51 protein-coding genes are annotated in these 55,627 nt (G+C 63.9%); 28 read left to right on the top strand and 23 right to left on the bottom strand.

From position 1 onward, the window contains the following. Positions 1-70: 70 nt before the first annotated feature. The 5 genes from MOX02_RS20770 to MOX02_RS20750 all read right to left on the bottom strand — a co-directional run bounded on the left by MOX02_RS20770 (position 71) and on the right by MOX02_RS20750 (position 6,256). The gene (locus MOX02_RS20770; RefSeq protein ID WP_147027706.1) at positions 71-598 is read right to left on the bottom strand and encodes a hypothetical protein; all 528 of its coding nucleotides are present in this window, start codon (positions 596-598) and stop codon (positions 71-73) included. Between the two features lie 271 nt (positions 599-869). After that, on the bottom strand, positions 870-1,709 hold the full coding sequence (locus tag MOX02_RS20765; RefSeq protein ID WP_147027705.1) for a hypothetical protein: 840 nt from the start codon (positions 1,707-1,709) through the stop codon (positions 870-872). A gap of 508 nt (positions 1,710-2,217) precedes the next feature. Continuing rightward, positions 2,218-4,185 (bottom strand): hybrid sensor histidine kinase/response regulator, encoded by a 1,968-nt coding sequence (locus tag MOX02_RS20760; protein ID WP_147027704.1) that lies wholly within the window; start codon positions 4,183-4,185, stop codon positions 2,218-2,220. A 323-nt stretch (positions 4,186-4,508) separates the two neighbouring features. Next, positions 4,509-5,024, bottom strand: a complete 516-nt coding sequence (locus MOX02_RS20755) for a Ros/MucR family transcriptional regulator (protein WP_306424529.1) — start codon at positions 5,022-5,024, stop codon at positions 4,509-4,511. A gap of 863 nt (positions 5,025-5,887) precedes the next feature. Beyond that, entirely contained in the window at positions 5,888-6,256 is a 369-nt protein-coding gene (locus MOX02_RS20750) for a hypothetical protein (protein WP_147027702.1), read from the bottom strand. A 267-nt stretch (positions 6,257-6,523) separates the two neighbouring features. On the opposite strand from MOX02_RS20750, the gene MOX02_RS20745 reads away from it, so the two are divergent. After that, entirely contained in the window at positions 6,524-6,829 is a 306-nt protein-coding gene (locus MOX02_RS20745) for a hypothetical protein (RefSeq protein ID WP_147027701.1), read from the top strand. A gap of 32 nt (positions 6,830-6,861) precedes the next feature. Here MOX02_RS20745 and MOX02_RS20740 read toward each other — a convergent pair whose 3' ends face one another. Beyond that, entirely contained in the window at positions 6,862-7,080 is a 219-nt protein-coding gene (locus MOX02_RS20740; protein WP_147027700.1) for a hypothetical protein, read from the bottom strand. Between the two features lie 1,082 nt (positions 7,081-8,162). Here MOX02_RS20740 and sorA point away from each other — a divergent pair. The 3 genes from sorA to MOX02_RS20725 all read left to right on the top strand — a co-directional run bounded on the left by sorA (position 8,163) and on the right by MOX02_RS20725 (position 11,051). Next, complete coding sequence (sorA, locus tag MOX02_RS20735) at positions 8,163-9,371, top strand: SorA family sulfite dehydrogenase catalytic subunit (protein ID WP_238179820.1); 1,209 nt, start codon at positions 8,163-8,165, stop codon at positions 9,369-9,371. Positions 9,372-9,383: 12 nt separating this feature from the next. Next, positions 9,384-9,701 (top strand): SorB family sulfite dehydrogenase c-type cytochrome subunit, encoded by a 318-nt coding sequence (gene sorB / locus MOX02_RS20730; RefSeq protein WP_147027698.1) that lies wholly within the window; start codon positions 9,384-9,386, stop codon positions 9,699-9,701. Positions 9,702-10,820: 1,119 nt separating this feature from the next. Next, positions 10,821-11,051, top strand: coding sequence for a hypothetical protein (locus MOX02_RS20725; RefSeq protein WP_147027697.1), 231 nt, complete (start codon positions 10,821-10,823; stop codon positions 11,049-11,051). Positions 11,052-11,273: 222 nt separating this feature from the next. On the opposite strand, the gene MOX02_RS20720 is transcribed toward MOX02_RS20725, so the two are convergent. Beyond that, a complete protein-coding gene (locus MOX02_RS20720; protein WP_147027696.1) occupies positions 11,274-12,602 on the bottom strand; it encodes an MFS transporter in 1,329 nt (442 codons plus the stop codon). A gap of 821 nt (positions 12,603-13,423) precedes the next feature. On the opposite strand from MOX02_RS20720, the gene MOX02_RS20715 reads away from it, so the two are divergent. Beyond that, positions 13,424-14,299 carry an amidohydrolase family protein gene (locus MOX02_RS20715; protein ID WP_147027695.1) on the top strand — a complete coding sequence of 292 codons (876 nt, stop codon included), beginning with the start codon at positions 13,424-13,426 and terminating at the stop codon, positions 14,297-14,299. A gap of 295 nt (positions 14,300-14,594) precedes the next feature. Continuing rightward, positions 14,595-15,122 (top strand): hypothetical protein, encoded by a 528-nt coding sequence (locus tag MOX02_RS20710; RefSeq protein WP_238179806.1) that lies wholly within the window; start codon positions 14,595-14,597, stop codon positions 15,120-15,122. 134 nt (positions 15,123-15,256) lie between these two features. Here the strand turns inward: MOX02_RS20710 and MOX02_RS20705 are convergent, their stop codons facing one another. The 6 genes from MOX02_RS20705 to MOX02_RS20680 all read right to left on the bottom strand — a co-directional run bounded on the left by MOX02_RS20705 (position 15,257) and on the right by MOX02_RS20680 (position 20,830). Next, positions 15,257-16,279: a LysR family transcriptional regulator gene (locus MOX02_RS20705; protein WP_147027693.1), complete on the bottom strand. Its 1,023-nt coding sequence runs from the start codon at positions 16,277-16,279 to the stop codon at positions 15,257-15,259. 185 nt (positions 16,280-16,464) lie between these two features. Further along, positions 16,465-17,217, bottom strand: a complete 753-nt coding sequence (locus MOX02_RS20700; RefSeq protein ID WP_238179808.1) for a sulfite exporter TauE/SafE family protein — start codon at positions 17,215-17,217, stop codon at positions 16,465-16,467. Positions 17,218-17,246: 29 nt separating this feature from the next. Continuing rightward, on the bottom strand, positions 17,247-18,404 hold the full coding sequence (locus MOX02_RS20695) for a 2Fe-2S iron-sulfur cluster-binding protein (RefSeq protein WP_238179810.1): 1,158 nt from the start codon (positions 18,402-18,404) through the stop codon (positions 17,247-17,249). Then, positions 18,367-18,738 (bottom strand): Rieske 2Fe-2S domain-containing protein, encoded by a 372-nt coding sequence (locus MOX02_RS20690; protein WP_147027691.1) that lies wholly within the window; start codon positions 18,736-18,738, stop codon positions 18,367-18,369. The genes MOX02_RS20695 and MOX02_RS20690 overlap by 38 nt, the downstream gene beginning before the upstream one ends. Before the next feature lie 130 nt (positions 18,739-18,868). Beyond that, positions 18,869-19,426, bottom strand: a complete 558-nt coding sequence (locus MOX02_RS20685; RefSeq protein WP_238179812.1) for a nuclear transport factor 2 family protein — start codon at positions 19,424-19,426, stop codon at positions 18,869-18,871. A 156-nt stretch (positions 19,427-19,582) separates the two neighbouring features. Further along, positions 19,583-20,830, bottom strand: coding sequence for an aromatic ring-hydroxylating oxygenase subunit alpha (locus MOX02_RS20680; RefSeq protein ID WP_147027690.1), 1,248 nt, complete (start codon positions 20,828-20,830; stop codon positions 19,583-19,585). 686 nt (positions 20,831-21,516) lie between these two features. Between MOX02_RS20680 and MOX02_RS20675 the strand changes: the two genes are divergently transcribed. The 4 genes from MOX02_RS20675 (at position 21,517) to MOX02_RS32710 (ending at position 25,580) form a co-directional block, all read left to right on the top strand. Beyond that, positions 21,517-22,572 (top strand): YeiH family protein, encoded by a 1,056-nt coding sequence (locus tag MOX02_RS20675; RefSeq protein WP_147027689.1) that lies wholly within the window; start codon positions 21,517-21,519, stop codon positions 22,570-22,572. A gap of 137 nt (positions 22,573-22,709) precedes the next feature. Continuing rightward, positions 22,710-22,967, top strand: coding sequence for a (2Fe-2S)-binding protein (locus MOX02_RS32985; protein WP_147027688.1), 258 nt, complete (start codon positions 22,710-22,712; stop codon positions 22,965-22,967). 773 nt (positions 22,968-23,740) lie between these two features. Next, positions 23,741-25,021, top strand: a complete 1,281-nt coding sequence (gene soxC / locus MOX02_RS20665; protein WP_147027708.1) for a sulfite dehydrogenase — start codon at positions 23,741-23,743, stop codon at positions 25,019-25,021. Continuing rightward, positions 25,008-25,580 carry a c-type cytochrome gene (locus tag MOX02_RS32710; RefSeq protein ID WP_147027687.1) on the top strand — a complete coding sequence of 191 codons (573 nt, stop codon included), beginning with the start codon at positions 25,008-25,010 and terminating at the stop codon, positions 25,578-25,580. Before soxC ends, MOX02_RS32710 begins: the two co-directional genes overlap by 14 nt. 20 nt (positions 25,581-25,600) lie before the next feature. Here the strand turns inward: MOX02_RS32710 and MOX02_RS20655 are convergent, their stop codons facing one another. Then, entirely contained in the window at positions 25,601-26,836 is a 1,236-nt protein-coding gene (locus MOX02_RS20655; RefSeq protein WP_147027686.1) for an MFS transporter, read from the bottom strand. A gap of 115 nt (positions 26,837-26,951) precedes the next feature. Between MOX02_RS20655 and MOX02_RS20650 the strand changes: the two genes are divergently transcribed. The 8 genes from MOX02_RS20650 to MOX02_RS20615 all read left to right on the top strand — a co-directional run bounded on the left by MOX02_RS20650 (position 26,952) and on the right by MOX02_RS20615 (position 36,312). Continuing rightward, positions 26,952-27,806, top strand: coding sequence for an AraC family transcriptional regulator (locus tag MOX02_RS20650; RefSeq protein WP_147027685.1), 855 nt, complete (start codon positions 26,952-26,954; stop codon positions 27,804-27,806). Between the two features lie 1,177 nt (positions 27,807-28,983). Continuing rightward, on the top strand, positions 28,984-30,669 hold the full coding sequence (locus MOX02_RS20645) for a bifunctional DNA primase/polymerase (RefSeq protein ID WP_147027684.1): 1,686 nt from the start codon (positions 28,984-28,986) through the stop codon (positions 30,667-30,669). Then, positions 30,666-31,592 (top strand): replication initiator protein A, encoded by a 927-nt coding sequence (locus MOX02_RS20640; protein WP_170267941.1) that lies wholly within the window; start codon positions 30,666-30,668, stop codon positions 31,590-31,592. The genes MOX02_RS20645 and MOX02_RS20640 overlap by 4 nt, the downstream gene beginning before the upstream one ends. Positions 31,593-31,637: 45 nt before the next feature. Further along, positions 31,638-32,159, top strand: coding sequence for a hypothetical protein (locus tag MOX02_RS20635; RefSeq protein ID WP_147027682.1), 522 nt, complete (start codon positions 31,638-31,640; stop codon positions 32,157-32,159). A 70-nt stretch (positions 32,160-32,229) separates the two neighbouring features. Then, positions 32,230-32,748 carry a hypothetical protein gene (locus MOX02_RS20630; RefSeq protein WP_147027681.1) on the top strand — a complete coding sequence of 173 codons (519 nt, stop codon included), beginning with the start codon at positions 32,230-32,232 and terminating at the stop codon, positions 32,746-32,748. Between the two features lie 163 nt (positions 32,749-32,911). After that, positions 32,912-33,331, top strand: a complete 420-nt coding sequence (locus MOX02_RS20625) for a hypothetical protein (protein ID WP_147027680.1) — start codon at positions 32,912-32,914, stop codon at positions 33,329-33,331. 9 nt (positions 33,332-33,340) lie between these two features. Then, positions 33,341-34,513, top strand: coding sequence for an ATP-dependent DNA helicase (locus tag MOX02_RS20620; protein WP_147027679.1), 1,173 nt, complete (start codon positions 33,341-33,343; stop codon positions 34,511-34,513). Beyond that, positions 34,510-36,312, top strand: a complete 1,803-nt coding sequence (locus MOX02_RS20615; protein WP_147027678.1) for an efflux RND transporter periplasmic adaptor subunit — start codon at positions 34,510-34,512, stop codon at positions 36,310-36,312. The genes MOX02_RS20620 and MOX02_RS20615 overlap by 4 nt, the downstream gene beginning before the upstream one ends. A gap of 20 nt (positions 36,313-36,332) precedes the next feature. Here MOX02_RS20615 and MOX02_RS20610 read toward each other — a convergent pair whose 3' ends face one another. Beyond that, positions 36,333-36,593, bottom strand: coding sequence for a helix-turn-helix domain-containing protein (locus tag MOX02_RS20610; RefSeq protein ID WP_147027707.1), 261 nt, complete (start codon positions 36,591-36,593; stop codon positions 36,333-36,335). Between the two features lie 125 nt (positions 36,594-36,718). On the opposite strand from MOX02_RS20610, the gene MOX02_RS20605 reads away from it, so the two are divergent. The 3 genes from MOX02_RS20605 to MOX02_RS20595 all read left to right on the top strand — a co-directional run bounded on the left by MOX02_RS20605 (position 36,719) and on the right by MOX02_RS20595 (position 39,446). Further along, entirely contained in the window at positions 36,719-37,285 is a 567-nt protein-coding gene (locus tag MOX02_RS20605; protein WP_147027677.1) for a hypothetical protein, read from the top strand. Between the two features lie 146 nt (positions 37,286-37,431). Next, the gene (locus MOX02_RS20600) at positions 37,432-38,091 is read left to right on the top strand and encodes a hypothetical protein (RefSeq protein WP_147027676.1); all 660 of its coding nucleotides are present in this window, start codon (positions 37,432-37,434) and stop codon (positions 38,089-38,091) included. 428 nt (positions 38,092-38,519) lie between these two features. Further along, on the top strand, positions 38,520-39,446 hold the full coding sequence (locus MOX02_RS20595; RefSeq protein WP_244948446.1) for an ADP-ribosylglycohydrolase family protein: 927 nt from the start codon (positions 38,520-38,522) through the stop codon (positions 39,444-39,446). A gap of 318 nt (positions 39,447-39,764) precedes the next feature. On the opposite strand, the gene MOX02_RS20590 is transcribed toward MOX02_RS20595, so the two are convergent. Beyond that, entirely contained in the window at positions 39,765-42,326 is a 2,562-nt protein-coding gene (locus MOX02_RS20590) for a DEAD/DEAH box helicase (protein ID WP_147027674.1), read from the bottom strand. Then, entirely contained in the window at positions 42,323-43,396 is a 1,074-nt protein-coding gene (locus tag MOX02_RS20585) for a HamA C-terminal domain-containing protein (RefSeq protein WP_147027673.1), read from the bottom strand. The genes MOX02_RS20590 and MOX02_RS20585 overlap by 4 nt, the downstream gene beginning before the upstream one ends. Positions 43,397-43,626: 230 nt before the next feature. Between MOX02_RS20585 and MOX02_RS31400 the strand changes: the two genes are divergently transcribed. From MOX02_RS31400 to MOX02_RS31395, 6 genes are all read left to right on the top strand, one after another. After that, complete coding sequence (locus MOX02_RS31400) at positions 43,627-43,773, top strand: hypothetical protein (RefSeq protein WP_170267940.1); 147 nt, start codon at positions 43,627-43,629, stop codon at positions 43,771-43,773. 510 nt (positions 43,774-44,283) lie between these two features. Beyond that, the gene (locus MOX02_RS20580; protein ID WP_147027672.1) at positions 44,284-45,612 is read left to right on the top strand and encodes a PGN_0703 family putative restriction endonuclease; all 1,329 of its coding nucleotides are present in this window, start codon (positions 44,284-44,286) and stop codon (positions 45,610-45,612) included. Beyond that, positions 45,612-45,962, top strand: coding sequence for a DUF2958 domain-containing protein (locus MOX02_RS20575; protein WP_147027671.1), 351 nt, complete (start codon positions 45,612-45,614; stop codon positions 45,960-45,962). Before MOX02_RS20580 ends, MOX02_RS20575 begins: the two co-directional genes overlap by 1 nt. Beyond that, complete coding sequence (locus tag MOX02_RS20570) at positions 45,959-46,207, top strand: hypothetical protein (RefSeq protein ID WP_147027670.1); 249 nt, start codon at positions 45,959-45,961, stop codon at positions 46,205-46,207. The genes MOX02_RS20575 and MOX02_RS20570 overlap by 4 nt, the downstream gene beginning before the upstream one ends. A 158-nt stretch (positions 46,208-46,365) precedes the next feature. Beyond that, the gene (locus MOX02_RS20565) at positions 46,366-46,830 is read left to right on the top strand and encodes a hypothetical protein (protein ID WP_147027669.1); all 465 of its coding nucleotides are present in this window, start codon (positions 46,366-46,368) and stop codon (positions 46,828-46,830) included. A 126-nt stretch (positions 46,831-46,956) separates the two neighbouring features. Continuing rightward, positions 46,957-47,367 carry a hypothetical protein gene (locus MOX02_RS31395; protein ID WP_170267939.1) on the top strand — a complete coding sequence of 137 codons (411 nt, stop codon included), beginning with the start codon at positions 46,957-46,959 and terminating at the stop codon, positions 47,365-47,367. 1,131 nt (positions 47,368-48,498) lie between these two features. On the opposite strand, the gene MOX02_RS20555 is transcribed toward MOX02_RS31395, so the two are convergent. Further along, positions 48,499-49,065: a hypothetical protein gene (locus MOX02_RS20555; protein ID WP_210250395.1), complete on the bottom strand. Its 567-nt coding sequence runs from the start codon at positions 49,063-49,065 to the stop codon at positions 48,499-48,501. A gap of 605 nt (positions 49,066-49,670) precedes the next feature. Further along, the gene (locus MOX02_RS20550) at positions 49,671-50,054 is read right to left on the bottom strand and encodes a hypothetical protein (RefSeq protein WP_147027666.1); all 384 of its coding nucleotides are present in this window, start codon (positions 50,052-50,054) and stop codon (positions 49,671-49,673) included. A 115-nt stretch (positions 50,055-50,169) separates the two neighbouring features. Between MOX02_RS20550 and MOX02_RS20545 the strand changes: the two genes are divergently transcribed. After that, positions 50,170-50,586, top strand: coding sequence for a hypothetical protein (locus MOX02_RS20545; RefSeq protein WP_147027665.1), 417 nt, complete (start codon positions 50,170-50,172; stop codon positions 50,584-50,586). A 120-nt stretch (positions 50,587-50,706) separates the two neighbouring features. On the opposite strand, the gene MOX02_RS20540 is transcribed toward MOX02_RS20545, so the two are convergent. The 4 genes from MOX02_RS20540 to MOX02_RS20525 form a co-directional block, all read right to left on the bottom strand. Beyond that, positions 50,707-51,210 carry a hypothetical protein gene (locus MOX02_RS20540; RefSeq protein WP_147027664.1) on the bottom strand — a complete coding sequence of 168 codons (504 nt, stop codon included), beginning with the start codon at positions 51,208-51,210 and terminating at the stop codon, positions 50,707-50,709. Between the two features lie 390 nt (positions 51,211-51,600). After that, positions 51,601-52,275, bottom strand: coding sequence for a hypothetical protein (locus MOX02_RS20535; RefSeq protein ID WP_147027663.1), 675 nt, complete (start codon positions 52,273-52,275; stop codon positions 51,601-51,603). Between the two features lie 170 nt (positions 52,276-52,445). Then, positions 52,446-53,867: a hypothetical protein gene (locus MOX02_RS20530; RefSeq protein WP_147027662.1), complete on the bottom strand. Its 1,422-nt coding sequence runs from the start codon at positions 53,865-53,867 to the stop codon at positions 52,446-52,448. Positions 53,868-54,372: 505 nt separating this feature from the next. Next, positions 54,373-55,470 (bottom strand): helix-turn-helix transcriptional regulator, encoded by a 1,098-nt coding sequence (locus MOX02_RS20525; protein WP_147027661.1) that lies wholly within the window; start codon positions 55,468-55,470, stop codon positions 54,373-54,375. Positions 55,471-55,627: the final 157 nt, after the last annotated feature.

Here is a 55,627-nt window from a genome sequence, read left to right as displayed (position 1 = left end):
CCCTAGGCTCCTTGTGAAGGCGCGGAAGTTCATCCAGTCAGCCGCCTCAACAGGGAGCCCGAGACCAAGCCTAACGAGAGGCTGAGGTATTCTCAATCGAGTAGGAGCCGATCTTTTCGCCTGAGGTCTGCGACACTCCCTCCACAGGCGCAGGGAGCCGGGAGGTCCGCAGGTCCATCCGCCCCGATATCCCGGCGTACTTGCCCGTGCCGCCCGTCCACTCGGCGTTGCCCTTGAAGATGGGTGCCTGAGGCTGGGTCGGATACTCGTAGCGCTCGAATACGTGGTCGCCGTCTTTGTCCACGTAGTCGCAGAAGCCGTTGTAGCCGATGGTCTTGGCTGCATTGTCGATGGTCACCGCCGCAGTGCAACGCCCCGCCACGTTGTGGAGCAGGCCGCGCCCCTCCTGATTGATCGCCGTCATGACGGCGTGGCCGGTGGCAAAGGTCCGGTTCGCGTCGAGCATCATCGGCTTCATCGGGTGCTGGTTGACCGCTACGAAGGTGATGCGGAAGTCGCTCTTCGCGGGCAGTCCTTCACCCCGGTTCGCGGCAGGCTCTTGGCTGTATGTCGGTGAGAACGGCACAAACAGAGCCACACACAGGATTAATCGCGAAAGACACGGCATGACGTTTCCTCCGTGTGAAGTGTAGTGCACCCATTGGGCGGCTGGTCACCAAGCGCCCTTGGTGCAAGTCAGATCGCAGGTGCTTGTTGGATACCGGCCAAACGTGCACCAGTTGCTGGTCGAATGCAGCCGCATGTGACGTGACTGGTTGCGGTTGCTCAAAGCAGCGGGGTGATCGACCCGCGCCCGGCCGTCGCCGAAGACGGGGGGCCGCCGGTCGCGGCGGCTCCCCGTCTTCGGCTCAGCCGCACTGAACCAGATCGTCCGAGTGGTGATGGACGTCATCCCACCGGGCCTCATGGTGCCAGTCATGGCTGTTGTGCTCGCCCACATCCGTGCCGCCGCCATAGCCGCCGTCAGGCGCATCGCCGGTCAGGAGAGCCAGGATTTCGTTGACCGGGAAGGGTTCGGCGTCGATGCCTTCGAAATCGGACAGTTCCACCGCTTCGAACGTCAGGTCCGCCCTACCATTGGCATCGACCGTGAAAATGAAGTGATCGGTGCCATCATCGGCATCGAAGCGGTGCGGGTCGGCATCGGGGCCAATCAGCGGAGCGACGAAGCTCAGAACTTCTTTTTCGAGCGCGAGGGCTTCCCCGCTGTAGTTGGTGTAGGCTTCGACCCGAAGACTGCTGCCGTCCGTCCCGACCGCCAGCTTCAGGGAATTGTCGTAGCCGTAGAATTCGGGATTGGCCGGGTCGCCGCCCGAAATGATGCCGAGAAATTCCTGGGTCGGGAATGGGTCGGCGTCAATGCGGTCGAATTTGTACTCTGACGAATCGCGGAACGCGAGGTCGGCCACGCCGGTCTGTGTGTTGACCTTGATGATGAAGTGGTCTGTGCCGTCGATATCATCGAAGCGGTCTGGGTCCGCATTCGGGTCGGCTAGGCCGCCGAGGAATCGCGCCACCTGCTGCTCCAGCGCGATGTCGTCTTCGTCGGAGAAGTTGGTGTAGGCATCGACCGTCAGGACTGGTCCATCGACATTGAAGCCGATCTTCAGCGCATCATCGAAGCTGAAGAAATGCGTGGCGTCCTGCTGCTCGTCGTGGTGGTACCAATCGGAATGATAGTAGCCCATCGGTAATCCTCCTTGTTTTTATAAATTCACAAAGAAGGCGCCCGTAAAGAGCTTGTCAGAGCAGGTTTCGGCTGCCGGGTAAAAAGTGCACATTTGTGCTGCCCAGCAGATTATTGAGCGGTTGAAGCTATCCCTCTTCCGAACGAAGTCAATACTCGATTGGCGTTGCCAAGCTCTCTAAAGTGTCCTTAGTTTGTTAATTAATTTAGATGGCACTCAATTGTTCAGCTTGATGGCTTCGCGGAAGCCTGACCAATGATCGAGGTGTTGCTGATTTCGCAACTGAGCTACCGATGCCAGTGTCGGTGATGATCGCGGCGAGGATGCCAAGGCCGGTGGTGGTGATGTCGATGCCAGCGATGTCTATGATGACGCCGCATGTGGCGATGATAGCATACCGCCACTCTGCGTGGCGGAGCCGTGATGGATGTGACCGGTTTGCACTCTGATCTTCGGCATACCCGCAATGAGGCATCGCAGGTGTGTGGCGGCCTGTGCCGCTGACGAGTTACAGAGAGGGCCGCGCAAGAGGAACAACGTTGCCTTGACGCGTAGACAGCGCGATTGGTGAAGCTGTTCTCTCAACGGCGAACAGAAGCGCTGCGGGCTCGTAGGGCTTCGAGATCAGCGGGAATCCCTCTTTGATCACCTTGGCGGCCTGATCGCTGTAGCCCGTCGCCAGGAGAACCGGCAGAGCAGGCCAGCGGCTCCGCACCCTTTGTGCAAGATCGAAGCCGCTCATACCCCCCGGCATCACGAGATCGGACAGCACCAGATCAAAAGGTTGCCCAGAGTTCAGGACGTGCATGGCTTCGGGCGCGCTCGCGGTGCTCACGACCGAGTGGCCGCGCTCGGTCATGACCGCTGCGGCGACTTCCGCCACCTGCGCATTGTCCTCAACCAGCAAGACTCGAAGCGAGCGCGCAGCCTCGCCGGGCTTGAGGCCGCATTTGACAGTTTCAGCGACCTGAGCGCTCGTGCGCGGGAGTGAGATCGTGAAGGTTGTGCCATCGCCGACCTCACTGGCCACCCGCAGCGATCCGTGTGCCTGCTGTGCAAACCCGTAGACTTGAGGAAGACCAAGGCCCGTGCCCTTGCCCACCTCCTTCGTGCTGAAAAAGGGTTCGAACGCACGGGCCAACACGTCCGGCGGCATTCCGTGGCCGGTGTCGCTAACCGCGATCTCGACGCACTCAGGGCCGCCCTGACCGGGCATGGTCACGTTCTCCGTTCTGATCCGGAATTGGCCGCCTTTAGGCATGGCATCGCGGGCATTCACGGCCAAGTTGATCAAGGCAATCTGTAGCTGAGACGGATCAGCCTCGACCGGCCACAAGCCTTCCGCGAGGTCGAAGATGAGGCTGATGTCCCCACGCAGCGACTGCTTCAGCATGTCGTCCATGCCGAGGATGAGCCGGTTCACGTCCAGCACCTCGGGCTGGATCACGTGGCGGCGGCCGAAGGCGAGCAGTTGCTGGGTGAGCCTGCGTCCCTGCTCGACGGCCCGAACCGCATTGTCGATCAGCCGCGCCCGCCGCCCCTCGGGCGCCCGGCGCAGGAGATCGAGGTTGCCGAGCACTACGGTGAGGAGGTTGTTGAAATCGTGCGCGATGCCCGAGGCGAGGCCCCCCAGCGCCTCCATCTTCTGGGCCTGAAACAGGGACGCGCGGCTCTCCTCCAGTGCGTGCTGCGCGTTCTGCCGTTCGGTGATGTCACGGGTGACCTTGGCAAAGCCGACAAGCTGACCTGCCTTGTCGCGGATCGCATCGATCACCACGCTGGCGAAGAACCGGGTGCCGTCCTTGCGCAGGCGCCAGCCCTCCGCCTCGTACTTGCCCTCGCGGGCGGCTGCCTCCAGCGCTCTGGCAGGCACACCGGTTGCTCGATCCCCCTCCGTGTAGAAGCGGGAGAAGTGTTGGCCGACGATCTCGGCCTCGCTGTAACCCTTGATGCGGGCCGCGCCCGAGTTCCAGTTGGTGACGATGCCGTCCGCGTCCAGCATGAAGATGGCGTAGTCGGTCACGCCCTGGACGAGGATGCGGAAGCGTTCCTCGCTGGCACGCAGGGCCTCCTTGGCCGCCAGACGCGCGCTGATGTCCCGGGTGATCTTGGCGTAGCCGATCAGGGTGCCGGAGGCGTCGCGAATCGGGTCGATGACGACGTGCGCCCACATGCGGGTGCCGTCCTTGCGGACCCGCCAGCCCTCCTGCTCGAAGCGGCCCTCGGTGGTGGCTGTCGCCAGGGCGCGCCTGGGCAGGTCCGTCGCCCTGTCCTCCTCGGTGTAGAAGCGGGAGAAGTGCTGGCCGATGATCTCGGCCTCGGCGTAGCCCTTGAAGCGCTCCGCGCCGGGGTTCCAGCTGACCACGACGCCGGTCGGATCGAGCATGAAGATGGCGTAGTCGGTCACCCCCTGAACGAGGATGCGGAAACGGTCGTCGGTAATCTGCTCGCGTCCGGACAGGGACTCTGATGACATGGATACCTCGGCTAAGCCTCCTGCCGAGACAGAACGGCTCGATGCCTCTCAGGGCTCAACGTGCGGTTGTGGGGTCCGTTCGCCTTTGTGACGAACAGGAGGCTGACAGTCACGCGCGAAGTCGCACCTTCGCGGGGCTGGGCAAGGCGGGCGAAACTGCGCGCTGGCAACCCATAGCTCGAAGTTCTTATCGAACTCACGGCCCAGGCGCCGCCTGAGTAGCCGCACCAACAGCACCACCCAGGGGACGCAGGACGGAACGTTTGCAGAGGAAGCGACCGGAGATGTTGAGCCTGTCAGTCGCCGTTCCCCTACGCTGCTGCTCACTCAGCGAAGTCACCATCATCAAACGGCTCACGCGTGATCGCCTCCTCGAATTGCTCGGCTGAAGGCTGTCCCGCTACCATCTGCTGGGCTGCATCTTCAGCGGCGTCCTGCTCGGCGGCTGGTGCTGTCTGTCGAGCCGAGCCTGCTCGGCCCAGTCCCGCCCTGCGGGCCAGCGCCGCGCGCTGAGCCGAGTAGTTCGCCGCTGTCATCGGGTAGTCGGCCGGGAGCCCCCACTTGGCGCGGTACGCCTCAGGGCTCAAGCTTCGCAGGCGCAGGTGACGCGCCAAGGTCTTGTAGTGCTTCCCGTCCTCGAAGCTGACGAGGTAGTCCGACGTAATCGAGCGCTTGATCTCGGCGGCCGTCGCCTTTGCAACGGCAGGCGGCGCGTCGCTGCCGCCGCTGGCCAATCCGGCAAGCGTCGCGTGTACGCTCTGGATCAGGCTCGGCAGATCAGCCGGACGTACGTGATTGCAGCCGAGGTAGGCTGAGACAATCTCGGCCGTCAGAGCCACGAACTCAGTACGCGCGGAACTTACGTCTGCCATGCGAACCCTACTGCGCTGCGGTGATCGTCTCGCGGACATACCACCGCAACCAGCAGTGGCAAGCTTACCAGCAGGCGCGCGGCAGACGCCTCTTCCAGCGCTCGCCCCGGCGCAACTCTGGATGGCGCTCGCCCCGCTCGCGGCGATCAGTACGCGGCTCCGTCGCGATTGCAGCTTGCCTCGGCGGCATCAAGCGCACCGCAGACGGCTCGACGGCAGCGGCGACCACGGTCTGCACCTCGGAAGCCATCTTTGGCTCCGCAGGTGTGCTCGCAGCCTCAGGTGCAATCCGACGCCCACGAGGTTTCCGCTCGGCTCGCGGCTCCCGCTGAGGCGAACGGGATGTCTGCACAGCCTCTTCCTGCGGCTCGGGCTCACTTGGCACGTACATCGGCACGAGGCTGGGCAGAACCCGCGGAGCAGATCGAGCCTCGGGCTCAGCCTTCTCGATCAAGACCGGGCGCGGCTCCGGCTCGCGACGAGGCGAGGTCGGTGCATCAATCCGCAGCGGTACATCCTGCCAGAGACCGGCGCCGGGGCGGTTACGACCGAAAGCGTCGGCCAGAGATGAGGCAGAGGAACGGGTACGTTTAACTTCGACCACGACGGGTCGCGCGCTTCTGCGCTTCATTCGCTAATCCTGAGAGTACGAAGCTGATGGCTTCCAACGCAACAAAGGTGCGTGATGTTCATCTGGGATGAAAATGCTTCTGTGTCGAGAGCGAAGCACAAAATATTTAACAAATCGTTGTCTGATACATCTAGCGGCCTCGCGAGGATGTGGCACCCTCGCTACCGCACATTCGGCCTGCCCGACGAAGGTGCCGCGGCTACTCCTTCGCAAGGGCCGCGGAAGAAGCCGTAGTCCTTCCGTGCTTTCGGTCTAGCGCCCGCTTCAGCAGCAACAGCACCTCGTTCCAAGTATGAGCCTCTGTAAGGTGCTCATCTTGCCGTGCACCGCTGGCCGCAGAGTCAATCAGACGATGCGTGCTGCCGTCGTAGCGCCGAGGGAAGCTGTAGAGGCGGTGGCCCTCCGGGTATTCGGTCTGATAATCAGGGTAGCCCGAGGCGCAAACTGTCGAGAAGCGAACACGGCGCTCGTCGCGATTTCTGATCCACTCCATGTTGAGCAGCACGTCGCGGAAGTAGTCCGGGTCCTCGACCCGTTCGTACGGATATTCGGCAGGAGCAGCAGACATTACAGCAAGCTCAGAGTGGGGCGCGTCAATGCCTCCCAGTATATGGCGAGCCGCACCGCTCACGTCCACCGGTTCATTGCAAAGCTGATATCACTATTTCGGATGGGTTAAGCCGCGCGTCAGATTACTCACGTAGGGTGATTGCCGCTCTCGTGCAGGCGAGGATGCCAATCCGTAACAGACACGTGGCACAGGTTCTTACTCGGCGGCCACGAGGCTTTGCGGAGGGCATCTCGGTCCTCTCCACCTCGCAGGTTAAATACGAGCATGGGCCTGCCGTTCGACCTCTTCAAGCTCCGCAGAAGTAACCCTCAGGGTTTCTACAACAAAGCCCGTCTCTCCAAGCTCACACACAGCGTCCTGTGCTTGGGCCTTCACGAGGAACACCTTGGTCAGTTTCGATTCTGCCAGGAGCTACAAGCTCGGCTTCAGTGGATTAAGGCCAACTGCAATAGCGATTGGATGGCGGAGGCGGTGCGTGACAGCAAGCTGAGGCTGACCGGCCGAGTCTTCCGCTTTGCCGATCCGACAGAGGCGTGTGCGTTCAAGCTCATGTTTCCGATCAGGCTTTGAGCGAACTGACCAGACCGAGCATGGCTCCCAGATCAATGCGCCCTCGGCACGCCACTTGGCTGAGCGTCGGCTCCACGTGGTGAGCGTTGACCGCCACTCGCACCGAGATCGTCCTCCAGAAGCGCTTGCAGCCGAACCAGCACATCATGCTGCTGCTGATCCAGGCGTGCCGTCGCAAGTCGCTCATCAATCGCGTTCAGAAGGTCGAAGGCGTCAGACTCGCACATCACCCAAGCGGGCTTCATCGGCATGGCGTCCTCTAGGGCTACGCTTCCGCGTCCGTCAGATCAGGAGCCATCCGTTACGCAGCAAGAGCGAAGCCTTCGTGACGTAAGCTGCCCGCTCGTTCCTCGTTCGCGTTCTGCTGGAGGAGCGCGTGAGCCCAGGCGGGCTGAAGGCTCGCAGGTGGCAGCACGATCCATCCGTCTTCGTCACCGACTGCCGTGTAGTCGCCAGCGGCCACACAAAGCGCCGTCAATGCGCACACCAAGGCGGCGCGGTCGTCATTCTCATCTCCTGAGCCGGTCGCGGATGGACCATCGGACACCACCTGCAGCGTTACAGCGCTGCAATGTCATAGCATTATAGCTCTAGCGTACTCTACGGTATAAGGTGATCACATCGCGGCGCTTTCGTGCTGCGTCGCCTCGCAGTTTGGGCACCTTTGTTCAACGGTGGGTCAGCGGAGCAAGGCACAATCAGGAGTGGCGGGCTTAGAACTGGCGCTCCGGCGTAAGCGCGCCGCTGAATGATCCGGTGGTTCTGCTCAGTGCAGGGCAACCGTCGCGAGCGCTCCGGAATAGGTCCAGGCTTGCGGCATGCAGGCGACTCGGTCCTGGCTTCTGAAGGCGCACAGGTCGGTGCATCTTCAGCCATCCGGCTGCCGAAATGCGTGGCGTCACCTCTTCCTGCTGAACCCTCAGGCAGCTTGCAGGATCTCCGGTCAGGGTGTCAGGCTCCCTTCCTAAGGTCACGCTTCGCTGGTTCGGGATCGCGACGCTCACCTTGCGACTTGGAGCGTTGCTCGCACGCACTCTTCAGCATGACGACGCCGTCGATAACCCGCATCTATGTATCAGAAGGTAGTTTGCATTGGCTTAGCTCGACGGTTTGAGCGTAATTTGCCGATCTGCGCTGAACGCTCGCCGCGTCAATCGCGTCACCGTCCGCCCTCTTGCGGGCAATGGAAATGCATTTAACAGACGTCCCATTGCAAATCTGTCAAGTCTAGCGATCGAATCACATGCGAGGCACAGGCCGGCGCGGCGCAGGCACCGCTTGATTTGAGTGAAATGCTCGGATGGACAAACCAGCGAATTCTGAGGGATTGCACATCATGCATCGGCGTGAACTTATAAGACGCCTTGGAGTTGGCGCCCTTACTCTGAGCGGTGCATCGCTGAAGCCCCTTTTGGCCTTCGCAGGTGAGACCGTCAGGCTACCCTTCGGCAACGGCGAGCGCCCGCTCGTCGCCTATCCGGGCAAGCGTCCGCTCCTTCAGATGACCGCGCGACCTCCGCAACTCGAGACGCCCTTCTCGGTCTTTGACGAGGGCGCCATCACCCCGAACGACGCCTTCTTCGTCCGTTACCACCTCGCCGACATCCCGACGTCAATCGACCCGGACACGTTCCGCCTGGAAATCAAGGGACAGGTCGAGACGCCGATCTCCCTGTCGCTCGCCGAGCTCAAGGCGATGCCGGGCGCCGAGGTCGTTGCGGTCAACCAGTGCTCGGGCAATTCCCGCGGCTTCTTCGAGCCGCGCATGGCGGGCGGCCAGCTCGCCAACGGCGCCATGGGGTGCGCCCGCTGGGCGGGCGTGCCGCTCAAAGCCGTGCTCGACAAGGCCGGCGTGAAAGCCGGCGCCGTCGAGGTCGCCTTCGAAGGGCTCGACGGACCGGTGATCCCGGAGACCCCAGATTTCGCCAAATCGCTCAAGATCGATCACGCTCGCGACGGCGAGGTGATGCTCGCATGGTCGATGAACGGGGAGGACCTCCCCTGGCTCAACGGTTACCCGCTGCGCCTCGTCGTGCCGGGCTATTACGGGACCTACTGGGTCAAGCACCTCAACAGCATCACCGTGCTCGACAAGCCCTTCGAGAGCTTCTGGATGAAGCCGGCCTACCGCATCCCCGACAACGAGTGCGCCTGCACCGAGCCCGGCAAGCCGGCCGCGAGCACCGTGCCGATCAACCGTTTCACGATCCGATCCTTCCTGACGAACCTCACCGACGGTGCCTCGGTGAAGGCCGGGCCAACGCTCCTGCGCGGCATCGCGTTCGACGGCGGCTCGGGTATCCGCGCGGTGGCGGTCTCCCTCGACGACGGCCGAACTTGGAGCGAAGCGAGGCTCGGGCAGGATCTCGGGCGCTACGCCTTCCGTCCCTGGACGCTACAGGCCGAATTGTCGCCCGGCGCACACGCGATCCGGGTTAGGGCGACCGGCAACGATGGAGCGACGCAGCCGATGGAGCCGCGCTGGAACCCGGCCGGGTACCTGCGCAACGTGGTCGAGACTACCCGCGTGCGCGCGGCCTGAGGGGAGGGAGAGATGAGGAACATCCTGATCGCCGCCGCGGCTCTAATCCTGGCGTCAGGCCCAGCAGCGCTCGCGGGCCCGAAGACCTATGCCCTTCCCGAAGCAACGGCGCAGCTCCGCCCCGCACCCGCTGGACACGAGAAGGGCCTTCAGGCGGCACAATCCAACTGCATGGCCTGTCACTCGGTCGACTACATCGCGATGCAGCCGCCGAAGAAGGGCAAGGCATTCTGGGAGTCCGAGGTGACCAAGATGATCAAGGTCTACCACGCCCCGATCGACGAGGCGGACGGCAAGGCCATCGCCGCCTACCTGACCGAAGCCTATTGAGCCCGACCCCGATGTCCCCGACGACATCGCTTCGATTCGTCGCCATCACGTCGGGTCACTACCAACACTGGAAGCGCCGTACTGTGCGCCTCTGAAGACCTGCGCCGAGGAACCCATCGCCGCGCAAGTTGGAGCGAAAAGTCGTTTCACGCCGCGATGCGGAGGCAGTCTGCTCCGTGCTAACCAGACTGGGCCCCGCCCCACCAGCGGGTCGCGGCCTTGCCGCGCCAGACGTCGCCGCCACACGGCCACTTCGAGTGCGCGTCAAGAGAGATTCTGCTTTATCCGCCCGTGAGTGGCCGCCTCTAGCCCATCTCGTCGAGGGGCGCGCGAAGCCGCCTCGGGGTAGCCCACCTCTTCCTGAGCAGAGACGTGCCTGCCAAGCGCGTTTGCGTGGCATGACGGCTAGCGCCGCACACGCTGCCGGCGAGCCCCAAATCACTCTTGATCGTCGCTCCGTACCAGGTCGAAAGCATCGGCCTTGAGCCGCCCAGGAGAGGCGGCTGAGTCTACGCCGAGCGCCAATGTCTGCCCTCAAGGAAGCCAATCTTGAGATTTGGAGCCCGATTAGCGGCTTAGCGCGCCAATTCCGGCGCGTGCAAGCCCAATGCCGAGTGGTGAAACAGCCCCGCGCGGCCAACAAGAGCTCTACGCTCAGTTTCGCGTCAGCCTCCGCCTCGCTGCAACACGCCGGGATTCTACGCCGTCAGAAGCTCTTCAATCATTGGACCGATGGGCAGAAGCTCATCAGAGCGAACCTGCGGCCCTTCATGACCGCAATCCACGATAGTGACCATGAGGGCAGCTCGAGAAAGCCACCCTTCAACTGGTTCTGGCGTGCGAACGGGTCTACTTCGCCCTTTTGGCAATTCCTTACCTTGTCGTCACGGCTCGACCGATGTAGCCCCAGATGAGGAAGTTCTGCTGCCGGAGGCGCTGCGCCTCGCCCATGACGTAGACGGCACCAAGAGGAACTCCGAGGCAGTGTCCGCTGTTGGCTGCGCTCGGGGACCTCGCGTGCCGGCCGAGTCGCATACGATCATCGGCCCCATGCCGCAGAACCTCGAGAGATTCGAGTCGGCGCATAGCCGATCAATGAAGTTTTAGGGCTGAACACCTATGTCTCTGGTCATTGCTGAAGCTGCGACATTCACGTTCGGGTGCGCGCTGATCCATCGCTACGGCGCCCAATCGGTTGTCGTTACAGCAACGCTGACGGCGCTTCTAGCGGTTATTCTATTTTTTGCGTCGCTGCTTTTGAACTGGCAAGCAGTTGGCCTTCTCTGCACGAACACAGAAGCGGGCGCTCGCTTTCCATCCGAATTTTGTGGTGGTCTCGTGAGCTTCTGACGCTTGGGAACTGCGTACGGAGATCCTCAATCACGGGCTTGTGCTGCTCCGGCAAACGATGCGTCGAGCCTTCGCCAGCTCGGGAGATGTCGTGAGGGCTGCTCACGCGAGGGCACGAGACCTTGTCCGCGTGGCACGATCCGTAGAAAAAGGCGGTCGGGCCTCGCGGTCCGACCAAAGTGGGCAGTGGAGAGTGTCGCAGGGCGCCGCAAGTGAGCGCCTCTATGCGTCTTCGAGCGCCTCAGTGACATCACGTCCGGTCCGGCCGAGCGATTCCGGTCCGAAGACGTAGGCAGCCAATGCACACACCAGCACGACGCAGGAGTACTTCATCGCGTCGCCCATGCCGCCCTGCGTGATGCTGGCGAGCCAGGCGATCCCGAGAGGCGCGAAGATCGACGGAAATCGGCCGAGCGCAACAGACCAGCCGAACCCTGATCCGCGGATCTCTGTCGGAAAGAGCTCCGCCACGTGCACCATCCCGATGGCCCACGAGCCGCCGATGCCGCCGAAAGCGAGGATCCCGAAGATCACGAACAGAGGGATCGAGGTCGTCGAGAACATCACCCAGAGCGAAGCCGCCAGGACAACGAGCGTGAGTGATCCGGCGGCCTTGCGGCCGATCTTGTCGGAGAGAACGCCGCAACCGATGGAGAAGACGAACATCGAGAGATTGAACAGGCCGAGCGTCGCCACCGCTACGGTCGTGCTCATCTTCAGCTCCGAGACCATGAACGGCACCGCGAACACGGTTTCTGCGTAGTAGATGCAGGCGAGCGAAACGTAGATGAGCGAGCCCCAAGCGAGGTTGCGCCGAAGAGCAGGGCTGGCCTTGAGCGACTCCCAGAACGAGACCCGCTTACGCCGAGTCTGCTTCAGCTTCTCCATCGTTGCGACGTAGCTGGGGCTCTCCTCGAGCTGCATGCGCACGAACAGGATGATGACAGCCGGGAGAACCGCCAGGAAGTACATGGCGCGCCAGCCAAGCCACTCGAGGATCAACGCAGAGACGATCGCGGCGTACACGACACCCAGCGCATAGCCGGCAAACATTAGGCCTGCGCCGAGACCGCGCCGCTTGCTGTCCCAGGACTCAACGACGTACGGGACGCCAACCGTCAATTCGCCGCCGCCACCGACACCGGTGAAGAAGCGTCCGATTGCGAATTGAATCGGGGTCATCGCGAGACCGGTTAATGCGGTGACGCTCCCGTAAGCGAAGATCGAGAACCCCAGGGTGTGCTTCCGGCCGAACCGATCACCGAGCATCCCGAAGACGCAGCTACCGAGCATGTATCCGGCGATAAAGATCGACCCAATCAATCCCATGGTCTGAATGCTGACGCCAAAATCGAGGGCAATGAGCGCGAGCGTCATGCCATAGATATTGATCGCGTAAGCATCGAAGAGGTAACCGAGCGTCGCCGCTAGCGTGATCGTATTTCGCGCCTTCTTTGAGATCTTCGGCTCTTCAACCACCGCATGTTCGACGACGTCGGCCTGCTGAAATGCCTCATCCAGAGGCCTTATCGTGCTCACTCCTGTGGTCATAAAGCGTTCCTCCAAATTTCGTTATTGCGTGGGAGTAAGGATTTCACCTTTTCTTATTGGATTTTGACACTGAACGCTCCTTGCGCCGGGCGAGACTTTTTGCAGCCGCGCAGGTGAAAGAGCTGAAACGAAGGGCGCGACTGCACAGGAGCTTCGGCGCCGGGGTCGACACCGCCTCTGTCATCCGCACATTTCGCTGGCCGGACGCTGCATTTACGGGGGAGGTGCCGCGCCGCTTATTGATGAGCTGGACTGGACGGCGCCGCTCCTGATGCGCGCGATCGATCGCCGATCCACTCCAGGAAGCGCAACGCGCTCCACACGGGGCCAAGCCGTTCGCCAGAAGAAGAGATGGGCTCGCCATCCACCGGCTCCTCCAACTATCCAGCGCTTCTCTCGACCACGTCTTGTTGCGGCGCAAAACAACGCTGGACTCAAACCTTGCCGGCGAACGGCCTGAAGAGCCAATATTTATTCGAGAGGTATCTATAGGAGATGCCTATCAACGTCCGGAGCAGCCGAATGGCACTCGCTTTGGACAACGGATCTCGCACTTCGGGCACGCAACAGATCAGTGCCTTGATGCCGAATAGCGCGTGCCTATCCAGAGATCCGAACTTTCAAATATTATCGCCTACCTAAGGCGCCCAAGGTGTGCCCGGTCGATGCAGACTCCCCTCGGAAAGAGGGCGCGGGTCGTACGGGTGTCATGGCGGCGGCTCTTCATTCCGCCTGCAGGTGGCGTCCACACCAGAGTGCTCTCCTACGAAGCTCATGCTTTGCATCGCCCCACAAGGCAGCTTTCAGCACGGAACGGGGACATGACCGTAAAGCCAAACCATCCGATCGTCGACATGCGGAGCAGACCGACCTTTCTGCACCCGTTCTTTGGCGCGACACCCGACACCAAGGAGTATGGGGTGGTCCGCTGGCTGAACAGGCGGGTTGGAAGCCGCGACGTCGACCACTTCGCGCGGGCGAAAGGTGTCGACGGCTTCATCGCGGAAATGGATGACGCGGAGATCACCGCTGCCGTGATGGTCGCTCGGAGCGTGCCGGGTGTCCGGGTTAGCAATGACGATCTGGCGGCCGTCGCCGCAAAGTCTCCGGACCGCCTCATCGGGATCGCCTCCGTTGACCCTGTGGAGCTCGGTCGTGAGATGGCCGTGGCTGAAGCCACTCGGGCAGTGCGGGACCTAGGCTTGAAAGGCATCAACTTGGACGCCGGCTTCTACGCGGAGCCTCTCAGAGCTAGCGACGACCGCCTGATGCCCCTGTACGAGCTGTGTCAGGCTCTAGAGGTTCCGGCCTTCATCATGTCAGGCCCGACCACACCAGACCTCGCGTATAACGACCCTGCAGCCGTCGACGTCGTTGCACGAACGTTTCCGCGACTGAAGATTGTCTGCAGCCACGGCTTCTATCCGCGCATATCCGAGATCGTAACCGTCGCCTTCCGCAACGAAAACGTCTTTGTCTCTCCCGATATGTACACCTTCTCCCCGGGGGGTGGGCTCTACGTTGAGGCCGCGAATGGCTTCATGAAGGATCAGTTCCTCTTCGGAAGCTCCTATCCCTTCCGGCCAATGCGGCAAGGCGTGCAAGACTTTCAAGCTCTTGGTCTTTCGCAGGAGGCCTATGAGAACGCCACGTTCCGCAATGCAAATCGGCTGTTCAACCTTGGCTTGAAGAGCTGATGGCAACCCGCGTCCTGCCGACGAACCTGAGTGTTGAACTTGAAAGACGGACAAGGGAGGTCTGCGCATGACAATTCGTGAATGGCCCACCCCGGGCACCCCAGACATGCAGAAGTTCGGGCAGGCGCGGCGTCAGCTTCATAGCTTGGTACAGTGGCTTGCGAGAATGGAGAGAAGTTACGGGTCAGCGGAAAGCGCCGGCAGCGGCATAACACTCCGGTGGTCCGACACACGCAAAGCCATCATCACGAGTCAACTCGGGCAGGGCCTACGATTGGAGTTGAGATTGCCAGAGATGGTCCTTCAATTCTTGGAGGACGATGAGGCAGCCAATCACCCCTTGCACACGGAAGAGCACTCGCCGGCGCACGTTGAAGCGTGGCTTCTCATTGAGCTTCTTCACAGGGGGATTGAAAGAAAACAGTTCTCCAAATCTCTCCCGTACGACGTCTCCGGTCTGATGTCCGGCGACAGCGAGGAATTCTCGCCGGAAGCTTACCAGCAGGAGTTGGAAGCGCTCACGGATTGGCTTGCCAGGGCAGCCGAAGAGATTGGCCTGGCAACCGGGAAGCCGGCTGGCGAGCAAGACGGTGGGATCGTGCTCCGGCCGGAGGATCTGAGCCTGGAGGCGGCTTCCGACTCGAACCGGATTCTCGGGTTCAAGGCGAGCGGCGCGAAGCTTGGGGAGCCGTTCTTCTACGTTCGGACGGCAGGTGATGGCGATCAGCCGGGTAGGCAGAACGAGGTGATTTTACCAGCATCCCAGCTGCCCAGTAGTGGCGGCAGCGATCGACTGAGGACGCTGTTCCAAGCGACTCAGTGATCCCCTCGGCTTTAGGCCTCGAGAAAAGCGTTGGGCGTTGCGCCCGGTCCCTGTCGGATCGGACGCAACGCCCATCTGTCTGTCAGCCGCTGCGCGGACAGCGCCCCAGCGAAGAGCTGACAAGCCGGGAGAGGCTACGCGGTCACCCGATTGGGTTTGGGAGAGCGTCCCAGTTCGATCGAGAAGGGTGGCTCGCTCGGGGCACTGGTCTGCCAACTCCGCGGCGACTCTGGCCGCACCTCGTTCAAGATGAGGTCGAGGCCTCCGCGCCTGTTCAGATCTTTGACGGCAGTAACGAGGATATTCGCGATCGGCGTCATCAGCTCGCCCTCCGCCCAGAACAGGCCCACATCCTGGCTGACGACCGGGTCAAGGATCTGCAGCGCCTTGGTTCCGCGGTGCAGGCCCGGCATGCGCGTGAAGTGTTCGGGTATGATGGTGCAGAGGCCTCCGAACTGCACCTGAAACATCAGATGCAGAATGGACTCCGACTCGACCCGCGGGATTGGCTGCCGGCCCACCTGCTCAAAGATCGTATCGACAAATCGACGTTCATGGAGCGCCGGCCGCAGCATCGCCAACGGCAAGTCCGCAACCTCTTGCCACGTTATGCTCGTCCGATCATGAAATTCTTCGGTGTCCGGAACTAGAATGCACAGCTTCTCCGTATAAATCTTCAATGAATTACGCCGCCCGAGATCAGCAACATCCAGGTACGTGAGCGCGGCATCCAGCGAAAAATTATTAAGGCCTGCCTTCATGGCATCGTTGCCGAGAAAGCGGACATCCATCACAACGTTCGGGTGTTGCTTACGGACGAGCTGGAGAAGCACCGGAAGCACTGGGGACATCGACGGCATCGCCCCCATTCGTAACCGGCCCGAGAGGTTACCCCTCATCTCCGAAATTTCATCGCGCATCGCCTCGCAATGGCCAACGACATTGCGCGCCCACTTGACCACACGCTCGCCTTCAGGGGTCAGCCCGTGAAAGCGCTGGCCACGGCCGCGCAGAAAGATCGGCACTCCGATTTCGAGCTCAAGTTGCTTTATGCCGACGGACAGGCTCGGTTGAGTTACGTTACAGCGGTCAGCGGCTCGCCCGAAATGTTCTTCGTCCACAACGGCCAAGAGATACTTAAACTGACGCAAAAACATCGGCGTTCCACCCTTCGAGGCAAGCCCGTGAGTTTTCCCGCACTTCAGCTTGCGGAGCCTAGACTACCTCATAGATGGAATTTTTCAAAATCTAAAATTCCTGCCTTTCATCTATCAGCCCCTCGCTGCCCGTCCGGCCGGTAGCTGGACCGCTCCGGGAAGGGTTCGTATGCCGTTGCAGGCCTTCAGACGCCCGGCAGGGAGCTGGCAAATAGGCGCAGAACGACCATCACCCCGGTCGCGACCAGAATGAGCGCGGCGGTTGCATGCAGGGTCTTCTCGGTCACGCCGTGGGCAAGCTTGGCTCCCGCGACACTCCCGACGACTAAGCCGATCGCGAGCTGGGCGCCCATGTGCGCGTCGAGGGACCCCACGAGGTAGGAGCCAGCTGTGGCAAGCCCCGCCACGGGGAGTTGGATCGCCTGCCCCAGGCCGACAGCGGCAAGCACGGGAAAGCCGAGCCACATCAGAAGCGGGACGAGCACAACCGGACCGCCCGTTCCGGTCATCGCGGAGACGATACCGATGGCGACCCCGATCCCGACCGCTCCGGTCGTACTCAGCGAGCACCGTTCGACGGACCCACGAAGCCTGCCGCTGAGGCTGTTGACCCCAGCTCCCGCCGCCAGCGCAGCAATGAGGATTTGAACGGCAACAGGGTTCGCCAACTGTATGGCCCAGGCGCCGAAAAGAGCGCCTGGCGCGGCACCGAGGCACAGTTCGAGAGCAAGCTTGCGATCGATTGCTCCACTGCGGCCGAAGAGCAGAGTGCCCGTCAGTCCCGTGGCGATGTAGCCCATCATCGCGGCTGCGGCGGCTGTCGCAACCGGAACCCCGCAGCCGAAGGTCAGAAGCGGAACGAGGATGACCCCGCCTACGCCGACGCATCCGATCATCAGGCCTGCGACGAGGCCGATGCCCACAAGAGTGGGGGTCAAGGAGAGGATCCACCCGCCCGACATGCGCGCTAGCCAAATTTGTCGTAGCGGATGCGGTCGGGTGTCGCCCGCGCCCCGACGATCAATGTCCGCAGCGCGCCGTCGACCATCGGCGGAGGTCCCGCGATGTAGCTCATAACGTTGTCGTAGCGGCCCTCCATGGCTCGGGCGCAAACTTCGTGAACCATACCGAAGGCAAGTTGCACCTCAGGATACTGGGCGTGACACGTCTCGCCGCAATCCTCGTCGGATAGAGCAATCGTGACCTCCAGGTTGCCGTGAGCCGCCCTGACATACCGCGAGAATTCCTCCAGATAGAAGCAGTCCACCAGCTTCCGAACTCCGAAGAACACGTAACCGCGGTGCGATCGAAAATAATCCTCCTGCGTGGCGCGCTCCAGGATCGACATCATGCCGGCCACGCCGGAGCCGCCGGCGATCATCAGGAGATTATGATCTTCGTCAGGATGGAATGTCGCTCGTCCGAGCGGGCCGAACACGTCGATGAACAGCCCCTCGCGCGCCTCTTCGAAGAGCCAGTTTCCGAAGCCTCCGCCCGGCTTCCTCTTCACGACGAGCTGAAGGGTTCGGACGTTCCTGCCGTAACTCACCATCGAGTAGGCCCGCATCCCCTCAAGGCCGGCGACGCGCAGGAGCACGAATTGTCCGGCGTCGAAGGAGATGGGCTGCGAGAGAGACAACTCGAAATGAATGACGTCGGGCGTCAAGCGTCGGATCACGTCAAGGCGCCCGCCGAAGTGCTGCGGAAGCGCATGCCGCGGGAACCCAACGCTCACGTTCGCCGGAACCCGCACGACGCAGTCGGTCAGCGGCCGGGTCTGACACATGAGGATCTCGCCTCGCTCCCGCTTCACGCGGCTGTGCCCGGGCGCCTCATCCCAATCGACCGCGACCTCCCCCGATCCGACCTTGGCCCGGCAACTCCCGCACGTTCCGGTTGCGCACTCGTACGGAAGGGTGACGCCCTGCCTCAAACCGGCATGCAGGATGGTCTCTCCCGGTTCACAGGCAAATCCCGTTGATCCCGATTTCGACTGAACCTCAATCAGGCGGGTGTCCCTCGCAGGTTCAGGCATCTCCGGCGATGCGCTGAGATCGTCCGAGAAGGGGCCGGGGCGCGGATTAGACTCAAGCATTAGCAAAGAAGTCCTCATCATCGTCGGCATCCTCATCGAAATCGTAGGTGAGCTCCCGCTCAACGAACGCAAGCAGCCGACTGCCCTCCTGCTTGACCTCGTAGGTCTTCAGCTCCTTCTCGGTCTCTCCCATGAGGTCGAGGTTGCGCAGATCCCAAGCCCACAGGTGCTTGGTGCATGTGAGCACACAGCCTGCCACAACACCGGACTCGTCGAGCGGCTCCTCCATATGAGGACAGATGGGCGGCATCGCCCGAAATCCCTCGCCGTAGTTCGCGACGATGATTCGAATGCCGTCGACGTCTACGAGCTTCAGCGAATTATTGCTCACGTCCGAGACATCGCAGAGGTATTTCCAGCTCATGGGAACCGCCAATTCTGGAGAACAGGTTCATCCGAGTAGGCAGGGCTCACAACGCGAGCCCTGGTGCTTTGCATGCATGAGCGAAGGGACGGCGAGTTCCAGTTCGCCCGACGGGCGCCGCAACAGCCGTTCAGAGGGGCCAGTGCGATCCCTTGTCGAGACGTCTGTTCAGCAGCCTGAGCTCGCGGGCGGTGAACTTGGCCGTCCCCTCCTCGAACCGGAGCTGGTCGTAGTACTTGCCGACCAGAAAGAGCCGGCTCTCGCCCGAGTCGATGTGCGAGTTCGTGCCGTCGAGCAGGTGCTGGAAGATCACCACCGAGGAGACCACCTGTGCCGTCGTGCCGTCGGGAGAGAGCTCGACGGTGTAGACGCTGGTGTGGCGCGTGAGCGGCGAGTGGTCGGTGTTGTGCTTCGGCAGCAGGCGAATCAGGCTGTCGAGATCCTTGCGCGAGGCATGAAGGTAAGTCATGTCGTAGTTGATTTCTGGGCTCCACGACTTGATGTCGTAGGTGAAATCGTCCGCGCAGAGGGCCAGCCAGTCGTTCCAGCGCTGGTCGTCCAGCATCAGGCTCGCTTGGTAGACCGCGTCGCGCACTAACCCCTGCCGCTGGTCGAGGTACGAACCGGCTTGCCCAGCGCCGCCGGTCAACATTGAGGTTTCCATCGCCGCATCCTCCCTGTGATCCATCGGATTGCTCAGCGCCGGCGCCCGGACCGCAGCATGATCGGTCGTGCGCCTCGGTCATGAGAGCGTCTCGAGGCCGTCTGGGCCGAGATCGGTCGCCGCACGCTTCCTGGTCGGTGCCGACGGAGCCCTAGGGTCCGTCGGCTGCCGAGATGGTGGCTACTCCGCCGCGACGGCGGTCGGCGCGATGTAGGGCTTGGCCGGGTCGCTCGGCAGGCGATCCATCCACCGACCCCACTCGTCGTAGTAGTGCCGCATGCCGTTCTCGTCGTGGATGGTCTGGTTCTCCTGCCGGCCGTGCAGGATCCGCCGCGGCTCGGAGCCGGGCCGCATCGTGGTGCCCTGGCCCTGCACCCCGATCAGATCCTCGTGGAGGTTTCGGCCGAAGGGCCCCCAGATCGAGTTGTGGTGGTTGATCCGAGTCTGGCGCTCCTCCTTCGTGTCGCGCTTCAGCCCGATTCCACGGAACTCGATCATCGTCTTGTTGGGGCCGAGCGGCGTGACGACGTCGCAGCGCAATGCCGAACCGCGAAGATTGAAGTTCATCCCCGGAAAGAGGTCGATCATGTACCACTGGTTCGGTGGCAGGTGGGGGAACGACAGTCCAGCCCGGCTCTCGAAGCCCTCGTACTGGTCGTAGTTCACCTCGAACGTCCCGACGACAATGTGCCCGTGATCGAACGACTCGTTCTTTCTGGCAAAGTACGCATCGTTGAAGCCGGTCACCCGGTTATGATAGTGCATGAAGTCATGGTAGAATTCACAGTTCGTGTCGTGCCAGAGCTTGTAGTTCGTGTCGACGATAGCCTTGTGGTAGTGGAAGACCTCCATGGGCTCCGCGTCGAGCGTCTTGCGCAGACATTCGAACGGCGCTCCCGCCCAGTCTTCCAGCGGCACAGGGTCGTCGGCCAAGTTGACCCAAACGAAGCCGCCAAACTTCACCTCGCAACGCAGTCGGCGTAAGCCCACATCTTCCTTGCAGAGGCGGTCCTGGTATCCTTCTTTCTCGCGGCTGACGTAGACGCAGTTGCCCTTCATGTCGAACTGCCAGGCATGGAACATGCAGGTCATGCGCTTCGGGTTGCCCGAGGGCTGCCCCTCGTAGAAGCTCCCGGATGGCCGGCGCTCGATGATCATGCCGCGATGAGGGCAGACGTTGAGGAAGGCGCGCACCACGTTGTCGGGACCGCGACAGACGATGACCGGCTCGTTGGCGATGCTGGTGGTGCGGAAATCGTAGGGCTTCGGCAGCTCCGACTCGTGGCAAACCGGAATCCACGTCCGCTTGAAGATTTTCTCCAGCTCTTCATCGAAGATCGCCTGGTCTGTGTAGAGCCGGCTGTCGATCCATTCGCCCTGCTGAAGGGGTGGGTTCGCGGTCCACTGCTTGTAATTTCTGGCCGGCATCGAATTCCTCCTCGCGGTTATCGCTCATCTTTGGCCTGGCGCGGCGACAGGAAGTCGACCCCGCGTGGCAGATGAAGATTTTCGAGTCAGGACACTTCGCACTGTCAGAGATCGATTGGCCTGGAAGCCGCTGCCTCCGGCGCCGATCAACAACGGTGCAGGACGTTTCCTGACATCGCTGAAGGTGAGGATGGCCCAGCGTTTGGGGCCGGACTAATTAAAAGTCGCTATCGATCGATAGCCCTCGGTGCGCCTGCACCTGCCGTCCAGAGGCCCTCGCGCGGGTCTGCGTCCGCCCGCCGGCGCCGCTCCAACGTATCCGAACCGGGGGTGAAGGCGCGGCCGCCGAACGCGGCCGGACAGCGCAACCGTTTGATAATACTAGGGTTCGGATGCCTACAGCCTTTGAGCTGCGCGCGCCGATGCGACGGCCGGCGATGACAATCTGAATTCTGGTGGGCCGCACGCAGAAGGGTCGGGGGTTCACGCCGCAGCGTGGTGATAGAGACTGTCGATCAGCAAAGAGCGACGCTCAAATAGAAGCTCGATCCCGTCACAGCTAGCAATGGCATGCGGCACGTCGGTTTTGACCTTCGCGCCTGCACTACATTGGCCATTTGGTTCAGCGGTGTCGTCTCGGAGTGCACCCGGATCGGATGGCCCCAGGCCTCTGGGAGATCCTGCGCATGTCAAATTCTGCCACGCCGGCAGCTTCCGGAGCAGCACCGAATTTCGGTGTCTTCCATGAGATCGCTCCGGGCCTGATCTTTTCTGCCGCGATTGCGATCGTCAGCACCTGGCTTCAACCGATGCTCCCGAAGGGGCTCCCACTCCCGACGATGGTGCTCGCACTGCTGCTCGGCATCCTCCTTCACCGCTCAGCCAGTCACGCATTGTTCCAGCCGGGGATGCGCTTCTGCGTGAAGGTGCTGCTGCGCTGGTCCGTGGCCCTGCTCGGGCTCAAGATCGCTCTCGGCGACATCTTCGATCTTGGCTTGGGAGCCGCCCTGGTTGTCGTGTTCGCCATGGCCGGCACGATGGTCTCGTCGTTTGCGCTCGCGAAGGTGTTCGGACAGTCGCCAATGTATGCGGCTCTGGCGGGCGCGGCGACGGCGGTCTGTGGAGCGTCAGCCACGCTGGCAACCTCCACCGTGGTGCCCAACTACAAAGAGAAGGATGTCGATGTCGCGTTCGTCGTCATCGGCGTGAATCTGCTCGCCACCGTCGCCATGCTTCTCTATCCGCTCCTGGGGCACGGGTTCGGCTTCACCGATCGAGCCGTGGGCATCCTTCTCGGCGGCACGATCCACGACGTCGCTCAAGTCGTGGGGGCCGGATACTCGATCTCCGATGAGGCAGGGAATGCCGCTGTCATCGTGAAGCTGTTCCGGGTCTTCCTCCTTCTGCCGGTGGTCCTGGCGGTCGGATTTTATTTCTCGAAAGCAGGGATGGGATCGGAGACCGGCAAGGTTCCTGTTCCGATGTTTGCGTTCGCATTCCTCGCCCTCTGCGTCGTGAACAGCATCGCGCAAAACGCGCCGGCCATCGCACCGGTCTTCGAGCCCATCAAGTCAGCACTGGTTTCACTTTCAACATGGGGGCTCTTGCTCGCCATCGCCGCACTGGGGCTGAACACGTCGCTGCGATCCGTTCTGTCGCTGGGCTGGCGTCATATCGCGACACTCGTCGGCAGCGCAGCCTTCATTCTTGTGTTCGTTGCCGTCGGCCTTGCGCTTGTGTGACCGCCGCGGGGTTCTGAGGAGCGTCGCTGTCTCGGCCGCCCAGATTTAATCGTCACGTGTACCAGGAATGTATTCCAGGGCTTTGCGCCTCTCTATCTCCACAACACTCGGCATGACTGTTCAGGACTGGTCCATCGATGATCATCTGCTCTTGTAACGTGCTCTCGGATGGTGAGGTGCGCGCCTGTGTGCGGGGGAGCGCGTCGTGTCCGCGTACTCCGGCGCAAGTCTATGCCTGTCTGGGCTGTAGCCCGAGGTGCGGTCGCTGCGCCCAGACGATTCGATCCATCCTCCGCAAAGCCTGCGACGGCATCGAACAAGCGCACATCGATGCCCCTGCGATGACGCCATCATTGCTTGGCGCTGGCCCGGTCGTCACGACGGTCCGGGCCTGATCAGCAGATTGGTCCGAAGTGATCGCCAATCGATACGAAGCGCATGCGGCAGGGTCCGGACAACCATTCTCAGAACTAACAATCAAAAAGACGGAGCGTCGAACCCAAGGCAAATGCCTGAGCTTCCGACCACGGTCGAGGTCAAAAAACTCAGGCGAAGAAAGGTTGCGTGATGAGCGGCAAGCTACCTCCACTTTTACTCTACCGCCTACGTCTGCTCGCGGACTATGCCCGCAGCTACCGATCACGAGATTCGGCAACTCGCCGCTTGGAAAAGCTTGGACTCGCAGCGCGCACTGGGGCGATCCTTCAGCAGCAAGACCGCATCGAGTGGTCTATCACGGAGGCCGGACGTGCACGCCTCGTGGAAATGGGTGCGTTGCATGACCGTGGCAGTCCGCCAGATCGTGCTCCCGCGCTCGCTCGCGCGCATCGGGTTGGGAGAGGTCCCAAAAGGCCGATCCTGCGGACGACCACGACAAGCGCTGCCCTAATTGGGTGAGATCTCCTTCGCGCTGGCCTAGTTAGGCGTGGGACAATGATTGGGTGAGGCAAGCTTTGCGCCACCATTCAGGGTGCCACTGCGTACCGTGAAGTGGAAAGCTGCCGCGCGGGCACAGATGCGCTAGTATCGATTAGTGGATCACGAGCTACTGACCCCGGCGGGCGAGCGTCAGTTGGCAACCAAAGGACATGGAGGAAACATGTCGGCTGCGGGCGACCCTTCAAGTTCCATCATCGATCCGACGGACGATTGTCCGTGTCGCGAAGGGATGAACGTTTTGCACCGGCCGGACCGGCGCCGCTTCCTGTTTGCGGCGGGCACCGCCGCAGGCGGCGCGGCCACGCTCGGCACAGGAGTCGTGCAGGCAGCGGAGAAGGCACCGGCCGGTGCGCAGTGGTTTGACGTGCCGACGGATCCCACCAAGGAACAGGGTCGGGCGGTCGGAGCTGACGGCGGCTACGGCTCGCGGTCACAGTTCGAGACGACTGTTCGCGTCCGTTACCCCACCCCAAACGAGAACACGTCCTGGTCGTTGACGCCGCTGGCGGCGCTTGTTGGCAACATCACGCCCTCGGGCCTGCATTTCGAGCGGCACCACGGCGGGATCCCGACCATCGATCCAAGCCGCCACGCTCTTGTCGTGCACGGGATGGTGGGAACGGCCAAGCGCTTTGGCATGGAGGACCTCAAACGCCTGCCCTCGGTCACGCGCAATCACTTCATCGAGTGCTCGGGCAACAGCCTGACCGAGTGGAAGAAGCCGACCCTCAAGAATGTGCAGGGCACCCATGGCCTCCTGAGCACGTCAGAGTGGACGGGCGTGCTGTTCTCGACGCTGGCGCGCGAGGTTGGGCTGCAGGACGGCGCGGCCTGGGTGCTGGCCGAGGGTGCGGACGCCGCCGTGATGACGCGGTCGATCCCGATGGAGAAGATGCTCAAGGACGCGATGATCGCCTACGGCCAGAACGGCGAGGCCATCCGGCCGGAGCAGGGCTATCCCGTTCGCTTGCTGCTGCCCGGGTACGAGGGCAACACGCACATCAAGTGGCTGCGCCGCCTCGAGGTCAGCGACAAGCCGTTCATGACCCGCGAGGAGACCTCGAAGTATACAGATCTGATGGGCGACGGTCGGGCGCGTCTGTTCACGCTCGACATGGATGCGAAGTCGGTCATCACCTTCCCATCGGGCGAGATGCGTCTGCCAGGTCCGGGCGTCTACAACGTAACAGGCTTCGCCTGGTCGGGACGAGGGCGGGTCCAGTCGGTCGATGTCTCGGTGAACGGGGGGAAGGCCTGGTACCCCGCCCGCCTCGACTCCGTGCCCGAGCCGATGTGCACAATCCGGTTCACCTTCCCGTGGGCCTGGGACGGCCAACCCGCAATCCTGCAAAGCCGTTGCACGGACGAGACCGGGTACATCCAACCGACGCGCACCGAGCTGATTGCCATCCGTGGCGATCACGGACCGTCAGCCTCAGTCTACCATCTGAACGCGATCCAGAGCTGGGCGGTCGCGAGCGACGGGGGTGTCAGCAATGTTCACGCCTGATCTCGTCCGTCTCGCCGCCGTGCTAGCCGCCGTGGTGGCGCCGTTCGGAGCATGGGCTCAGACTGTGTCGGACACGCGGCTCGGTGTGGGCACGCCTGCCTCCGAAGCTGACCTCAGTGCGTACTTCTCAATCCCGCCGAGCGGACGCGGTCTGCCACCCGGTCGCGGCACGGCTCAGGACGGGGCCGTCGTGTTCCAGCAGAGCTGTGCAGCCTGCCACGGAGAGAAGCTTCAGGGAAATATGTCGCCAGGGATCGGCGCAGACCGCCTGATCGGAGGCCGCGGAAGCTTGGCATCGAACAACCCCGTCAAGACGACGGAAAGCTACTGGCCCTATGCCACGACGCTGTTCGATTACGTCAAGCGCGCCATGCCGTTCAATGCTCCGGGCTCGCTCACGGACGATCAAGTCTACTCTGTCGTCGCCTACATCTTATCGGAAGGTGGCGTCATCAAGCCTGATGAGGTGATGAACGCAACGAGCCTTCCGCAGGTCCGCATGCCCAACCGCGAGGGGTTCTACCCTGATCCACGGCCTGAGTTGAGCCTGTATCGTTAGTGAACTCGCCTCGTCGGGCGTCAGGCTCTGCCGGTCCTCCGGTCAGGACGCGAGGCAGCCACGTAGGCGAGAGCGGCAACAGCCGCCGCAAGCGGGAAGAACGACACCCAGAGGACGACATCCCAGCCATGGCTCGCGAGCAGGCTCCCAGAGAAGAACGAGCCCGCGGCCATCGTGCCGAACACCAAGAAGTCGTTGAGCGACTGCACCCGCGTCCGCTCCTCGGGACGCTGGCATTCCAGCACGAGGGCCGAGGCGCCGACGAATCCGAAGTTCCAGCCGACGCCGAGCAGGATCAGGGTCAACCAGAAATGCGCCACATCCACGCCGGCCAGCCCAACGACCGCTGAGGCAGCGATCAAGACCAATCCAGCCGCTACCACACGAGGCGCGCCTAAGCGCGCGATCAGCCGCCCGGTGAAGAAACTTGGGGCATACATCGCAATCACGTGCCACTGCAGGCCGAGGTTCGCATCCTCCTGCGGCAGGCCGCACAGGTGCATCGCCAAGGGGGCAGCCGTCATGAGGAAGTTCATGAGCAGGTAGGAGACGACCCCACAGATCACCGCAGTGACGAAGCGGGGCTGACGCACGATCGAACCGATCGGGCGCCCGCCGGACATCTCCTCTGCGGTCGGCATCGGCAGCCGAACCCCGAGCAGGACGAAAGCCGACACGGCTGCCACCGCGGCTTGCGCCAGGAAGGTGGCCGCGAACAGGTAGGGCGGCCACAGGTTCATGGTGTGGGTGACAAGCTGCGGGCCGATGATTCCGGCGAGCACGCCGCCCGCCATGACGGCAGACAGCGCCCGTGGACGCCGCTCTGGCGCGACGCCATCTGCGGCAGCGAAGCGGAAGGAGAGGACCACGGCGGCGTAAACACCGCCCAAGAACATCGCCACGCAGAACAACCAGAAGGAGGCTCGCACAACGGCGAGAGTGGCCAACAGTCCAGTCAGCACCCCGCATCCCGTGCCAGCCAGGAATGCGGCGCGGCGGCCGTGTCGGTGGGCGATGGCGCCCGCCGGCAAGGTGCAGGCAGCCATGCCCACCACGAAGATGGAGATGGGCAGCGTCGCAAGCGCCTTGCTCGGCGCGAGCATGTTACCGACGACCGCGCCGGTTGCGTAAATGACCGTCGAATTTGCGCCGGCGAGCGCCTGCGCGATGGCCAGGCGCAGAACATTTCCCATCCCGGACCGCTCGGGGAGAGCGGGCGCGCATGCAATCGCCGAACTGGCCGCAGCAGGTGACATCGAATCTCCAAAGCGGAATGGAACGTCAGATCCGCCGTGCATACCCGAGCGCCCGTTGTCCGTATTTCGGCGATCAGCCAATCGGCGTAGAATTTCGGACAACGTGGAGGGCGGCATGACCTGGGAAACGATCACGGCGCCACCTGGAGTGGTGGCCCCGCGGCCCATGACCGTGCGAGCGCAGTCCATCCCGGCGCGCCACTACTTCCCGGACCACTCCCACCGCTGGAACCAAGTGGTCTACGCGATCTCGGGCGTGCTGACGGTCACGGCGGAAGCGCACTCCTTCGTGATCTCGCCCGAACAGGCCGTGTGGCTGCCGACTGGCGTGCGGCACCGGGTTGGTTCGCTGCTCGGGGCGGAGTTTCGGAGCCTGTGGATCGCCCACGAGGCCGGGCATGGCCTTCCAGAGAGCCCGACGGTGTTTGGTGTTTCGCCGCTGCTTCAGGCCCTCATCGTCGAAGCAGCGGACATCGAGGGGCAGGAGGACCAGGATGGCTATGCCAACCGAGTTACTATTCTGATCCTCGATCAGCTCCGACGTACGTCCCCTTTGCCGAGCGCGCTGCCCTGGCCTCGTGGAGGGCCTCTGTCTGGTTTGTGCGAGGCTCTCTACACAGAGCCGGCTGACTCACGCGGTCCTGAGGCATGGGGCCGCGAACTCGGAATGTCTGGGCGGACCTTGGCCCGCCGTTTCGAGACCGAGGTGGGCATGAGCCTACGCTCCTGGCGTCGCCGCTTGCGAATGTTCAAGGCGATCGAGCTGCTCGGCGGAGGCCTCGGTGTGACGCAGACGGCGATGGAGATCGGCTACGGCTCGACCTCGGCTTTCGTGTACGCGTTCCGCACCGAGATCGGTTCTAGCCCCCAAGCTTACATGCGAGGACGTGCGGTGAGCCGGGACACCTGCGCTGCCGCGCATGTTGGCGAGATTGAAATGATAGAAATTACCCGAGCCTCTCCAACCTGATTGAGTTCGATGCCGAGGGCCTTCGCGACCGGCTCCTCCATCCAGTCCGCAGCCTGAGGCAGTGCCGATCTTCGGGAGGCGCAACGTTTTTGCGGATTAGCCAACCAGCGAGTCCGGCTCAAGTCCTCGTCGAAGGTATCTGCCCGTTGCAAGGCAGTAATCCTATGCAGCTTCGTCGTTTGACAGCTTCGCAGGACCATCTCACAACAACTCTGTTGTGGTAGCGTCCGCGGACGAGGTGTAATTTCTGGGGCCGCTTCGGCGGGGATTGGGGTGGTCATCGGGGCCGGCGGCTAAGGTGGAGTTTGCGGACTTCAACCTGGGTCGTGTCCACGCCCCTCATCCTTCCCGCCTTTCGCAGCCTTGAGCCATCCGAAATTCCCGTCGACCATTCCACCACGATAATATTCTGACCACCCAAACTTCACCAAAGAATTTTTTCGCCTATAGTCGGATCGATAAAGTTGTCACTTTTTTCAGCCATCAAGGAGGACCTCCCTTCTAGATTTCAAGAATGACAGCCCACGTAATCGACACGGAAATCAATTTGCAAACCGCTACGCATACAATAGCAATCAACCGATCTGAATATTATCTTCTATCTATAACTCGTATTTATTTACGAAGAAATAGTGTGATTTTTCTGCAGGTTTAGGGCGGCCCGCCAATAAACCGGTCTGCGTCGCATTCGTGTGCGAAGCCGGAGTCATTGCGTGCCTGTAACCAAACCACGTGTCCTGTTCTGACGAACCCAAGTCATTTCTCTCGCGGCTTTCTCGGGAGCGCGCTGCTGACTGACACGCGCGTCCCTGTCGTCGCTCTCTTTGTGAGATCCGGTGAGGGCAGCAGAGGGTACGCCGAAGCCGATCTTGGGCACAAAGCAGCTCAGAGCCGGCGGCAGTGGCCGAGGCCGGACATTCGCGGGTCTATATGTACCACCCGTGTGTACCACCGGCGTGGTCCCAACCGCCTGATTTTGCTGAGAACTTTTGCGGACCGGCACTTTCAGTGCCCCTGATCGCGCCTAGTAAGCTACCAGGCTCCACGAAAAAATATTCGAGCAGATTCAGCTATTTGCTGGCTACAACTCATCTCCAATTTGTACCAATAACTCGATCAAAACCGCAATTAGACTAGCATTTTCCGAAAGAACCGCTGCACATTACGCTGATTTAAGTTGCCAAAGAGCCAATGGGCTGATTACATTTTCGCGAAATCGGTTCTTCAGACTGATCTGCCCACCTCGGTGGGTTGCTCGTGCTTGCATCTGCAGGTCCACGGTGATCGCCCTATGCCGCCAAAATTCTCCAACGTCGAAATTGATGGTGCACCTGACTTCTGCGCCATCCACCTCGCCAAATCTGCCGCGAATGGCTTTCACGTCTTTCCGATCCCGCCAGGCTCAAAGGTTACGTGGTGGGAGAACTGGCCCTCCTGGTGTTCGACGCCGCCTCGCTCGGATCAGATCGCGCGTTGGGCTCAGGCCCAGCGGCGGTACGGGTTCGCGCTTGCCTGTGGTCACGCCTGCATAGCCATCGACATCGACGAGGAGGACGCCGGTCACGCGGAGGATCTACACGCCCTCGCGGTTACGTGCCTGGGTGACACGTCTCTCGTCCGGTTCGGTCGCGCCCCACGCCGGGTGCTCATCTACCGCGTCGCCAACGCACCCGTCGCCAGTCGCTGCCTTGCGCCGAAGGTCGAGTTGATCGGCGACCGCCGCTACGTGGTCGCGCATGGCATCCACCCCAATCTCGGCCGCCCCTACGTGTGGCGAGACGGTGGGCCGGAAGCTCACCGCCTCGCCGACTTGGCCGCACCCACCTCGGCGGCGCTTGCCGCCTTTGCCGAGGCGGTGGCGGGCTTCTACGGGCTGCCTGCACCAAGAGGGTTGACGTCCCAGCCGGCAGATTTCAGCACTCTCGCGGCTCGTGATCCGGCGACGGCCAGGCCGGTATACCATACCTCATTGCGCGGCCGGACGCGGCTCGGACCGGTCCGCTCCGACCCCCGCTGGACCCTCGACGGCCAAGGCCGTGTCTGCGACGGTCGCGAAGCCTTCCTGACGGCTCAAGTCTGGCGCGCCTTCGCGCGGGGTGCGGGCGATGCAGAGGCGATCGCGGCCGAAGCCTGGGCGCATTTCTCAACCTCCGCCGATCTTGAACGTCCCCGACGCGACGGCAGCCGCGTTTGGCGCTACGCCGACGCCCTTGCCAAGGCACAGGCGCTGCTGCGGCGCGACCTGCGCCGCCCAGCGCGACGCGGCGGAGGCGGTACCCTGGATTTCTGGACCGCGCCGACGCTTGCCGCCTTCACGCGTGCTGTGGATGCGCGCGGCGCAGCCGGGGCGCTGCCGCCCGCCGCGGTCGCCGTCTCGCACGCGATGACGGAGCTGGCTCGCGCGTCCGGCACCTGCTTCGCGAGCCCCGCGACACTCGCCACCCGCCTCGGTCTTGCCGAGCGCACCGTCAAGCAGGCTCGCGCTCGCCTCGTCGCCGCGGGGCTGTGGCGCGTCGCGAACAATCAGGGCGGCCGCGCCCGCGGCGCTGATTACAGCCCCGATCCTACCGCGCTGATCACGGCCCCTCCGGTCATCACGGCAGCATCTCCTGCCGCCGAAAACGGTGCGCGGTCCGTGCATCCGAGTCTTCCGGTTGGGGGTGATGCTACGCTTCCGGAAGAAGCTCGGAATGGGCCCCTCACTTCCAGCAATGATCCCGATCGCGCTCTTGGTTCCCCCGGTTCTGAAGCGGCGTCGCTCGCATGCCGCGCAACCGACCGCTCACATGCCGCGCGCAGCGTCGCCGGGATGCCACGAACCGCTTCCGAGGCAAGTCAAAGCACCGACGAGACGTTCGAATGAGCGGGCCTGTCTTCAGTCCTCAACCCGGCGCGTTCCGACGGCTGCTCGCGCCGCTGTTCCTGCTGCGGCACCCTTTCCTCGCCCTCGGCCCGCGCCGTGAACCGATCCTATATCGTGGCGTCGAGGCCCGACAGCCGTTCACTCTGACGGTGGCAGTAACTTCTGCAACGTCCGATCTGCCGACTCTCGTCGACGGCGACATCCTCATCTACGCGACGACGTGGCTCGTCCGGCACCTCAACGCGGGCGAGCCACTGCCCGAGGTGCTCGAGGTCGCGCCGACCACGCTGCTGGGCGCTCTCGGTCGGCGGCTCGGCGGTACGCAGCTCGTCCAGCTCGACGCCGCGCTCTCTCGACTCACCGACTGCAGCGTTGCCACGAACTTGAGCCCGGCCGCAGGGCCGATCTTCAGTTTGATCGAGCGAGTTGAGCGTCCGTCCGGCCCGCGCGGTCCCTACCGCCTCTACCTGCCCGCGTTTCTGCTGGCGGAGGTACGCGCCCAACGCTTCCGCGACTTCGCTCCGGCAGCGCTGCGGCTGCACGGCCTCGAGCGGCGCGTTTTCGGCTGGGGCTGCGCCTACGCCAGCGGCAAGGCCTATGACTCCTGGACGCTCACGCGGGACGACGCCCACCGCCGCGCCGCCTCCGAGGACAAGCCGCGGCGCTTCAAGGCGGCGCTCGGGCGCATTGCTGCCGCCGACCGCATGCCTGGCTTCCGCCTGACCGCGGACGGCGTTGGCCGCGACACCCGCTTCGTCCTCACACGACGTCCTGCGCCTGCTTTTCCTGACGCCGCCTGCGATGAGAACGCCGCAGCGCCCGAATACCCCGCGCAAGATCGTGCGGCTGACCCCACACGCACGCCATCCGCGCCCTTCCACGAGCCAGACGACGTCTTCGAGGTCGCCTGGGACGAAGATTGAGGCGGCCCCACACCCCTGTTTCAACCTCGCGGAGAAAGCCTGCTTATGCCGACGCTAACCCACAACCCTTTCCTGGCAGCGCTTGCCGCCGACGATGCGGTCCGGTTCAGCCGGCGTGACCGCCTTGAGCCGCGCATCGCCGCCGCGGCGGGCGTCCTCGGCCGCGCTGACTACCGTGTCTCCGACCAGCGGCGGGCTATCTGTCGAATCATCTTCGCCGCGGCCCTCCTGGCCGCCGGCGGGGTGGAAGAGGCCGACCTGGCCGACCTCGCGCGGGCCCTGCAGCGCGGGCGGAATGCCGGCGGCGATGGGTGCGAGCGTGGCCACGCCGCCAATGACTTCGTTCGCGCCCTTTTGACGGCTGCGTGCCTGCCGGACGCGGAGGGTCTGCTCCGCCAGCTCGGCACCGCCGTCTTCATGACGGCGGACGACAGCTCCCGGCCCGAATGGGCACAGGTCCTGCGCGGCGCCGAGCGCTTCATCGACGCTCTCGAAACCGCGCAGCCGCGCCGTGTGCTGCGCACGACCACGGCCCTCCTGCGCACCGCAGCCGGCCGACCGGCCTGAGCCGGACCGTCTGATCGGCGACCCGTACCGATCGCCGCTCCCGATAACCCTCATCCGTGTGGAGGCAATCATGCCCACGATGACCGTGCACCCCCTGGTCGCCGCAGCCGTCCTCGAGCAGGATCGACGGCGGCGCCGACGGCTGCGCCACCTGCCGCATGTCCGCCCGGATGCCTGGCTCGCCGCGCAGCCCCACCGCCGCGAACCGGTGCGGTTCGCCGCCGCGCTCAGAGTCGTTGTGCGTTGCGCGCTGCTGGCGCGTTTCGAAATGGGCGCTGGCCAGCAGGCCGAGCTTTACGCCCTGACGCTGCACTGGCGGGCCGCCCCGGACGACCTGCGGCGCACGCTCGCCTGCCAGCTCTACGTGTCAGCGCTGATCGCGGCCGCCGACACCGGCATCGTCATCCCTCTGCCGGATGTGTGGGCGGTCCTGGCCGGCCGCCTACACGCCAGGCCGCAGGCTGAGTGGGCCGACCTCCTCGAGGCCTGCGAGGCACTCACCTACGCTCTCCGCTACGGCTCACCGCGCCACGCGATTGCCGCCGCCATTCAGCTCGCGCGCTGTTGGGCAGTCTCCCCGCCCTCCTGACGCTTCCGGCCTTCCTCATCCCTGCGAGGATCTGATCCCAATGACACCGCTTCCGTCCTCCCTGCCTACCCTAGGACCGACCAATGCCTTCGTCGCGGCCGCCCTGTTCGCCTCGCCGGAATGGAAGGAGCCCCGGCGGCGCCAGCTACGGTGCCTCACTCACGTGCTCGCCACGCTTCCCACCGCGGAGACCGCACCGCACGCTCGCAGTACCGCCGCCCGGGCCTTCGCCCTGTGCGCTCTGCTCGCGCACGATCGCGCGGACGAAAGCCTGGCGGAGACTCTGTCCGGCGTGCATCTGACGGCCTGCAGCCTGCGCACGTCCCGGCTGGCCTTCGACCTCGTCCTGCGCCTTTACGTCGGGCTGATCGTCGACGCCGCCGGCCTCGCCGACCCGGCCGGCACGCTGGCGTGCCTCTGGCCGCATCTCGGCCGCGCGCTCGGTGAGTTCGGGGACCTGGAGGTGCTGGGTGTGCTCGCCGCTTGCCAGCGGCTCGCTCTCGCCGTTGAGAGTGAGCGCGCGGACCGGGTCATCGTAGCCGCGCTTCGCCTCTGCCGTCGCCTCATGCCGGATGCGGCCTGAGACGCGCCGATGGCTGCCACGCGAATCCCCGGAGCTGAAATAGGTCCGACCGAGGTCAGTCCCCAAGCAGGAGGGCGCGTCGGCACGTCGTTGAACCCGGACCAGCAGGCGGCCGTGGACGCCGTGCACGGCTGGCTACCTATGCCCCACGCAGCGCCGGTCTTCCGCCTGTTCGGCTACGCCGGCACCGGCAAGACCACGCTCGCCCGGACTATCGCCGCGGATCTGCCGCGGGTGGCCTTCGCCGCCTTCACCGGCAAGGCGGCCTCCGTCCTGCGCGCCAAGGGCTGCGAGGACGCGCAGACCATCCACCAGCTCATCTACCGGCGTGTCACCGAGGAGACGACGCGCCAGCCCCGCTTCGTTCGGAAGGAGGAGATCGAACTCTCCAGCATCGCGCTCATCATCATCGACGAGTGCTCCATGGTCGACCAAAGGCTCGGCGAGGATCTCCTGTCCTACAACAAGCGTATCCTCGTTCTCGGCGACCCGGCGCAGCTACCGCCGGTGCAGGGCACCGGTTACTTCACCACGGCGAAGCCCGACGTCCTCCTGACCCAGATCCACCGGCAGGCCGCCGACAACCCCATCGTCGAGCTCGCCACACGAGTCCGGCAGGGCGGCCAGCTCAGCCCCGGCACCTACGGCGACAGCCGCATCCTTACCGCTCTCGACATCGATCCAGACGCAGTCCTGGCGGCTGACCAGGTGCTATGTGGGCGCAACGCCACGTGCCGACGTCTCAACACCCGCATTCGCGAGTTGCGCGGCCAGCGCGCACCCTGGCCGGCGGCCGGGGATAAACTCGTCTGCCTGCGCAACAACCATAGCCGCGGTCTGCTGAATGGCGAGATCTGGTTCATCACGGCCCTTCTGCCGCCCGACGCTCCACATGTCGTCCGCCTCGTCCTGCGCTCTGAAGACGGCACTGTCAGTGACAAGGAGGTCCGCGTGCACGAGGCCTTCTTCACCGGGACGGAGGGGAAACTCACCGAGAAGGAGCGGCTTGGACTGGAAGAGTTCAGGTACGGCTACGCGCTCACCGTGCACAAGGCGCAAGGCTCGGAGTGGAACCACGTCGTGTTCTTCGACGAGGGCGACACGTTCGGCAAGGACGCCGAGAGCTTCCGCTACACCGGCCTCACCCGAGCCGCCGAGACGATCACCGTGGTGCTCCCGTGATCGCCGGCAGCAACAGCACGCGTGCCCATACTGTCACGCTCACGGCTACGCTGAGCCGCGACGCCGAAATGCCGCTCATTATCACGGCACCGACCGCAGGCCGTGTCGCGGAGATCTTTGTTCGCGTCGGCGCACGGGTCGACCGCGACGAAGCCATCCTACGCCTCACAGACCCGGAGGCTCTATCCGAACACGCCGGCGAGTTTATCACCGCGCCGTTGGCGGGTCTCGTTCTCGACCTCCTGCCCGCCGGCACGGCGGTCGAGCCCAAGACCACTCTGTTCCGGATGCTGAGCAATGCCACCGTCGAGGTCGTCCTGCATACCCATCATGGTCCGATCGCCCGGGACAGTATCGTGGGCTGCACGATCCGATGCGGGGCCACACCCTGGTCAGCGACGGTCAGTCGGCTGGACAAACGTCCAGATGGATCGCGCCTCCACTTGTCTGTCTTGGATCCCGATGGCCGCTTGCCCCTGGGCGGGTCAGTAGAGGTCGAGCTATCGATCGCGCCGACGGCAGCTATGCGGGAGGCCGTGTTCGCCGCCCGTCGCGCCGCTTGGCCCTATAGCCTGCCGCCGCGGGGCAGACCGCAGCTGATCCACCTCGGTCTCGCGGACCCGCCGCCACAACCGCAACCCTCAGCCTCGCGAGCGGAGACGCCCTATGATCCGACGCGCCTGTTCGCACCGCGGCGACCCGAGCGAGAGCCTGCTCCCTTCAAGCCGGCCATCAGCATCCGCCAGCCGTCGGCACCGTCTCATCGCTACACCCTCGCGCTGTCGCCGGATGCTTGGCAGACGCTTCGCCCGGCCATCTCTCCTGCGCGACGCGGTCGCGTAAGCGATCACGTCGACGTCGTCGCGCGGCTCGAACACAGCCTCGCCAACCCGCAGCCCTTCGCCATTACGGCTCCGGTGGCCGGAATTGCGCGACCGATAACGAAGCTCTGCCCGGGCGAAATGATTACGCCTGGCCAGGCCCTGTTTGCTCTCACCGTGAGGGCCGAGATGCTGTCCGCGCAGCACGCCTACCTGCAGGCACTCGACACCAACGATGACTGCGAGACGCAACGACACCGTGAGCGCCTCAGCTTCCTCGGGCTGGACACCGCCCACCGCAATACGCTCCGACGCCGCCGCAAACCGTTCGTCGAGATCGCGCTCGTCGCGCCGCTTGCCGGCCTCGTGGCGGAGAGCAGTCTGACAAACGAGAAGGTTGTCGAGGCCGGCACAACACTGCTCGCGCTCACGCCCGCCAACACAACCTTTGCCGTGATCGACATTGACGCGACGGCGTTCGCCCAACTGCCGCCGCAGGTAGGCGTCCGCTGGGTGGGCACCGCCGCCCCCCATTTCAGTACCGACCTGCCTCTCCTCGAAGTACAGCACTTCGTATGTCCCGACGGACGTGGCCGTGTTCGCCTGCGGCTACCCTTGCCGGCAGCCCTCGCAGCCAACTCGCCCGTGAACCCGCTTCTACGGCTCGACGATCCAGCCACGCGCCGCGATGCTGTGCTCGTGCCCGCCGACTGCATCGTGTCGCTCGCCGCCTCCTCGGAAGTGCTGCTGCACACCGGTCCTGGGCACCTGCGGGCGATCAGCGTCGCCTGTGGTCTCAGCGCCGACGGCTTCGTCGAGATCCTCGACGGCGTGCAGGTTGACGAGCCGCTTGTTCGCGACGTGGCCCTTTTACAGAATGAAGACAGGCGACTGCGCGCCTTGCTCGCCGGCTTCTGGAACCCCGCCCCTCCGGCTCGCCCTTACCTCCCCCGGCAGGCTGGCAATCCTCTGCTGTGAGGGTGCAGGCTGCACCTGCCTCACGTCTTGCGTCGCCCACCCCGCAACGGCTGCGGCGGCTCCGCACCCTCCGGCGGTTGAACGAACAGCTCCCCCAACGGCACGCTCAGCGCCGCTGCCACCCGGTCCAGCAGATCCACGGTCGGGTTCTCAGCCTGCCGCTCCAGCCCGCCGAGATACGCACGATCTACGCCAGCATCCGCCGCCAGTCGCTCCTGGCTCACGCCCGCTGTCACCCGCACCCGCCGCAGGTTCCACGCCACCAGGGCCCGCCCGTTCATCATGCCGAACAGGCACCATCCCGTGGGCCATTAAACCACTGGCTATAGCCACACCTTAACGCTACGCTTCCGCAACTTCGGCCCGGCGTCCGCGAACCTCAGGGCAGTCCGAAGAGGGGAGCACCATGTCCGAAACCACGAACCCGAGCTTCATCGCACGCCTGAAAGCCCGCTACGCTTCGAACGCCGCCACACCGAACGGCGCCCGCGCCAAGCAGGCCGCCATCGTCGGCAGCCTCGTCGGTCTCGTTCTCCTCGGCGGCTACCATCTCTGGCACCGATCCGGCAGCGATCAGGCTAGCGCCGCCGTGCACAGCAACACTGCCGCGTCGCCCAAGCCCACCTTCGTCCAGGGGCAGCTCCCGACCTGCGACGCCCCCGTCGCGCAGCACCTGCTCAAGCAAGCCGTCGAGACCAATCCGTCACCACTCCTCGGTCCGGTGAAGGTCCATAAGGTCGGGGCGATCACCGACTACATGGCGTTCGTCACCGCTCTCGCCGGCGGTGCCGATGCGAAGGTCGACCCCAATCCGGACAACACCATGCTCGCTTTGCGTGCCAACCTCGAGAACCGGCGCAGCTGTGCCGCGCAGCTGTTCACCTCGCGGGGCCAGCATCGCTACGACTACACCATCACCTGGATGTCTGACGCCAAGGACGAGGTCTTCCTGCAGGCCGAGCTGGGCGAATAACGGGAGTCCGCTGCCGGTGAGGGCGGCGCGTGTCGCGAAACGCCGCCCCTCGCTGGCACACTCCTCCCGATTCAGCAAAAGCGCGAGACAGCAAGAACGCCGGACAGTTCGTGAACCTTCGTCCCACTCAGGGCGAGGCCAACCATATGGATCCCAGCGACGATCACGATCCCAGCGCGGTAGTTGCTCAGGCCGCGCGCTCTCCAACGCGACGCCGCCTGCTGACCCTGCTCGCCAGCCTCCCCGCCGCCGCGGCCGGTAATCCGGCCATGTCCGTTTCAGCGGAGGCAACTCTCTACGGTTCCTCCTCGGAGCCCATCATCGACCTCTTCCTCGCCTTTGAGGCTCTGCTCGCGAAGCACGAGGCCGCGCTCTGGCGATGCGATCGGCGCGAAGCATGGCTGCAGTCCGAGTTGGACTATCCCCGCGTGCCACTCCCCACGCCAGCCGGCTCACCCATCCGCTACGCCGCAGATGCCGAGACCGTCGACCAGCACGTGCCGCCCGGCCGGCGCCGCTACCGCCTGCAGCAGGTGCTTCATCATCGACAGCAAGCTTGGGAGCGCGGTGCCCGTGCCTGCGGCGTCACCCGCGCGCAGGAGCAGGAAGCCGCTCTCGCCGAGGCCGTCTACACTGCGGCTGAGACCCTGCTCGGAACGCCAGCGACGACGCTGACGGAGATCCGGTTTAAGCTTCTCGTTCTGCTCGCAACGCAGGATCCCGGCGAGGCCTTCCGAGACGCTTCACCCTGGCGCGAACTGCACCTCATCCTCACTGACGTCAGCGCCCAAGCTGCGCTGATCTAAGCGGCGTCACAGCTGCAGCGCACGCGTCGCCTTGCGGACGGCCAAAGCCGCTCGAGGCCACGCGGGAAACGAGCCCTGAAACGCTATGGGTGTACGGCTTCATGCCGCTACAGAAGCGCTGGTTCGAGGCCTAAATACACTCATACCCCCTGCAACACCGGCGGATAGACAATCCGCCGGCTCTGCCCCCTGCCCTCCGGCACCTCCTTCCCTGCCTGTCCTTCCCTCCCCAGCGCGCTGCCCCTCCCCTCTGCCCCTCCCCAGCAGGGCGATGCAGAGCCAACTCCCCTGCCTCTCACCTGCATCGCTCCGCCCGCGCCAGCTAGCCACAGCCACCCCGCCGCCACGCAAATCCGCGACGGCCTCAGTGAACCTCAGCAGCCTGGCCGGCTTCATCCTGCTGGCCTTTCTGTCTTGAGGAGCCCACTCTGACCCAAACTGCCTCCTACCCGCCCGCCATCCTTGATCGCGCCCGCGGTGCTCTCCTCGGCCTCGCCGCCGGCGACGCCCTCGGCACGACGCTGGAGTTCGTCGAGCGCGACAGCCCGCCGCTACACACCGAGATGCTCGGCGGTGGCCCCTTCGACCTCGCCGCCGGCCAATGGACCGACGACTCCGCGATGGCGCTCGCGCTCGCCGACAGCCTCCTCAACTGCCAGGGGCTCGACCCGCACGACCTCGCCACCCGCTTCGTCCGCTGGTGGCAACAAGGGGAATATTCCTGCACCGGCACCTGCTTCGACATCGGGATCACGACCCAGCAGGCGCTCGCACGCTTCATCAGCAGCGGCGAGCCCTATGCCGGCTCCACTCACCCGCGCACCGCCGGCAACGGCTCCCTCATGCGCCTCGCGCCCGTCGCGCTCTTCGCTCTTCATGACGCCATTCAGGCTGACCAACTCGCCCGCGACCAGAGCCGGGTCACGCACGCCGCACCGCAGGCAATCGAGGCCTGTGCCTTTTTCGTCCAGATCCTGCGCGAAGCCATTCTCGGCGAGCCCGACGTGCTCCGCCCACGCACTTGGTCCGGCGACTCCGTCGTCGCCGCCATCGCTGCCGGCTCCTGGCGGCAGAAGACGCGCGACGAGATCCGTTCATCCGGCTACGTCGTCCATACGCTCGAGGCGGCACTCTGGGCCGTCGGCACCACCTCCAACTTCGAGGACGCGCTCATCCTCGCCGTGAACCTCGGCGACGACGCAGATACGGTCGGCGCTGTCACCGGCCAGCTCGCTGGCGCCCTCTACGGCGCCTCCGCTATCCCCGAGCGCTGGCTTCATCTCCTCGCCTGGCACAGCGGGATTTTAGCGACTGCAGATCGGCTGCTTGTAGACGCTCGGAGGGGCAGCAGCTGATCCAAAGCAGGCCCTGACAACGTCCGCTTCCGGGCGGTCTGTTCAATGGCACGAGCGACTGATGATGGCCGAAAGCCGCCTGTTTGCTTTTAGGGATATCAGGCTGGAAGCAGACCTTAAGTTCGCGACCCGTCGGCGACGTTGCGACGGGGAAACTAGGGACTATTTGGACTGGAATGGTCGACATCACTGTCATCCCCGGGGGCGCATCCGTGTTGGCGGCAATGTCGCGGTCCAGAAGAGCTGCGCCGGAGAGTCCACCCAGGTCGGATCACCCCGCTGGGCGTACGAGTTTCAAGCGCCGCAATTCATCCACGATCACTGGCCCGAGGCGCAGCGTGCCGATGTCCTCGATTCCCGCCAGCCACTTGCGCGCAGCATCGGGCGTGAGATTGCTGTCGGGAAACTCCGGCTGGAGGGCCGCCGCGGCGATCCGGGACAGGCCGAGCTCCATGAACGACCAGCCGGACTTGGTCGAAATGCCAACTCCAACGCCAACGGGAAATCGTAGACGTCGTCAATCAAACCTTCCTGCCCGGTCTCCCGGAGGACGATGTTGAGGATGTCGATATACGCCTTGCCGAGCTGAACGAAACGGAAGCGAACCTGGTCCTCGATGAGGTCGAATTCCCGGCGGACGACGTCGTCGACGACGATCTCGCCGGGATCTCTGACCCGGCTGCCAGGGTTCCGCTCGCGCTCGATCCTGTTCACTTCGCGCCTCTTGTCGTCGTAACGCTTCTGGCGTTCGACCGCCTTCGCCAGCATGACGGGATACGGCACGCCGCGCATCCACCGAAGGGCGATGCCCGAGACGAGGCCCGCGAAGCCGACGTCACCGCAGTTCACCTCGCGGTGGATCCTTGTGAAGATCTTGCCGTACCTATCGTAGGCTCCCTTCGCGAGCGGGCTGATGGGTATCAGCTTGAGCGTCTTCTCCTCCGCGACTTTCTCCAGCATGTTGTCGTAGAGCCGACGCAGCCCGAACGGATCGACGGTCCAGTTCGTCGCCAGCAGCGTCGCCGGGAGACCGATCTTCTCGTGCGCGGCGAGGCTCGCTTCGGTTAGGCGGTTTCGCAGCCCCTCGTCCAAGCTGCCGAGGGTCCGGTCGACGTACCCGCGGACCTCGTCTCCGGCGGCCTTGGAGATCAGCAGTCCGGCGGCTGCCCTGACCCGCCCAGCGTCTTCGTCGTGCGGCGACTCGGTCGGCATGGCACCGCCCAAGGCACCGAGAAGGCGGTCGGGAACCTCGGATGCAGTGCGCAGGAACGCCGACTGGACCTCGTAGCCAACGAAGGCATCGAGGGGCTTGTCCGGCCAATCCTCGTAGTCGACGAGGAATACGTTGCCGACGATATCGGCGGACATGCGCCCGGCGCGCCCAGCGAAGTTCCATAGCGCCGCCGGAGCGAGCGGCTTCCTCGTGCCCCTCGTGGGCGTGTCGATGAAGACATTCCGTGCCGGGAGGTTGATCCCCTCGAACAGTGTCGTCGTGCAGACGAGGAACCTCACGTGGCCGTCGCGGAAGGCGCCCTCGAGGGTCTCGCGAAGGAGCGTCGGCATCTTGCCGTAGTGGAACGCCACGCCCTTCCGGATCATCCCGGCGAGCGTGTAGTCGGGATGAATGTGCTTCCTCACGAAATCGGAGATCGTGGCCAGCGCGGGGTCGCCGCCGTCCTCAAGGTCGTGGGACAGTTGCCGCGCGACCTTCTCCGCGTCCGTTGGGCCGGTCGCGTAGACGAGGGATCCCCCTGTCGAGCCCAGCTCGAGGGCCGCGGCCGCCAGTCGGCTGTCCGGCACGTCGAAACCCCGCCCGCTCCGGTAGGTGCCGAGCCGCCGCGGACCATCCGGCGTCAGCAGGTCCAGTTCGAGCGCGTTGCCGACTTCCGCTTTCCTCAACTGGATCCTGTTCTGGAGGACAGAGGGAAGCTCGGAACGCGCCACGATGAGGTCGGGCGCGCCGATCGAGGCGCCGACCGCCTCGAAGCCGCGGGCACCCGGCGCGAGGAGCACGAGGCGGGTCGTCCCGCTTCGGCTGACCGCCTGCTCGACGCTGTCCTGGAGGATCATCCCCCGGGAGCCGTCCGAGAGGTTCTGAGCCTCGTCGACGACGACGAGGTCGAACGTCACGGCCGAGGCGGCGAGCAGCACCTGGAGGCGTTCCTGTGTCAGCACGAAGACCTGGCGGTCCGGGCCGGAGGGGTCCTGCGTCGGCACGGTGGTGATCCTGACGTCGGCCGCCTCGCCGAGGCGCCTCTGGATCTTCGCGCTCACCTCCGACAGGAGCGCTCGCGTGGGAGCGACGTAGACGGCGCGGAAGGACGCCGCCCGCTCGACCTGCCGGCACAGGTGCTCGATGACGAGGAACGACTTGCCCGCCGACGTCGGCGCCGAGATGGCGATCGCCCGCGCGTCGGGCAGTTCGTCCCAGGCGTCCTTCTGGAAGTCGGTCAGGGGGATCCAGTGGTCGCCGACCCTGACGGTGTTCAGCTCGCGTGAAAGCGTCCGGCGGAGTGCGTCGAGGAACGAGGCCCCTGTCTCGGTACCCTCGCGCCTGACGCGGTCGAGCGCGGGGAAATTGCCAAGGTCCGTCAGGATGCGGCGGCCGCGCTGGTACGCTCCCTCGTCGCCCCCCGCGACGATGAGCGAGTTCAGGGCGATGGACTGCGCCATGCGCCTGTAGGCGAGATCGTCCGTCTGCACGAAGACGCCCGCGCAGTAGAGGAGCTTGTGCAGGTCCTCGTCGGACGGCGGCTCCGTCACAGTCTCGATCTCGGCGGCAATGGAGCGTGCGGCGCCCGAGCTCTCCAGGCGCCGCAAGATGTCCGAGAACGCCGCGTGGCCCGCCATGCGGTCCGAGAGATCCAGGGCAAAGCTCATACCGGGTCGCCTCCCGCGTCCTCGTCGTCGTCCATCTCGAGGTCGTCCCCGTCCAGCGGCAGCTCCCGTTCGGCCACGCCCATCGCCGCGTAGAACGCCTTCCGCAGCTCGCGCACGTCGGGCACCGCCACGAGGAGGACGATCGCCTTCGCGGGGTCTGCACCATGCTTCAGCAACTGCTTCCTCGCGACAAGCCGCAGCTTGCCGTGGTCGGCGGCGTACCGCTCCGCGAAGTCACGCTCGTGGATGTCGGGGGGCTGGTCGTCGCGTATGCGCAGGCGCTTGCCGAAGTGCCCCGGTTCCGAATGGCAGATGATCCCGACGAACCGTTCCCTGCGCCGGAGTTCGGGGTGGCCGATTACGTCGAAATGGTCGAGTGCGCGCTGTCTTGCCTCGCCCTCGAGCGCGTCTAGGTTCCCAAGGTCCGCGACGATCTCGTACTCGCGGAGGTACTGGCGGCGGTCGCCCAGGAACTCGGCGGCCGACGCGGCGTAGGACGCCACGCCTCGCCGGCCCTCGCTCGCCAGCTTCGACTCCAGGAAGTAGACCGTCAGCGCGCCGTTCTCGAAGACCGCGTGGATGCCGTCGAGCCCGTGGACGGGCATGTTGGCCGCCGTCTTCAAGGACATCTTGCTCGCCACCTGCGCGGCCCCGAGGTGCTCCTGCACCAGGCAGTAGGCCAGCACTTCGCCCAGTTCGCTCGCGCGCTCGGGATGGCGCGCGTTGAAGTCGATGAAGAGATCCCTGACGGCCCGGTAGCATCGCGCGACCGCCGTCATGTCCGCCGCGATCTCGCGGCGGAACCTCTCCTGCCTGCGCCGGGGGAGTGCGTAGTACATGCACTCCGTCCAGAGGAGGTAGGCGAGGTCCTCCACCCTCGGCCTGTCCTCGCCGAACCGGACGTGCAGCAGGCCCGTCCGGGGGCCTTCCCAGGCTTCGTCGTGAACCGCCCGAACGCAGCAGTTCACCACGCCATCGATTTTCGAAGGATTCAGCAGGGTCGCGAGCGCGCGAGCGAGGGCGTCCACCTCCGCATCGGGGCCGTCGCGATCCCCTCCGTCGTTCGCCATCCTAGTTCGAGGCACGGTCACCGGCGCTCGGGTTCCCCGGGCGGCGGCGTGGCGGGTATGATTTCGGTTCGGTCGGCTGCATCGATCCGGCTCGTGCGGGAACGGCCGACTAGAGCCGATGGTCGGCCCAACCGCAACCTGTGGGAGAACGGCTTGCTTGCTGCATACAAGAATTCATCGGGCGTTGGCGGGGGGGAGCGGCGATCCCGACATACTTCCCGGAACACTCGATGGGCGACAAGGGAATGATCGACGAAGGGGTAGTTGCCAACGCCCCTGACCTGATCTTCATCTCGAAGGCAATGACCATGCGCCAGACGGACGCAACTGCTCAAGCCTGCGACCAGGAGCGCCCGCTGCTTCCCAGCAGAATTTGATCCGATGCGGGGAATTCATGCGGCCACCGGGAGCTGGATGAATGACCGGCGGGTTTCGGGATTGAGCCGAACTTAGCTGAACGGCGAGGATGGGCGCGAAGCTAAATGTCCGGTTCCGGGTAGCGAGTTGATGTCCGCTCATGGCGCATCTCTGCCGTTCATTGTTGAAGCCCGGCGCAGTTCGGCGTCTCTGTAAAACGCTGCAGGTGTAGGCGCACATTGGCCTGCGCGCTCGCTGGTTGCCGAACTACATCAACGCGATACCCCTCCAACCCCTGCGGATGCGATCATCCGCCGGAAGGTGGCTGCCCCGCTACTCCGCCCTGCCTGCCGGGTAGCACCTCTCCCCCCTGCCGCCGTCCCGTTCCCATTCTTCCCTTCCTCTCGCGGACAGCTCGCGCCCCGCAGACCACCTGGCGATCCACGTCTGCCGCCTTCAGCTCCCAGCCGCCCGCAACTTCTGCCCTGCCTGCCTGAAGCTCCGGCTGTACCACTCAGCCTGAGGTCTTCATGCTCCGCAGCACCCAACCAGACACCAACGATACCGCACCGCTCGCGCGCCAGCCGCTCTCTCGCGCCCCCCTCGTCCCTGAGCCTCTCCTTCATCGGCATAACTGCCTCATCCCCGGCGACACCCGCTTCCGCGCCGCCGCCCGCCTGCGCCAGTCCCTTTGGCGTGAGGAACAGTGTCTACCGGGCGGCCTTCATCGCCCCGGCGGCTGCAGCAAAATCGCCCCTAGCCCGCTCGGTTCTCTCCTACAGCCCACCGACGCGGCCCGCGGCCTGAACTTCCTCAGCCCGGCCGTGCATGCCTTCGTCCGCCGCAGCCTCGTCCTCCGGGAGGAAGGCGCCATGGTCCACTATGAGCGGCTGCACCGGAATCTGCTCTCCTCCGAGCCGCTGACCTACAACCTCTTCGTTCCGCTCGCCGTCAACCTCGATCTCGCCACCGCGGCCTTCCGCCAGCTACTGCCGACCTTCGTCGACCGGGTCACCGGCATCCGCTTCGAAACCTCACCCGGCCGGCACGATCCCCGCTACCTTGCTGACGGTACCGCCTTCGACGCCGCCCTCACCGTCATCACGCCCGATGGCGAGCCGGCCACCGTCTTCATCGAGGTGAAGTACTCCGAAGGCTGCACCGGCCCGGCCGCCACGCACCGGCCCCGCTACGACGAAGCCAGCCGTGAGGCCGCCCTTCATCGCGACCCCGATGCGCCCGCACTCCGCTCGGTCCTGCTCGAGCAGTTCTGGCGCCTACACCTCCTCGCGCAGCTCGCCGTCCGCCAGGGGTTTACGCCACGCGCCCACCTCCTGGTCCTCGCCCCGCAGCTCAACCGCCGCGTCGGCATCGCTACCCGCCTCTACGCCGCCGAACTCACCGATCCCTCCGGTTCATCTTCCTCTACGGTGGGCTTCACCGCCCTCACGCTGGAGACCTTCGTCACCGCACTGGCGCAGGCGGGCGGCGGCGCGGAAGCGGCTTACCTCCACCATCGCTACCTTGACCTTCGGCCCGTGCTCGACCTCGTTCTGGGCGAGGTCGCCACTCCGGACGACGAACCGCCCCCGGCCGCGCCTCTGCTTGCGCTCCCGCCCCCTTCATCGGCCACGCCCAGCGATGCCCTCCCCTCGGACGTCCCAATCACCCCAACCATCTCACCCGGATCAACCACCGATCCCGACAAGCCTTCATCAACACCACGAGCAAGAAGATTCGCCGCGCGCAAAACTACGAGCCGTCCGCCTCGCTCCCGCCAAGTGAAGGCACCTTCCAAGGCGAGGCGCCGATCCGCGCCTTCATCAGCAGCCGGCCGGCTGATCGAGGAGGCGCGCTGATGCCCCTACCCCTCCTCACCCCTGCCCTGCGCGAGCAGCTCCTCGCCAACGGCCGCCGTAGCCATCAAGGCGAACACCTGGATACGCCTCCCATCGTCAAACTGTTCACTCCGGACGGCGCGGCCACCTGGCTCCTCACCGAGATCGATCCCGGTGAGCCGACCCGCGCCTTCGGCCTCTGCGACCTTGGGCTCGGCGCGCCCGAACTCGGCTATGTCGACCTCGGAGAACTCGCGGCTGTGCGTGGACGGCTCGGCCTGCCCGTCGAACGCGACATCCACTTTGTCGCAGACCGCTCACTCTCCGCCTACGTGGCGGGCGCGCAGGCAGCAGGGAGGATCACGGTATGAGCAACCTTCAACCTCCGGCGTCCCTCGCTGCCGATCTCGGCGACGCGCCGGTCCTGCACGTCGCTCATGACCCCGACACCGGCCTACCCTGGCCCGACCCGACCGTGCCGGAACCGGAGTTCGTTTCCCTCGCCCAGTTCATCTTCGAGGCGGCCGCCGATGCCACCGACGGCTGCCTCGTCGAGCCCGACGGCATCTGCCGGCATGGTCATCCGTCCTGGCTCCTGCGGCTTGGCGTCATCTGACTTCGCTGTTGGCGCGCCGACCCATCAGCCAGCGCGCCAACGCTCCGCCCCTGCCGCACGAACGAACTGCAGGCTGCAGCCGGCTCTCGCCATATAGCTCCGCCTCACGAACACGCGCCCAGCCCGGTCGTGTTGGCGAGAACCTGGAGATCACATCCATGGCCGCAACCATCCTGGCCGACCGACTCGGCGAGCTGGCCAAACTCGCGATCTACCTGTGCCACACCGTCATTGCACAGGGCGCGATGAGGCCCGAAACCATCACCATCCAGCTCGATCAACTCGCACCTGAGCTTGGCAGCGAGGAGCGCCAAGCCGTGCTACGCCTCGCTGCTTCGTTTGCCGCGGTCTTTGCAAGCGTCATGGACGAAGCGATGTTGCGTTCTACTGACGCCGCGCAGTGGACGCACGCGATCGCTGCGTTTGCGCTCGAGTACCGTTGGGCTGGCTTCGAACTACGGGTCTGTCTCGGTGATCACCCGGACGACGCTGATAAGGATGAGATCCGCGCCGAAGAGATCGAGTACTTCCGGCCCTCAGTGGCAGGTCTTAGCCCGAATGACTTCGGCCGGATCTTCTGCGAGCAGCTCGCGCGCACTTCAGCTCCGATCGAGACCACCTGACCCTGGCATGCTGGTCGAACGGGCTTGCATTCTGCCGAAAGCCCACAAGGGAAAAGCGGACCTTCCGCTTCGCGCCCAATCCCGCCATCCAGCCGCCTTCCATGATGTCTCAGATGTGCGACTGAGATGGCGCGCCACCCTTGGGTCGGTCCTGAGCTGACGAAATTGCGCAATGGCGGCGGCACGAGCGTGCCGCGACAGCTGAATCGACTTACAGCTGAAGGTGGGATCGTGCACTATGCGGCGCTGCTGAGCGGCGCTGCTGAGCGGCCTCGATGGCCGAGGGCACCGCCTTGGATTGAGGGGCATTTGATGCAGCAGGCCAAAAGCATCGGGAACTTCGCTCTCGCCCGCCGGAACCTCGAGAACGGTGCTGAGCAGATCCGGGTTGTGACCCCTCTGCCCGTCAGCCGCCAGCATCTGGTCACGCTCGCCATGGAGCATGATCGCGCTGAACTCTCAGCCGATGCCAACTCCCCTTGGCGCTGGTTTGTGGTCGAACTTGCACCCGAGGAGGTACCCCGCCACCCGATCTGATTGCCGGGTGGCGGAGCGCGCGAAGCCGGTCCAGACTCTCTCGGAAGAAGCGTCAGCGACAAAAGCCGTATTGCCAAAGTTCGGCGGATGAGGGCGCAGGCGAGGATTGTGACAACGAAATAAAGGTCTGCACGCCCGGCGCGACTGATCGGCCTCCAATCTATCTAACCCCGCTGATCGTACTCCGGCCGTACTCCGGTGTCCTGGGATACCGAGGGCTGGACGGAGAGGCGTTGCGGCCCGCACCTGATGCGCCATACGACCGAGGATCAATGCGCAACGACCGCACCGGGTAAAGAGCTGCTGCCGTCGAAGCGATTGCCATCCCAAACTGTAGAATTTCGCCGAGATCGCTGGCGCTAAAGCTCGCACTAGATCGGAGGCCGCTCGCCCGTTGTTCTAAGGTGTTGGCTGAGTGGCCCAAAGCCTCACCGAACATGCTGCTGGCCCGTGGCGCCGACCCCATAGACGGCAGCGCCACACCCGCGGCTTGCGAAACCTTGGCAAGCTCATCGCCGCAACGGGATTTCAGCATTCTGTAGCGCAATTCTGCGGTCTTCTGTCCCCGGCTCGCGGCCCGAGTGAACTTTTGAAAATCGGCCGCGCATTCGTCTGCCTTCGTCAGCTCTCGAGCAACGCAGCACCACGCGACCCCTGTGACTGGGTGCGTGCCTTCGTCGCCGATACTACGGTCTCCACGCCTACAGGCGTCTCCCTCCAGGCGAATGGGATAGTGCGGTCCACACGGCTGAAACCACATCTCTTCAGCCGAGGCGGCCGACGATACGGCCCACACGGCGATGGCGATCATACCCTGTTTCATCATCGAACACTCGCTAAAGCGGGGCCCAAGGTGCGCTAGTATTCGCGCCGATTACGGGTGAGTGCCCCGCCTGCGTGATGCTAAGCGCAACCGTAAAGTTCAATATGCTGTGATCCGCGTGCCAACTGCTTGCACCTTCGGGGATTTCGGCGCGGCAGCTATGATGCTCTCAGCGGTGCAGCCTGCTTACGCTTAGGGCAGGAAGCGCGGCAACTCCTTCCAACGCAAACAGGGGCGTGCACACTCTTGTAGCCGACGACCTCTGGACGGTATTCGAGCCACATCTTCCGTCCAAGCGTGAAGTGGTCTCAAAGCTTGCTTTCAATTTCTGCGATAGCTTGGTCTGTTGCGGGCTGGAAACCGTAGTTGAACGCAGGATAAGGGATCACGGCAGAGCCACGGCCACTGACACGGGCCCGAGGTTTGCGTGATGCGTCGAACGCGGACAGGTTAATTTCTACTGTTGTGGTCTGCCCGCTGACCTGCCCGAGTGCGGTCCTGACATCCAAGACGATGGTGCTGCGATTACCGGCTTGCGCCGAAGCGGCAACGCTGTTGGCCAGCCGAATATCGGGAAACCGTCCCTTCAACGCCGCGGTCAGACGGTCGACGAGGTATGAGGGATCGCGCTCCGTCAGCGCACCGCGATTGACGATGATCTGCGACGTTAGAACTTTTCCGACACCGTCCATGTTCGCGAGCAGCGCTTCCGCACTGTCGCCGACGACGAGACCGACTGGGCTTGGCAGGCGGCCGAAGGACGAACCGCTGCCCCCGCCTGGTTGGGCGGCTGCTAGTGGTCGAGCGGCAGGTTCGGCTGCAGCTTCGACGCTGAAGGCTGCAGCGGCGGGCATCAAAATCGCCACGGCAGCCAAGAGTTGCCGCCTCAGTTGCCCCGCCCTGTAACCCCGCATCATGCTTTCCCCTTGGTCCAAGAGCGAGCTATGCCACAATGGCCTGTCCAACTGCGCATCCTTCAAATGGATGAGTGAGGCGGCCGGCCGGCGATCTTTCGCGCAGTGTGCTCAAAAAGGGCTATTCAGGAAGCGGCTGGCCGAGGCAGGTTATGGTCACTGCGATTGCTCGCAGCCCAAGCCGGTTTACTCATCAGCGTCGAACGTGATTAGGTTCTGCCTTGCACTGAGCGTGGCAGCCATTTGGGCAGGAGGTTGATGTGCGCCCGGGAACTCTGACTGCGCTCGCCTGCCTCGCGGCGATAGCACCCCATGTCGCTTCTGCAGGCGAGATTGGCTCAGGAGCGCCCCCGAAACCCGCCGTGCGGTCCGAGGATGTGGAACAGAAAGCCGCGGCCGATCTGCTGGCGGCACGGCAGGAGAATGCCCGCAGGCAGCATAAGGGTGCGCCATCGGTGTGGATGCTTCTTCCGCCGCAGCCGCGCAACTCACAGCCCTGAGGTGCATGCCCATGAGGCTGCAATGGCCCCCGCTTCACCCCAATGACAGAGAGCATGCCCGTGCGGCTACTTGCAGGTGCCTGCCTCCAAGTTCGGAGGGTTAAGCCGCGCCAAGCTGAACGTCGCCCGCTTGCTCGACTGGATGATAGTCATTGCCGCGTCGTTCCCTAGCAGTTCGATGGCGGGATCGCCGGGGATGCTGCGAGGAGAGACCTGATAGGAGTAGCGAACTTCCGCACCGCCCAGCCTCTGACGGATCTCGCCGCGACGAAAGTCGACCACGTACGATCCTTTGTCCCGCGTCGTTACAATCCACCCAGCAACCTCGAAGGCGCGCTGCTTGATGATGCAGGTGAGTGTGGGCGGAAAGCCTTGTTGGGCGAGGGCGGAGGCAACGTTGAGCGCGAGGCAGGTGCTAGCCCCCGCCACGAAGATCGTCGAAAGCCTCATTGCCACCCTGCGCCTATTCGTTCATCAACCAGCGTAGCAATCCCTGCCTTTCCCGCAATCGGCGCCTTGGATGACTGCTCAAGCCCCAGACTGGATCGAACTGCCTGAGGGGCCTATGAGGCCGCTGCACTGCCTGCTCGACATTTTCGGGCCGAGGGCACTGAAACGCTTCACCTTCGAGCCATATCCGGCCATCAACTATCGAGGGTACACGGCAAGATGGCGCCTAGAGGATGGCCGGCTCTTCCTGAAGTCCGCAGGCGGGAGGGTTGCGGATCCCAAATGGCGGAATGCTGAGGGCACAAGGCAGTGTGCCCTGTCCGATATTCATGGCACGTCGGAGCCGGTCTTTGCTGACTGGATCACGCAGGATCTGCTCATCCCAGAGCCTGATCGGCTCTGGGAGACACAGGTCGGTACCTATCTGCGCATCCGGGTGGTGAACGGGAAGGCGGCTGCGGAACCTGCGCTATTCGAAGTCGAGGCATCGGATTTGGCGAAGGAGCTCTTCCGCAGGCGTGTAGTGCCTTGAGGCAAGCGGCGTCGCAGAGCTAATTTGCTCAGGTTGAGCTGAGCCGGGCCAACGGTGTCGTTCCGCTGCCATCTCCGGTTCGAACGATGGTGACGCCGTCCTTCAACGCCGCTTCGCGGTTCACACGACCTCGATGCGGATGCCGTACTCCTTTCCGTACAGCGTCTGCTTCTCCAGGGTCTCGTGCACAAAGATGCCGAGGAAGATCTCCAGTAGCACCTCGTCCACGAAACGCTCGTCCGCGGCTTCGTCGACGATTCCACCGGATGCTTCGAGCGAGGCATGATGCGCCACCGCGAGATCGTCGGCGGTGAGTTCGACCTCGACGATGCACGCCTCGTGGTCCACGGCCAAGCGGAAGGGTAGGTCGAACCGTTTAAGGCCGACGTCGATCCGGTAGGTGCCCAAGACATCGTCACCGGCTACGAACTTCTCGGTCTTCACGTCCCTGTCGGGGAGCGCGAACCCGCAAGGCACATCTTGTCTTGGGCTTCCCTGGGTTTGGGAGAATAAGAAGCAGGCCTCGAAGTACTCGGGCGTGTTGAAGAGACGAATTCGCTCGCTGGTCTGCATTTTCATACCCGGCTGGCCCGGGCAGCTTTCGCGGCCGTTCGAAGGGATCATGTCGTTTTCCAGCAGTCGGACCAATTCGCCGCGCCACGAGAAACTTCGACTCTCGCGAGAGATGGCGGACGCCTCGCAACGCGATCGTCGATCGGGTTTGCGATCACACCGGTGTCGGTCGCCGACGTGGGTAGTCCGGAAGATCCGCTGCGAACAATGCTTTCGGCAAGGCGCGCCTCGGCAGTGCGTCCACCTCCCCGAGGCCGATCCCGCCATGCCGTCCGCGCACGACCGGAGCCGACATACATTTAAGCATTTCCGTTTTGACGAGAACGGGCGTCCGGAGGCGTGCGCATGTTCGATCAAGACCTCGGCGGTGGAAAGGGCGGCGTCGAGTGACCCCAGGCCGTGGACAGCGTCTGATCGGAATGGTCGATCGAGATTTAAACTTCAAGGCCTTCTGGACGACCCGTTTACTTGGAAGTTGTGCAACGCGATCGCACTGCCTCGCTGCTTGGGCATGATTCTGCCCGTAGATCTCGTTTGCACCGCACCGTCATCAGGTGATACAAATTGAATGTCTGTCGAGATGGGATAATCGCAACCGTTGAAGACGCGTAACTTGAACTGCGAGCTGCCCCACGCCTTGTCTTGGACTTTGTTCAGATAGACACAGGGTAGCGTCGGGTCGGGGCCGAATCCTTCGGGCGGCACGACCGCACGCCGGGGCGATGCAACAATCCGGCAACTCGATCCCGACAAGGTGCACGATCGCGGGCCGATGGTAAGCACCGTCGTCGGACCGACGCCGGAAAAGCTAATCGCGTCTCCCGTCACCTTCACGGTCTGCGCGATGTTCCCCGGAAGATGGTTGGTTCCTACGGCGTACGATATCGGTGGGAACGAACCGCCGGACCAAAGCATCCTGCCGCTGCTGAAAACGATGTTGGTGCGGCAGCCTTTGCATGCAGGCGATACGACGAGCGATAGGCCGTCGAAACGTGAAAAGTCGGTTTCCGCGAATGCACTTCCCGACGCGAGGACGACTCCGAGAAACGCGATCGGGACGACGGGCGATCGAAATCTTCGAACAGCCGCAGAGACGTTGGCCAGCTTTCTCGGCATCTACAGCGCTCCAATCGGATCTGGATATGATGCATTCGGTGATCATTTACGGAGTGTCGATCTGATCCGGTGCGTTGACGCCGTCAAATCGAAGATCTTGTAGAAGATCGACCCTGCATGATTCCGGCCCCCGAATTTCGAGGACCGATCGCGGTCAATCCAAGCCTGTATCAGCGGGAGATCCCGCTGTTGCTGGGGTTGCGGTTGAACATGGGCGGGGAGCGTGGCGTATAGACCCGCCCGCCACCGCTGCGGTTCAGGATGTTGCCGATCGCACTGCCGATGGCGGCGCCCGTTCCGATCGCATCAACCACGGATCCGACGCCGCCTCCTCCGCCGCTACCGCTACCGCCGGTCAGCGTCGCGGAGAACGTGCCCTTGCCACAATACGAGCAGCAGTTCGTGCAGCCTTCGCCGAGACTATGCCCGACGCCCCAGTAGCTGCTGCTGTTTCCCTCCACATACGCGCCGTAGCAGATCTTCTCTCCCTGCGCGCAGTCGAGTTCATAACGGTGCTCGTCCGAATCCGCCAGAGTGTACACCCGCCCGCTCGCAGGCCAGACGTGGTTCCGGTTCTTCGAAGTGAACTGCAAGTGCACCCGGTATGGACTTCGGGAAGTCATCTTGAACACGATCTTGTTTCGCGGCGGCCCGGTCGGCCCCGCATTCAGCGTTGTCGTTAGACCGGAGCCGCCACAGGTCGTACAGCAGTCCTGACATCCCATCTTGTCGTAGCGACCGCTACCCCAGGCCACATTTTCGTCGTCGTCGCGGAATGCCCCGAAGCAGATCTTCTCCCCTTTCCGACAGGACAAATTGTATGTCTTATAGTCACTGTCGCTCGCGCCGATCGTGTATGACTGGTTGCTGCCGGGCCAGACATGGTTCCGCTGCTGAGAAAAGAATTTCAAACGAATCGACTTGACATCGTTGCTGGCGATCTTGAACGTCACCGAGTTGCCCTTGCGTTCCTGCTCCGCTCTCTCCGCAGCTTCCGCGGCTCGGATGCCGGACGCCTCTCCCTCGGCATCTTCGGCCTCGGAATAGCCGGGCGTGGTATTGGTCAAGATACCGGGCACGCACTCGTAGACGGTCTTGATCTCCCTGAACTCCAGCGCCGGCCGGAATTTGCTTCGCTTCAGCTCGGCATTCCATCGGTCGACCCGCTTCTGCGCCCACTGGCGAGCAGCCATCTGGGCCGCAGTGTCGGAGTGCTGGGTCTTGCCGCCTTCGCACTGCGTCGCCGCGAAGTAGATCAGTCGGTCCGTGCGCCAGTACTGCTTCAGGTAGGCCCAATCCGGATCGCTCTTGTCTTCCCATAGCCCTGGCGTGAATCCGGTGCCGTTCTCAACCTTCCCTAAGATCCCCGCCTTACAGCTGAAGATATAGGGTTCGTTCGACGGGTTGGTGAAGTTCGGCGGGCACGTCGGACTCGGTGGATCAAGTTTGCCCTTCCACTCGGGGGCCTCGCGGATTTCGCGGCCTGGCAGGAGTTCCGCCAGCGCAAGCGACGGCGACCCCAGCAGGCCGCAAGTCAGCAACATCGACGCGAAGCGGCGCGCCATTGGCATCGTGAACCATGTGCCGTTCATGCCGAAGTCCTACCGTGCCGGTGTTCCGCATCGCTTTGCGGAGCCGTTTCGAGAGTTCGGAGCGCCGGCGACCTGGTCCACGAAGATCACTATGCCGACACCCGACAGACACGAGTATTCCTCGAGATTCTCCTCGATGCATGATCCATGTGGATGATGACCCCTGCATTCGGCAATGCGTCCAGCGCAATCGCAACTGTATGGTTAAGCGCGCTACTGTCGTCGTTCGTCCAGCTCCGCTTGAGCATTGGGCGGATCTGGTTCCAGCCGATGGAAAGGCTGTTCATCGACCAAGGCCGCAAGCGACGACAGGTCGCGAAGCTGTACTTCTTGCCCTGCCCCTGTCGCTTGGACGACGGGCCCGGTCCGAGAGGGGACCCGAGGTGTGCCGAGCGGTTCGTCAGGTGCCGTTTCCGTGAAGCGGCAGCTGCGTCCGAACGCTACGACGTCTTTCGGCCTTCGTCATCCTGGGTCGCCGGAAGCGCTCGGAACGAAGCGGACGGAGCTATCGATCCGGTCGATTTCTGGATCCCGCTCCGGCAAGCAGTCCTACGAGTTCGGCCTGACGGTGGGTACCTGTCTTTGCCAGGACGGATTTGAGCTGCGTCCGGACGGTGTTGATCGATACGCCCGTCTGCGCGGCGATCTCCTCAATCGTACGGCAGGCCGCGATCTCCCTCGCCACCCTCGCTTCTGCTCCGGTCAGGTCGAACAGGCCGCACAGGACGGACAAATCAGGTGGCGCACTTAGTGCAACAGGCGTGAAGATCGCGATCGCGGATGCCGCGTTGAACAGATCGGCGGCGGCGCGCCTGACCGGGAGGATGTGAAGCACCATCGGTCCGAGCTCTTCCGTGGCCGGTATCGGAATCGAACGGGTCGAGTTCCGAAGTTCGGTCGAGATGCCGTCCAATGCTCGCGTGAGGAGGCGATCCGCATCCTGGTTGTTCAACGTCAGGCGGCGCGCCTCGCGGATGGCGGTCCCGTACAGCTTTGAGCAACCGGCATTGACTGAGAGGACCTGCGCCTGTTTGCCGAGAACCGCGGCCGGAATGTCGACGACGTCCAGAACCTGGGCGGCGACACGCACTGTCTGCAGCCTGAGCCGGGCCGACATGGTCGCCGCCCGGGCGAGATGCGGACGCAGAGCGTCGAGACGGGCGACCACGTCGCGGGTGACGGGGCCGCGCGAGAACGCCCGCTCCACGTTGAAGATGAGGCGATCGCCACTCGGCACCGTTATGGCGCTGGCGACTCCCCAACCGAACCCTCTCGGCCTAAGGAAGTCGCGGAACACGGGCTCAGCGTCCATCTCCTCGGCCGTGTAGACGTCCAGATCGGTCAGGAAGCCTGCATGCTGCTTCGCGAAAAGCCGAGCCGCCCTGTCGGTCCGCGCCGGCCAACCTTCAGCGACGTATTCGGCGGTGCCGGCTTCGAAGCCCGGCGACGTGACGTACCTGAAGTCGTTGCCGTCGGTCGTGAACAGAAGCGCGCCGTCCCCTTCGCCGTGCCTCACCAGTTCCGAAAGGACACCGGGCCACAGATCTGGAATGACGGCGGCCTCGTAGATGTTGTCCACGAGATCGTCGACATCGAACTTCATTGCCCCCTCCCCCGATGACGGTTCGCACCAAGTCCACCTTTTGGCTTCGGAAAGCAACACTGACGACCTACCTCGGGACTCGAAGCAGGTTTTAACAAGAACCCGTCGCCGAGCCGGAACCTCGAAGGGTTTCCCAATCTCCAGGAACTCGATCCGC

This window comes from Methylobacterium oxalidis, from assembly GCF_007992195.1.
Lineage (GTDB): Bacteria > Pseudomonadota > Alphaproteobacteria > Rhizobiales > Beijerinckiaceae > Methylobacterium > Methylobacterium oxalidis.
This window is presented reverse-complemented; position numbering and strand designations above follow the sequence as displayed.

Excerpts from the sequence above, each read along its gene's own strand:
- MOX02_RS20675 (WP_147027689.1), top strand. The coding sequence starts at position 21,517 with ATGTCAAATTCTGCCACGCCGGCAGCTTCCGGAGCAGCACCGAATTTC.
- MOX02_RS20525 (WP_147027661.1), bottom strand. The coding sequence starts at position 55,470 with ATGAAGTTCGATGTCGACGATCTCGTGGACAACATCTACGAGGCCGCC.
- MOX02_RS20590 (WP_147027674.1), bottom strand. The coding sequence starts at position 42,326 with ATGAGCTTTGCCCTGGATCTCTCGGACCGCATGGCGGGCCACGCGGCG.
- MOX02_RS20640 (WP_170267941.1), top strand. The coding sequence starts at position 30,666 with ATGAGCGGGCCTGTCTTCAGTCCTCAACCCGGCGCGTTCCGACGGCTG.
- MOX02_RS20710 (WP_238179806.1), top strand. The coding sequence starts at position 14,595 with ATGGTCCTTCAATTCTTGGAGGACGATGAGGCAGCCAATCACCCCTTG.
- MOX02_RS31395 (WP_170267939.1), top strand. The coding sequence starts at position 46,957 with ATGGCGCGCCACCCTTGGGTCGGTCCTGAGCTGACGAAATTGCGCAAT.
- MOX02_RS31400 (WP_170267940.1), top strand. The coding sequence starts at position 43,627 with ATGGGCGACAAGGGAATGATCGACGAAGGGGTAGTTGCCAACGCCCCT.
- MOX02_RS20740 (WP_147027700.1), bottom strand. The coding sequence starts at position 7,080 with ATGCCGATGAAGCCCGCTTGGGTGATGTGCGAGTCTGACGCCTTCGAC.
- MOX02_RS20540 (WP_147027664.1), bottom strand. The coding sequence starts at position 51,210 with ATGATCCCTTCGAACGGCCGCGAAAGCTGCCCGGGCCAGCCGGGTATG.
- MOX02_RS20765 (WP_147027705.1), bottom strand. The coding sequence starts at position 1,709 with ATGGGCTACTATCATTCCGATTGGTACCACCACGACGAGCAGCAGGAC.
- MOX02_RS20575 (WP_147027671.1), top strand. The coding sequence starts at position 45,612 with ATGCCCCTACCCCTCCTCACCCCTGCCCTGCGCGAGCAGCTCCTCGCC.
- MOX02_RS20680 (WP_147027690.1), bottom strand. The coding sequence starts at position 20,830 with ATGCCGGCCAGAAATTACAAGCAGTGGACCGCGAACCCACCCCTTCAG.
- MOX02_RS20530 (WP_147027662.1), bottom strand. The coding sequence starts at position 53,867 with ATGAACGGCACATGGTTCACGATGCCAATGGCGCGCCGCTTCGCGTCG.
- MOX02_RS20650 (WP_147027685.1), top strand. The coding sequence starts at position 26,952 with ATGACCTGGGAAACGATCACGGCGCCACCTGGAGTGGTGGCCCCGCGG.
- MOX02_RS20600 (WP_147027676.1), top strand. The coding sequence starts at position 37,432 with ATGGATCCCAGCGACGATCACGATCCCAGCGCGGTAGTTGCTCAGGCC.
- MOX02_RS20725 (WP_147027697.1), top strand. The coding sequence starts at position 10,821 with ATGTCTCTGGTCATTGCTGAAGCTGCGACATTCACGTTCGGGTGCGCG.
- MOX02_RS20760 (WP_147027704.1), bottom strand. The coding sequence starts at position 4,185 with ATGTCATCAGAGTCCCTGTCCGGACGCGAGCAGATTACCGACGACCGT.
- MOX02_RS20550 (WP_147027666.1), bottom strand. The coding sequence starts at position 50,054 with ATGAGGCTTTCGACGATCTTCGTGGCGGGGGCTAGCACCTGCCTCGCG.
- sorB (WP_147027698.1), top strand. The coding sequence starts at position 9,384 with ATGAGGAACATCCTGATCGCCGCCGCGGCTCTAATCCTGGCGTCAGGC.
- MOX02_RS32710 (WP_147027687.1), top strand. The coding sequence starts at position 25,008 with ATGTTCACGCCTGATCTCGTCCGTCTCGCCGCCGTGCTAGCCGCCGTG.
- MOX02_RS20630 (WP_147027681.1), top strand. The coding sequence starts at position 32,230 with ATGCCCACGATGACCGTGCACCCCCTGGTCGCCGCAGCCGTCCTCGAG.
- MOX02_RS20685 (WP_238179812.1), bottom strand. The coding sequence starts at position 19,426 with ATGGATCACAGGGAGGATGCGGCGATGGAAACCTCAATGTTGACCGGC.
- MOX02_RS20535 (WP_147027663.1), bottom strand. The coding sequence starts at position 52,275 with ATGCCGAGAAAGCTGGCCAACGTCTCTGCGGCTGTTCGAAGATTTCGA.
- MOX02_RS20690 (WP_147027691.1), bottom strand. The coding sequence starts at position 18,738 with ATGAGCTGGAAATACCTCTGCGATGTCTCGGACGTGAGCAATAATTCG.
- MOX02_RS20720 (WP_147027696.1), bottom strand. The coding sequence starts at position 12,602 with ATGACCACAGGAGTGAGCACGATAAGGCCTCTGGATGAGGCATTTCAG.
- MOX02_RS20635 (WP_147027682.1), top strand. The coding sequence starts at position 31,638 with ATGCCGACGCTAACCCACAACCCTTTCCTGGCAGCGCTTGCCGCCGAC.
- MOX02_RS20715 (WP_147027695.1), top strand. The coding sequence starts at position 13,424 with ATGACCGTAAAGCCAAACCATCCGATCGTCGACATGCGGAGCAGACCG.
- MOX02_RS32985 (WP_147027688.1), top strand. The coding sequence starts at position 22,710 with ATGATCATCTGCTCTTGTAACGTGCTCTCGGATGGTGAGGTGCGCGCC.
- MOX02_RS20585 (WP_147027673.1), bottom strand. The coding sequence starts at position 43,396 with ATGGCGAACGACGGAGGGGATCGCGACGGCCCCGATGCGGAGGTGGAC.
- MOX02_RS20750 (WP_147027702.1), bottom strand. The coding sequence starts at position 6,256 with ATGTCTGCTGCTCCTGCCGAATATCCGTACGAACGGGTCGAGGACCCG.
- MOX02_RS20580 (WP_147027672.1), top strand. The coding sequence starts at position 44,284 with ATGCTCCGCAGCACCCAACCAGACACCAACGATACCGCACCGCTCGCG.
- MOX02_RS20620 (WP_147027679.1), top strand. The coding sequence starts at position 33,341 with ATGGCTGCCACGCGAATCCCCGGAGCTGAAATAGGTCCGACCGAGGTC.
- MOX02_RS20545 (WP_147027665.1), top strand. The coding sequence starts at position 50,170 with ATGAGGCCGCTGCACTGCCTGCTCGACATTTTCGGGCCGAGGGCACTG.
- soxC (WP_147027708.1), top strand. The coding sequence starts at position 23,741 with ATGAACGTTTTGCACCGGCCGGACCGGCGCCGCTTCCTGTTTGCGGCG.
- MOX02_RS20695 (WP_238179810.1), bottom strand. The coding sequence starts at position 18,404 with ATGCCGACGATGATGAGGACTTCTTTGCTAATGCTTGAGTCTAATCCG.
- MOX02_RS20570 (WP_147027670.1), top strand. The coding sequence starts at position 45,959 with ATGAGCAACCTTCAACCTCCGGCGTCCCTCGCTGCCGATCTCGGCGAC.
- MOX02_RS20705 (WP_147027693.1), bottom strand. The coding sequence starts at position 16,279 with ATGTTTTTGCGTCAGTTTAAGTATCTCTTGGCCGTTGTGGACGAAGAA.
- MOX02_RS20605 (WP_147027677.1), top strand. The coding sequence starts at position 36,719 with ATGTCCGAAACCACGAACCCGAGCTTCATCGCACGCCTGAAAGCCCGC.
- MOX02_RS20745 (WP_147027701.1), top strand. The coding sequence starts at position 6,524 with ATGGGCCTGCCGTTCGACCTCTTCAAGCTCCGCAGAAGTAACCCTCAG.
- MOX02_RS20610 (WP_147027707.1), bottom strand. The coding sequence starts at position 36,593 with ATGAACGGGCGGGCCCTGGTGGCGTGGAACCTGCGGCGGGTGCGGGTG.
- MOX02_RS20565 (WP_147027669.1), top strand. The coding sequence starts at position 46,366 with ATGGCCGCAACCATCCTGGCCGACCGACTCGGCGAGCTGGCCAAACTC.
- MOX02_RS20655 (WP_147027686.1), bottom strand. The coding sequence starts at position 26,836 with ATGTCACCTGCTGCGGCCAGTTCGGCGATTGCATGCGCGCCCGCTCTC.